Origin of the sequence: Peribacillus sp. TH14 (assembly GCF_016651145.1) — a bacterium.
Lineage (GTDB): Bacteria > Bacillota > Bacilli > Bacillales > DSM-1321 > Peribacillus > Peribacillus butanolivorans.
The window spans coordinates 519,045-576,715 of record NZ_JAEKEK010000001.1 but is presented as its reverse complement, the minus strand read 5'-3'; the positions used below and the strand labels follow the sequence as shown (position 1 = coordinate 576,715).

The 57,671-nt window shown below is 38.1% G+C and carries 55 protein-coding genes, 1 pseudogene and 4 riboswitches (1 of these 60 only partly in view); of the genes and pseudogenes, 41 read left to right on the top strand and 15 right to left on the bottom strand.

Annotation, left to right across the window (positions count from 1 at the left end; all coding sequences use genetic code 11):
- Nucleotides 1-227: 227 nt before the first annotated feature.
- On the top strand, nucleotides 228-1,181 hold the full coding sequence (locus JFU50_RS02920) for a TRM11 family SAM-dependent methyltransferase (protein WP_201221635.1): 954 nt from the start codon (nucleotides 228-230) through the stop codon (nucleotides 1,179-1,181).
- Between the two features lie 57 nt (nucleotides 1,182-1,238).
- Here the strand turns inward: JFU50_RS02920 and JFU50_RS02915 are convergent, their stop codons facing one another.
- A complete protein-coding gene (locus JFU50_RS02915) occupies nucleotides 1,239-2,204 on the bottom strand; it encodes an MBL fold metallo-hydrolase (protein ID WP_201221633.1) in 966 nt (321 codons plus the stop codon).
- Between the two features lie 355 nt (nucleotides 2,205-2,559).
- On the opposite strand from JFU50_RS02915, the gene JFU50_RS02910 reads away from it, so the two are divergent.
- Complete coding sequence (locus JFU50_RS02910) at nucleotides 2,560-3,525, top strand: 2-hydroxyacid dehydrogenase (RefSeq protein WP_201221631.1); 966 nt, start codon at nucleotides 2,560-2,562, stop codon at nucleotides 3,523-3,525.
- A gap of 80 nt (nucleotides 3,526-3,605) precedes the next feature.
- Here JFU50_RS02910 and JFU50_RS02905 read toward each other — a convergent pair whose 3' ends face one another.
- Nucleotides 3,606-3,791 (bottom strand): hypothetical protein, encoded by a 186-nt coding sequence (locus JFU50_RS02905; protein WP_201221629.1) that lies wholly within the window; start codon nucleotides 3,789-3,791, stop codon nucleotides 3,606-3,608.
- A gap of 167 nt (nucleotides 3,792-3,958) precedes the next feature.
- Here JFU50_RS02905 and JFU50_RS02900 point away from each other — a divergent pair, with 167 nt between their 5' ends.
- Nucleotides 3,959-5,191 carry a multidrug effflux MFS transporter gene (locus tag JFU50_RS02900; RefSeq protein WP_201181763.1) on the top strand — a complete coding sequence of 411 codons (1,233 nt, stop codon included), beginning with the start codon at nucleotides 3,959-3,961 and terminating at the stop codon, nucleotides 5,189-5,191.
- Nucleotides 5,192-5,290: 99 nt separating this feature from the next.
- On the opposite strand, the gene JFU50_RS02895 is transcribed toward JFU50_RS02900, so the two are convergent.
- The gene (locus tag JFU50_RS02895) at nucleotides 5,291-6,064 is read right to left on the bottom strand and encodes an SDR family oxidoreductase (protein ID WP_242489021.1); all 774 of its coding nucleotides are present in this window, start codon (nucleotides 6,062-6,064) and stop codon (nucleotides 5,291-5,293) included.
- 217 nt (nucleotides 6,065-6,281) lie between these two features.
- Here JFU50_RS02895 and JFU50_RS02890 point away from each other — a divergent pair, with 217 nt between their 5' ends.
- The 24 genes from JFU50_RS02890 (at nucleotide 6,282) to JFU50_RS02775 (ending at nucleotide 35,110) form a co-directional block, all read left to right on the top strand.
- A complete protein-coding gene (locus JFU50_RS02890) occupies nucleotides 6,282-7,265 on the top strand; it encodes a Gfo/Idh/MocA family protein (protein WP_201221627.1) in 984 nt (327 codons plus the stop codon).
- Between the two features lie 113 nt (nucleotides 7,266-7,378).
- Nucleotides 7,379-7,687 carry a heme biosynthesis protein HemY gene (locus JFU50_RS02885; RefSeq protein ID WP_053345048.1) on the top strand — a complete coding sequence of 103 codons (309 nt, stop codon included), beginning with the start codon at nucleotides 7,379-7,381 and terminating at the stop codon, nucleotides 7,685-7,687.
- 20 nt (nucleotides 7,688-7,707) lie between these two features.
- The gene (locus JFU50_RS02880) at nucleotides 7,708-8,829 is read left to right on the top strand and encodes an NADH-dependent flavin oxidoreductase (RefSeq protein ID WP_201221625.1); all 1,122 of its coding nucleotides are present in this window, start codon (nucleotides 7,708-7,710) and stop codon (nucleotides 8,827-8,829) included.
- Nucleotides 8,830-9,606: 777 nt separating this feature from the next.
- Complete coding sequence (locus JFU50_RS02875; protein ID WP_201224998.1) at nucleotides 9,607-11,250, top strand: SulP family inorganic anion transporter; 1,644 nt, start codon at nucleotides 9,607-9,609, stop codon at nucleotides 11,248-11,250.
- A gap of 84 nt (nucleotides 11,251-11,334) precedes the next feature.
- Nucleotides 11,335-11,748, top strand: coding sequence for a MerR family transcriptional regulator (locus JFU50_RS02870; RefSeq protein ID WP_309558773.1), 414 nt, complete (start codon nucleotides 11,335-11,337; stop codon nucleotides 11,746-11,748).
- 442 nt (nucleotides 11,749-12,190) lie between these two features.
- The gene (locus JFU50_RS02865; RefSeq protein ID WP_201221624.1) at nucleotides 12,191-13,705 is read left to right on the top strand and encodes a carboxylesterase/lipase family protein; all 1,515 of its coding nucleotides are present in this window, start codon (nucleotides 12,191-12,193) and stop codon (nucleotides 13,703-13,705) included.
- Between the two features lie 32 nt (nucleotides 13,706-13,737).
- Nucleotides 13,738-15,024 (top strand): kynureninase, encoded by a 1,287-nt coding sequence (kynU, locus tag JFU50_RS02860; RefSeq protein ID WP_242489020.1) that lies wholly within the window; start codon nucleotides 13,738-13,740, stop codon nucleotides 15,022-15,024.
- 14 nt (nucleotides 15,025-15,038) lie between these two features.
- Entirely contained in the window at nucleotides 15,039-16,388 is a 1,350-nt protein-coding gene (locus JFU50_RS02855) for an amino acid permease (RefSeq protein ID WP_056530831.1), read from the top strand.
- A gap of 14 nt (nucleotides 16,389-16,402) precedes the next feature.
- Nucleotides 16,403-17,248, top strand: a complete 846-nt coding sequence (kynA, locus tag JFU50_RS02850; protein WP_201181753.1) for a tryptophan 2,3-dioxygenase — start codon at nucleotides 16,403-16,405, stop codon at nucleotides 17,246-17,248.
- A gap of 22 nt (nucleotides 17,249-17,270) precedes the next feature.
- A complete protein-coding gene (kynB, locus tag JFU50_RS02845; protein WP_201221622.1) occupies nucleotides 17,271-17,897 on the top strand; it encodes an arylformamidase in 627 nt (208 codons plus the stop codon).
- A 17-nt stretch (nucleotides 17,898-17,914) separates the two neighbouring features.
- Nucleotides 17,915-18,568 carry a nicotinate (nicotinamide) nucleotide adenylyltransferase gene (gene nadD, locus JFU50_RS02840; protein ID WP_201221620.1) on the top strand — a complete coding sequence of 218 codons (654 nt, stop codon included), beginning with the start codon at nucleotides 17,915-17,917 and terminating at the stop codon, nucleotides 18,566-18,568.
- Nucleotides 18,569-18,869: 301 nt separating this feature from the next.
- The gene (locus tag JFU50_RS02835) at nucleotides 18,870-19,901 is read left to right on the top strand and encodes a sulfate ABC transporter substrate-binding protein (protein ID WP_201249871.1); all 1,032 of its coding nucleotides are present in this window, start codon (nucleotides 18,870-18,872) and stop codon (nucleotides 19,899-19,901) included.
- 71 nt (nucleotides 19,902-19,972) lie between these two features.
- Nucleotides 19,973-20,809 carry a sulfate ABC transporter permease subunit CysT gene (gene cysT / locus JFU50_RS02830; protein ID WP_053345054.1) on the top strand — a complete coding sequence of 279 codons (837 nt, stop codon included), beginning with the start codon at nucleotides 19,973-19,975 and terminating at the stop codon, nucleotides 20,807-20,809.
- A gap of 29 nt (nucleotides 20,810-20,838) precedes the next feature.
- A complete protein-coding gene (gene cysW / locus JFU50_RS02825; RefSeq protein ID WP_377372447.1) occupies nucleotides 20,839-21,705 on the top strand; it encodes a sulfate ABC transporter permease subunit CysW in 867 nt (288 codons plus the stop codon).
- An 11-nt stretch (nucleotides 21,706-21,716) separates the two neighbouring features.
- Nucleotides 21,717-22,781, top strand: a complete 1,065-nt coding sequence (locus tag JFU50_RS02820) for a sulfate/molybdate ABC transporter ATP-binding protein (RefSeq protein ID WP_201221614.1) — start codon at nucleotides 21,717-21,719, stop codon at nucleotides 22,779-22,781.
- A 137-nt stretch (nucleotides 22,782-22,918) separates the two neighbouring features.
- Nucleotides 22,919-23,084: riboswitch (M-box (ykoK) riboswitch) on the top strand.
- 285 nt (nucleotides 23,085-23,369) lie between these two features.
- The gene (gene mgtE, locus JFU50_RS02815; RefSeq protein ID WP_056530868.1) at nucleotides 23,370-24,728 is read left to right on the top strand and encodes a magnesium transporter; all 1,359 of its coding nucleotides are present in this window, start codon (nucleotides 23,370-23,372) and stop codon (nucleotides 24,726-24,728) included.
- Nucleotides 24,729-24,912: 184 nt separating this feature from the next.
- On the top strand, nucleotides 24,913-25,395 hold the full coding sequence (locus tag JFU50_RS02810; protein ID WP_201221612.1) for a DUF2306 domain-containing protein: 483 nt from the start codon (nucleotides 24,913-24,915) through the stop codon (nucleotides 25,393-25,395).
- Between the two features lie 704 nt (nucleotides 25,396-26,099).
- Nucleotides 26,100-26,753, top strand: coding sequence for an HAD family hydrolase (locus tag JFU50_RS02805; protein WP_201221610.1), 654 nt, complete (start codon nucleotides 26,100-26,102; stop codon nucleotides 26,751-26,753).
- Nucleotides 26,754-27,242: 489 nt separating this feature from the next.
- Nucleotides 27,243-27,818 (top strand): TetR/AcrR family transcriptional regulator, encoded by a 576-nt coding sequence (locus JFU50_RS02800; RefSeq protein ID WP_057216637.1) that lies wholly within the window; start codon nucleotides 27,243-27,245, stop codon nucleotides 27,816-27,818.
- Between the two features lie 78 nt (nucleotides 27,819-27,896).
- Nucleotides 27,897-31,064, top strand: a complete 3,168-nt coding sequence (locus tag JFU50_RS02795; RefSeq protein WP_201221608.1) for a bifunctional cytochrome P450/NADPH--P450 reductase — start codon at nucleotides 27,897-27,899, stop codon at nucleotides 31,062-31,064.
- Nucleotides 31,065-31,644: 580 nt separating this feature from the next.
- On the top strand, nucleotides 31,645-33,027 hold the full coding sequence (locus tag JFU50_RS02790; protein WP_201181735.1) for a C40 family peptidase: 1,383 nt from the start codon (nucleotides 31,645-31,647) through the stop codon (nucleotides 33,025-33,027).
- A gap of 212 nt (nucleotides 33,028-33,239) precedes the next feature.
- A complete protein-coding gene (locus JFU50_RS02785; RefSeq protein WP_342366265.1) occupies nucleotides 33,240-33,689 on the top strand; it encodes a hypothetical protein in 450 nt (149 codons plus the stop codon).
- A complete protein-coding gene (locus JFU50_RS02780) occupies nucleotides 33,677-33,976 on the top strand; it encodes a YxcD family protein (protein ID WP_201221606.1) in 300 nt (99 codons plus the stop codon). Before JFU50_RS02785 ends, JFU50_RS02780 begins: the two co-directional genes overlap by 13 nt.
- Nucleotides 33,977-34,138: 162 nt before the next feature.
- Nucleotides 34,139-35,110 (top strand): aldose 1-epimerase, encoded by a 972-nt coding sequence (locus JFU50_RS02775; RefSeq protein ID WP_201221604.1) that lies wholly within the window; start codon nucleotides 34,139-34,141, stop codon nucleotides 35,108-35,110.
- 41 nt (nucleotides 35,111-35,151) lie between these two features.
- On the opposite strand, the gene JFU50_RS02770 is transcribed toward JFU50_RS02775, so the two are convergent.
- Nucleotides 35,152-36,540, bottom strand: coding sequence for an amino acid permease (locus JFU50_RS02770; RefSeq protein WP_201181730.1), 1,389 nt, complete (start codon nucleotides 36,538-36,540; stop codon nucleotides 35,152-35,154).
- Nucleotides 36,541-37,117: 577 nt separating this feature from the next.
- Between JFU50_RS02770 and JFU50_RS02765 the strand changes: the two genes are divergently transcribed.
- From JFU50_RS02765 to JFU50_RS02755, 3 genes are all read left to right on the top strand, one after another.
- Nucleotides 37,118-37,261, top strand: coding sequence for a YezD family protein (locus JFU50_RS02765; RefSeq protein WP_201224995.1), 144 nt, complete (start codon nucleotides 37,118-37,120; stop codon nucleotides 37,259-37,261).
- Between the two features lie 200 nt (nucleotides 37,262-37,461).
- Nucleotides 37,462-38,247 carry a serine hydrolase gene (locus JFU50_RS02760; RefSeq protein ID WP_056530792.1) on the top strand — a complete coding sequence of 262 codons (786 nt, stop codon included), beginning with the start codon at nucleotides 37,462-37,464 and terminating at the stop codon, nucleotides 38,245-38,247.
- 211 nt (nucleotides 38,248-38,458) lie between these two features.
- Nucleotides 38,459-39,037, top strand: coding sequence for a YdcF family protein (locus JFU50_RS02755; protein WP_242489019.1), 579 nt, complete (start codon nucleotides 38,459-38,461; stop codon nucleotides 39,035-39,037).
- A 68-nt stretch (nucleotides 39,038-39,105) separates the two neighbouring features.
- On the opposite strand, the gene JFU50_RS02750 is transcribed toward JFU50_RS02755, so the two are convergent.
- Nucleotides 39,106-39,270 carry a hypothetical protein gene (locus JFU50_RS02750; RefSeq protein ID WP_201249868.1) on the bottom strand — a complete coding sequence of 55 codons (165 nt, stop codon included), beginning with the start codon at nucleotides 39,268-39,270 and terminating at the stop codon, nucleotides 39,106-39,108.
- 385 nt (nucleotides 39,271-39,655) lie between these two features.
- Between JFU50_RS02750 and cspC the strand changes: the two genes are divergently transcribed.
- Nucleotides 39,656-39,856: a cold shock protein CspC gene (gene cspC / locus JFU50_RS02745; protein WP_010331195.1), complete on the top strand. Its 201-nt coding sequence runs from the start codon at nucleotides 39,656-39,658 to the stop codon at nucleotides 39,854-39,856.
- 133 nt (nucleotides 39,857-39,989) lie between these two features.
- On the opposite strand, the gene JFU50_RS02740 is transcribed toward cspC, so the two are convergent.
- Nucleotides 39,990-40,157 (bottom strand): hypothetical protein, encoded by a 168-nt coding sequence (locus JFU50_RS02740; RefSeq protein WP_162878786.1) that lies wholly within the window; start codon nucleotides 40,155-40,157, stop codon nucleotides 39,990-39,992.
- A 591-nt stretch (nucleotides 40,158-40,748) separates the two neighbouring features.
- Here JFU50_RS02740 and JFU50_RS02735 point away from each other — a divergent pair.
- Nucleotides 40,749-40,997: a hypothetical protein gene (locus JFU50_RS02735; RefSeq protein ID WP_201221602.1), complete on the top strand. Its 249-nt coding sequence runs from the start codon at nucleotides 40,749-40,751 to the stop codon at nucleotides 40,995-40,997.
- Between the two features lie 309 nt (nucleotides 40,998-41,306).
- Here JFU50_RS02735 and JFU50_RS02730 read toward each other — a convergent pair whose 3' ends face one another.
- The gene (locus JFU50_RS02730; protein ID WP_201221600.1) at nucleotides 41,307-42,539 is read right to left on the bottom strand and encodes an aminopeptidase; all 1,233 of its coding nucleotides are present in this window, start codon (nucleotides 42,537-42,539) and stop codon (nucleotides 41,307-41,309) included.
- A 183-nt stretch (nucleotides 42,540-42,722) separates the two neighbouring features.
- On the opposite strand from JFU50_RS02730, the pseudogene JFU50_RS31895 reads away from it, so the two are divergent.
- Nucleotides 42,723-42,828, top strand: a pseudogene (locus JFU50_RS31895) (pyridine nucleotide-disulfide oxidoreductase); the annotation flags it as partial.
- A gap of 151 nt (nucleotides 42,829-42,979) precedes the next feature.
- Here JFU50_RS31895 and JFU50_RS02725 read toward each other — a convergent pair.
- The gene (locus JFU50_RS02725; RefSeq protein ID WP_201221598.1) at nucleotides 42,980-44,467 is read right to left on the bottom strand and encodes an aldehyde dehydrogenase family protein; all 1,488 of its coding nucleotides are present in this window, start codon (nucleotides 44,465-44,467) and stop codon (nucleotides 42,980-42,982) included.
- A gap of 298 nt (nucleotides 44,468-44,765) precedes the next feature.
- Between JFU50_RS02725 and JFU50_RS02720 the strand changes: the two genes are divergently transcribed.
- Nucleotides 44,766-45,971, top strand: a complete 1,206-nt coding sequence (locus JFU50_RS02720) for an MFS transporter (protein ID WP_201181724.1) — start codon at nucleotides 44,766-44,768, stop codon at nucleotides 45,969-45,971.
- Nucleotides 45,972-46,010: 39 nt separating this feature from the next.
- On the opposite strand, the gene thiE is transcribed toward JFU50_RS02720, so the two are convergent.
- From thiE to tenA, 4 genes are read right to left on the bottom strand one after another with little or no spacing between them, the layout of a single operon-like run.
- Nucleotides 46,011-46,643, bottom strand: coding sequence for a thiamine phosphate synthase (thiE, locus tag JFU50_RS02715; RefSeq protein WP_201181721.1), 633 nt, complete (start codon nucleotides 46,641-46,643; stop codon nucleotides 46,011-46,013).
- Nucleotides 46,624-47,439 (bottom strand): hydroxyethylthiazole kinase, encoded by an 816-nt coding sequence (thiM, locus tag JFU50_RS02710; RefSeq protein ID WP_201221596.1) that lies wholly within the window; start codon nucleotides 47,437-47,439, stop codon nucleotides 46,624-46,626. Before thiM ends, thiE begins: the two co-directional genes overlap by 20 nt.
- Nucleotides 47,436-48,734 carry a bifunctional hydroxymethylpyrimidine kinase/phosphomethylpyrimidine kinase gene (gene thiD, locus JFU50_RS31720; RefSeq protein WP_201221594.1) on the bottom strand — a complete coding sequence of 433 codons (1,299 nt, stop codon included), beginning with the start codon at nucleotides 48,732-48,734 and terminating at the stop codon, nucleotides 47,436-47,438. The genes thiM and thiD overlap by 4 nt, the downstream gene beginning before the upstream one ends.
- Before the next feature lie 12 nt (nucleotides 48,735-48,746).
- Nucleotides 48,747-49,436, bottom strand: a complete 690-nt coding sequence (tenA, locus tag JFU50_RS02700) for a thiaminase II (RefSeq protein ID WP_201221592.1) — start codon at nucleotides 49,434-49,436, stop codon at nucleotides 48,747-48,749.
- 118 nt (nucleotides 49,437-49,554) lie between these two features.
- Nucleotides 49,555-49,644, bottom strand: a riboswitch (TPP riboswitch).
- 78 nt (nucleotides 49,645-49,722) lie between these two features.
- Nucleotides 49,723-49,826: riboswitch (TPP riboswitch) on the bottom strand.
- A gap of 158 nt (nucleotides 49,827-49,984) precedes the next feature.
- A riboswitch (SAM riboswitch) is annotated at nucleotides 49,985-50,089 on the top strand.
- A gap of 146 nt (nucleotides 50,090-50,235) precedes the next feature.
- Here tenA and JFU50_RS02695 point away from each other — a divergent pair.
- Both JFU50_RS02695 and JFU50_RS02690 read left to right on the top strand, forming a co-directional pair.
- A complete protein-coding gene (locus tag JFU50_RS02695; RefSeq protein ID WP_082527750.1) occupies nucleotides 50,236-50,451 on the top strand; it encodes a Fur-regulated basic protein FbpA in 216 nt (71 codons plus the stop codon).
- Nucleotides 50,452-50,725: 274 nt separating this feature from the next.
- Nucleotides 50,726-50,917 (top strand): aspartyl-phosphate phosphatase Spo0E family protein, encoded by a 192-nt coding sequence (locus JFU50_RS02690; RefSeq protein WP_201221590.1) that lies wholly within the window; start codon nucleotides 50,726-50,728, stop codon nucleotides 50,915-50,917.
- Between the two features lie 89 nt (nucleotides 50,918-51,006).
- On the opposite strand, the gene JFU50_RS02685 is transcribed toward JFU50_RS02690, so the two are convergent.
- Nucleotides 51,007-51,513 carry a GNAT family N-acetyltransferase gene (locus JFU50_RS02685; protein ID WP_201221588.1) on the bottom strand — a complete coding sequence of 169 codons (507 nt, stop codon included), beginning with the start codon at nucleotides 51,511-51,513 and terminating at the stop codon, nucleotides 51,007-51,009.
- A 233-nt stretch (nucleotides 51,514-51,746) separates the two neighbouring features.
- Between JFU50_RS02685 and JFU50_RS02680 the strand changes: the two genes are divergently transcribed.
- Nucleotides 51,747-52,439: a DUF459 domain-containing protein gene (locus tag JFU50_RS02680; RefSeq protein ID WP_201221586.1), complete on the top strand. Its 693-nt coding sequence runs from the start codon at nucleotides 51,747-51,749 to the stop codon at nucleotides 52,437-52,439.
- A 92-nt stretch (nucleotides 52,440-52,531) separates the two neighbouring features.
- Here the strand turns inward: JFU50_RS02680 and JFU50_RS02675 are convergent, their stop codons facing one another.
- Entirely contained in the window at nucleotides 52,532-54,346 is a 1,815-nt protein-coding gene (locus JFU50_RS02675; protein ID WP_201221584.1) for an ABC transporter ATP-binding protein, read from the bottom strand.
- Between the two features lie 212 nt (nucleotides 54,347-54,558).
- Between JFU50_RS02675 and JFU50_RS02670 the strand changes: the two genes are divergently transcribed.
- The 3 genes from JFU50_RS02670 (at nucleotide 54,559) to JFU50_RS02660 (ending at nucleotide 56,334) form a co-directional block, all read left to right on the top strand.
- Entirely contained in the window at nucleotides 54,559-55,041 is a 483-nt protein-coding gene (locus JFU50_RS02670) for a DinB family protein (RefSeq protein ID WP_201181706.1), read from the top strand.
- A 74-nt stretch (nucleotides 55,042-55,115) separates the two neighbouring features.
- Nucleotides 55,116-55,664 carry a M15 family metallopeptidase gene (locus JFU50_RS02665; RefSeq protein ID WP_446728108.1) on the top strand — a complete coding sequence of 183 codons (549 nt, stop codon included), beginning with the start codon at nucleotides 55,116-55,118 and terminating at the stop codon, nucleotides 55,662-55,664.
- A 127-nt stretch (nucleotides 55,665-55,791) separates the two neighbouring features.
- Nucleotides 55,792-56,334 carry an acyl-CoA thioesterase gene (locus JFU50_RS02660; RefSeq protein ID WP_201221582.1) on the top strand — a complete coding sequence of 181 codons (543 nt, stop codon included), beginning with the start codon at nucleotides 55,792-55,794 and terminating at the stop codon, nucleotides 56,332-56,334.
- Between the two features lie 28 nt (nucleotides 56,335-56,362).
- Here the strand turns inward: JFU50_RS02660 and JFU50_RS02655 are convergent, their stop codons facing one another.
- Nucleotides 56,363-56,998 (bottom strand): Bax inhibitor-1/YccA family protein, encoded by a 636-nt coding sequence (locus JFU50_RS02655; protein WP_053345082.1) that lies wholly within the window; start codon nucleotides 56,996-56,998, stop codon nucleotides 56,363-56,365.
- Between the two features lie 506 nt (nucleotides 56,999-57,504).
- On the opposite strand from JFU50_RS02655, the gene JFU50_RS02650 reads away from it, so the two are divergent.
- Nucleotides 57,505-57,671: the 5' end (the start) of an ABC transporter ATP-binding protein gene (locus tag JFU50_RS02650; RefSeq protein ID WP_201221580.1), read on the top strand. It continues 859 nt past the right edge of the window; 167 of the gene's 1,026 nt are visible here — the first part of the coding sequence; its start codon is at nucleotides 57,505-57,507; the stop codon falls past the right edge of the window.

Here is a 57,671-nt window from a genome sequence, read left to right as displayed (position 1 = left end):
TGTTTAACATTCACTTGTTTTTCCAATCGAAGTTGTAAGATATTGCGTATATTTTTTAGCTTTAGATGGAGGAAGGTAAATGGTTAAATTTTATTAAAAACGGAAGGTACGCTGAAAGAAAAGCGTTCCTGCTGTTTTTCGTCATGATTCTATTTGCTTTTCTAATCTTTTAAAGCTATGTTTGATAGAAAGATATAATCTAAAGTATTATGAAGGATGGGAATACATTGAATAATCATAGCCGTTTGCCGGCATATATATATACCTTTACGTGCAGCCCAGATGAACGCTCTTTATGTAATATGGAGATGCGCTCGTTCTTCGGTTTAGAAACATCAGTTAATATTTTGAAAAGTAATATTGAAATTGAACCGAGCAGAAGTCCGTTTATTAAAGGACGGGTCGAGGTGATGTACGAAGGGGAAAGCATATCCGAAATTGTTGAGCAGGTAAAAAATATTCACTTACCACATTCAACATTTAAAGTGTTATTTGTTAAAATTAATGATTTGGATAAAGAAGCAAAAATAGATTATGATGGACAACGTGAAATTGAACGGGAAATTGGCTGGCACATTCAGGGAAATGCCGATGTACGTAATCCTGATCAGGTCTTTGGTATTGTGCCACTTGGTGGTCGTTGGTATTTCGGGAAATATGTTAAACCGGAAGCTGTTTGGTTACATCATATGAAAAAGCCTCGTGAGTATTCAACAGCACTTAGCACAAGAGTAGCCAGAGCCATTGCTAACATTGCGGTTCCACATCCAGATGGAGTGAAAGCCATTGATCCATGCTGCGGCATTGGGACAGTGTTAGTGGAAGCCCTATCAATGGGCATAGATATTGATGGTCGCGATATCAATCCTCTTGTGACAGATGGATCGAGAGAGAATATTGCTTATTTCGGACTCGAAGGTGATGTAACAACCGGTCCAATCTCAGATGTTACGAAAAATTATGATGTAGCGATTATTGATATGCCTTACAATCTATATACACATGCGACTCCGGAAGATCAGCTCTCAATCCTTAAACATGCCAAAAGCTTTGCTGACAAGGTGGTTGTCGTAACCATTGATACGATGGATCACATGATTGAAGAAGCCGGGTTTGAAATTGCAGATCGATGTGTGGCCAAGAAAGGCATTTTTTCCAGACAGATTGTTTTGTGTGTATAAGCTTAATTGGGAAGATAAAAAGGCTGAAATCTTTGTGGATTTCAGCCTTTTTGATATTTACTTAACGTAATAATGAACCACATTTTTGATAATTTCCTTGTTGATCTTTTCCTGATACTCTAAGTAATCTAAATGACCAATAATTTCTGACATGACAAGCGGGAACTCTTTTACATATTTTTCTTTGTAAAAGGTTTTCGCCAGTTCATTACCCGTCGAAATTCCGGATTCTATTAAAGCCAAGATTTTTTGTGATTTTGACTCAATACTGTTGAGTCTTTTTTCAATTAAAGAACCGGGGTGTTCGATGATATTACCATGTCCTGGTAAAATGAGATTAATCTGTAATGATAAACACCGCTTTAATGAATCGATATGATCCACAAGCGTCAGCATTCTATTGCCGTTTTCATCAGGTTCAATCAAGGCGTTACTTGAAATATGTTCAATCAATAAATCACCAGCAAGCAGCCGTTTCTCTTTTTGGTCAAGGAAGGCCATTTGATCCGGGGCATGTCCGGGAAATTCGATTACTTCAAAGTTCAGCCATTTTTTTTCCGTGATTTCAATGATGTCACAATTCAGTCTTTGATCTTTATTATTATCAACGGCATTGAATAAATAGGCGACTTGTTTATCACCTAGTTCACCACAGCCCATTTGAAGGTAAAGCTGTTTATAAAATTCAATTCTCATACTTAAGAAGTCAGGATCCCGTTTTAAACGAGGAACGGATTTAGAATGGGCATAAACAGGAATCGGGTGGAGTGCAGTAATCCGGTTAACCAAACCTACATGGTCTCCATGGTGATGGGTTAACAAAATTTCTGTAATATCCTTAATGGTAAAACCATTTTCCTTTAATGTATTCTGTAATGCATTCCAGCAAACATCGTCATTCATACCAGCATCTACTAATGTTAAAGATTCATCCTGTTTTACTAAGTAAAAGTTTATGCTTTTCAATGATAAAGCACTTGGAGCCATAATTGGATAAATTTCAAGTAATGTATTAGTTTTCATGAACGTCGCCTATCCTCCCAAATTGAGATTAACTAAATAGTGATATTACTAATAATGAGCAAGTATATATAAAGGGTTATTAATCTATGATGAGATGAATGAAATGAAACTGTCAAGCGGAAACTTCTAAATGAAAAAGATTTTAATAGAGAAAATAACTGGTAATGGATGGTTTATTTATCTTGTTTATTTTAAAATTGAATAAGCATCTCAATAATTGAGCCAATATTCTTATAATTAATTTTGGCTGTTGAGGTTTCATATTCATGTATATTTTATAACTAAAACTGAAGATGTAATGTATGTTGAGAGAAAGCGTTCTATAGAAAATAGAAAGTGTATAGGAGGGACTAGTTTGAAACCTAAGATTTATATTACAAGGAAATTGCCAGAACAAATAGTTAATAGGCTGAGAGGGAATTATCGTGTCACGATGTGGGAACAAGAGGATATACCGGTTCCTAGAGATGTGCTTGAAAAAGAAATAGAAGAAATTGATGGGCTGCTTTGTTTGTTGACGGAACAAATAGATGAGGCGCTGATTGAAAAGGCGGTTAATCTAAAAATCATTGCCAATATGGCGGTTGGTTATAACAATATTGATATACATAGTGCAATAAAAAGAGGCATCATGGTCACGAACACGCCGGGGGTTTTAACGGAAACAACAGCCGATTTAACCTTTGGCTTGCTGCTTGCAACGGCAAGAAGGCTGATAGAAGCAGAAGATTATTTAAAGAGTGGACAATGGGAAACGTGGTCACCTATGCAGCTGACCGGGCAGGATGTACACGGTGCAACGATGGGAATCATCGGGTTAGGGAGGATTGGTGAGGCACTGGCTAAAAGAGCTAAGGGCTTTGATATGGATCTAGTTTATTTTAATCGAAGCCGTAAATATGAACAGGAAAAAGAATTAGGAATTGAATATCAGCCCCTTGAAAAATTGCTCCAAGTTTCGGATTTTGTCTGTGTAATGTTACCGCTTACTCCGGAAACCACTTATATGATTGGCGCAGATCAGCTGGATTTAATGAAAGAGACGGCTGTACTCATAAATACGGCAAGAGGTGGGATTGTTGATGAAAAGGCGTTATATCAGGCGTTGAAAAACCGAGTAATTTGGGCGGCAGGATTAGATGTATTTGAAGAAGAACCAGTTTCATTGGATCATCCGCTGCTAACATTGCCAAATGTGGTTACGTTACCGCATATCGGGAGTGCCAGCATTGCGACAAGATTGAAAATGGCAAGCCTTGCTGCACAAAACTTGATGGATGGCTTAGCAGGTGATACTCCTCGTAATTTAGTAGTATTATGAAAATGACATGTGAAAAAAGGACTCCAAAAAAAATGGGGTCCTTTTTTGAGAGTGAAATATCAACCATAATGCCTTTTTTATTAAAGTCCTCCTGTCTCTAAACCGTCAATTTCTATCCCTCTACTAAAATCACGTGTGATTTTTAATTCATTATTTGTGGTGGATAAGGTTAGTTCTCCTTCTTTCTCATAAACTTTAGATGACTTCTCGTCATACACCTTAATATTGATAGACTGCTGTGTACAGGTTAATATGGTGCAAAGCAATTTGAATCCCCTCTTTATCATTTTAAAAGAGTGCTAAATAGAATTACTCGGATTATCTTTAACTTAAGGAAAGCATACTTATCGTAAATTGACTGGATTTTTTGTAAAATAAAGAAGATCACGTATTTTTTAGAAAAAACAACTTGTTAAAAGGGATAGGGGTAGTAATGATTGAATTGAAAGAAACAATTTCATCAGGTAACGAAATGACTAAATCCAAAAGGCTGTTGATGGCTCTTATGCTTGGTTCCTTTGCAGCGATTGGACCATTGTCACTTGATATGTATTTACCAGGTCTGCCTACGCTTGCTGAAGATCTAAACAGCAGTACGTCTTTAGCCCAGCTTAGTTTGACAGCCTGTTTATTAGGATTGGCGTTAGGGCAGATTTATCTAGGACCACTAAGTGATGCAAAAGGAAGACGGGTACCGTTAATCATTTCACTATCTATTTATTGCGTTTCATCTCTGTTATGTGCTTTTGCTCCATCCATTGAATTGCTTTTATTATTACGTTTTATTCAAGGTATCGCAGGAGCAGGAGGAATTGTCATTTCCAGGGCCATTGTTCGTGACCTTTTTTCAGGAACGGATTTGACAAAATTCTTCTCCATGTTAATGCTGGTAAATGGAGCTGCGCCGATTTTGGCTCCAGTTTTTGGAGGTCAGCTGTTACAGTTCACATCTTGGCGGGGAGTTTTCATAGTCATTTGTGTATTAAGTGTGCTTATGGTTGCCGCAGCATTTTTCGGTGTAAAGGAAACATTATCTCCTAATCATAGAAGTGCGGGAGGGGTAACCGATACACTCCGAACTTTTGGGAATTTATTAAAAGACCGTGTATTTATGGGCTATGCTTTTTCACAAGGATTCGTAAGTGCCGCAATGTTTGCGTACATTTCCGGTTCGCCTTTTGTTCTCCAAAATATCTTTGGTGTCTCTCCCCAAACGTTCAGTCTTATTTTTGCAACAAACGGAATGGGTATCATTATTGCCTCTCAAGTGACTGGAAGGCTGGCAGGTAAGGTAAAAGAGGAAAAACTCCTTCAAATAGGATTATGTCTTGCATTATTTGGAGGGATCCTACTTCTTTCATCTATCCTTCTCGAAATTGGGTTAGCAGGAATCTTGATAGCTTTATTCTTCTCCGTTTCTAGCGTTGGAATTGTCGGTACAACAAGTTTTTCTTTATCGATGCAGAATCAGAAAAAAACAGCAGGCAGTGCCTCGGCCTTAATTGGACTGCTCCCTTTTATATTAGGGTCACTAATGGCTCCCCTAGTGGGTCTAGGTTCAGGTGATTCACCCCTTCCGATGGGTATTGTGATGGTAAGTTGTCATGCCATCGCCATGTTGGCTTATCTAGTTCTTGCCCGCCGTGGGTTAAAGGGATTAGCATAAAAATAAAAATAAAAAGCTGAATCCCTTTTATAGGGTTTCAGCTTTTTACCTTGTTTAGAAAGTACTCCTGATAAAAATCAGGGCTGCTTTTTTCAATTCTTATAACAGTGATTCCGCTCCGTCAATATAAACTTCCGTGCCTGTTACATGGGAGGACATAGCTGAAGCTAGGAACAAGACAAGGTCCCCTGCTTGCTCGGTAGTGCCGGCTTTTTTTGCAAGGGGCTGTGAACCTTCCGGGTATTCAATTGGGATTCTGATTTTTTTTAAGTTTTCATCTTCTGGGAAAGTGTTGTCGTGAATGTTCGTATCGATGGAGCCGGGACAAATGATGTTGACTCGGATTTTATATTTTGCCAATTCGAGTGCCGCCATTTTACCGAAAGCAACTTGACCAGCTTTTGATGAGCTGTAGGCGGAAAAACCAAAATTCTTGAAAAATCGGTTTCCATTGATGGAGCTGTTGATGACGATGCTGCCACCTGTTTCCTTCATATATGGAATGGCGTATTTGACAGTGAGGAAGGTACCCTTTAGGTTGATGGTATGTGTTTGATCCCAGTCCTCTGGCTTTATGTCTTCGATGGGGGCTATCACACCGTTGATGCCTGCGTTGGCGAATACGAAATCAATTTTCCCGAAATGGTCAAAGGCTACCTGGTATGCCTTTTCAACTTGATCGGCTTTAGAAACATCGGTTTTGACGATTAAAGCCTCTCTACCAAGGGATTCTACTTCTTCCTTCACCTTTTCGGCATTTTCAACTGTCCGATCAAAAAAGACAATATTTGCACCGTTTTCAGCTAGCTTTAGTGCAGCTCCACGGCCAATTCCTGATCCGCCACCCGTAATTATTGCGACTTTATTTTTCATTAAATCTGTCATAAACTTCACACGCTCCTTTTTAGTTTTCTTTCCCGAATAGGCAGTATGTAGAAACATCATGGCAGTAGTAATATAGAAAGATTATAAAGGAAAATTACCTGAAAAATCCAATTTAAACCGTCGTTGGTCGTCATTTTCCTTTGTTTTTTAGTGAATTGTCTGTATATTGAGGACATAATAAGTTAGCTTGAAAGGGGATATGATGTTGATACGTTTAGGAGTAATAGGAACAAACTGGATCACTGAGCGATTTTTAGAGGCAGCAAAGCTTGTGGAGGAGTTTTCTTTAACCGCTGTTTATTCACGTACAGAAGAGAAGGCTAAGGAATTTGCCGGAAAATATGGAGTTTCTACGATATTTACAAATTTAGAGGAAATGGCCGCAAGCGATGAGATTGATGCTGTATATATTGCAAGTCCTAACTCTCATCACAGCAGGCAGGCAGTGTTATTTTTAGATAATAAAAAGCATGTGTTATGTGAAAAACCATTAGCTTCGAATGCAATGGAAGTTAAGAAGATGATTGACGCTGCCCAAAAAAATGAAGTGCTATTAATGGAAGCAATGAAATCAACAGTAATGCCTAACTTTGAAAGTATCGAGAAAAATATTAGTAAAATAGGTACCATACGGCGATTTTCAGGAAGCTATTGTCAATATTCATCACGCTATGACGCGTATAAAAAGGGCACAGTTTTGAATGCGTTCAATCCGGAATTTTCAAGCGGCGCATTAATGGATTTAGGGATTTACGTCATTTACCCACTTGTTGTACTGTTCGGTAAACCAAATAAGATTCAGGCAACAGGAACATTGCTTGAATCAGGGGCAGATGGACAGGGAACCATATTACTTTCCTATGACGAAATGGAAGCGGTCGTAATGTATTCGAAAATTACGGAATCCAACCAGCCATCCGAAATACAAGGCGAACATGGCAGCATTCTCATTAATAAGATTTCCGGACCCGAAGCAGTGGATATCCATTATCGGGATGGTTCTAGGGAAAGTATTTCGGTTAAGCAGGACATGCCTTCCATGTATTATGAAGTTAAAGAGTTTGTTGAATTGATTCATCAGGGTAAAATAGAATCGGATAAAAATTCATTCGCGAATTCACTATTGACTATAGAAATCATGGATGAAGCAAGAAAGCAAATTGGCATCGTTTTTCCTGCTGACCGTTGATAAGCATTTAAATAGACACGGTCTTGGAAGAAGAGTATAAATGGATGTTACAGATATCCTTTAATTGGGTAGAATTTTAGTACATAGATAATATTTATGTTGGAGGAATGGATATGAAATGCAAAATTAACCGTAATGCAGCAAAAGTTTTACAAAATATGTTGAGCAGTGAAGAAGCCGAAGGCAAAATGATTCGAGTATATATCACGCATATGCATGGTGATCATGCTCACTATGAGATGAAACTTGATACGCCGACAGAACATGATGAAATTGTCAAAACAGATAAAGATATAGATATTTTGCTTGATTCACGTGAGGAATTTCTTGATGGGGTATGGATTAAATATTTTTACGTTCCGGAAGAAGGTTTTGAAATTACTAATCCTTCGAAAGAACCTCACGGGCATCACCACCATTAAGAAAAAAAGGGGAGAATGGTATGAATCAAAAATACGAAAAGATCTTTCAACCATATAAATTTTCTTCAGGGGTAGAAGTGAAAAACCGTATCATGATGGCTCCGATGACAACTTATTCTTCGGATGATCATGGCTTTATAACCGAAGATGAACTGGCTTATTATGCGGAACGCTCGGCAGGTGTTGGTGCGGTGATTACGGCTTGTGCTTATGTAATAGCTGGAGGAAAAGGGTTTCCAGGTCAATTTAGTGTAGATGACGATTTATTTATCCCTTCTTTGAGAAAATTGGCTGAGACGATTCAAGCTAAAGGGTCAAAAGCAATTTTACAAATATATCATGGTGGTCGGCAAAGTCCACCCGAATTAGTACCTGATAACCAACCTGTTTCCGCGAGTGCGATTGCTTCCAAACAAGATGCACCGGTACCACGGGAAATGTCGGAAAACGAAATTCAGGACGTTATTATGGCATTTGGAGAAGCGACTAGAAGAGCCATCGAAGCAGGATTTGATGGCGTAGAAATTCATGGGGCCAATACGTATTTGCTTCAACAATTCTTTTCACCACACTCGAACCGTCGTACAGATAAATGGGGAGGAACTCTAGGAAAACGATTGATTTTTCCGCTTACCCTTGTAAACGAAGTGGAAAAAACAGTGGCTGAGCATGCGAAAAAGCCATTTATTATCGGCTACCGCATTTCTCCTGAAGAAGGCAGCAATCCTGGAATCACTTTGAATGACACGCTCCAGTTCGTCGATAGACTAGCTAATCAAAACTTAGATTATCTGCATATATCGGTAGGTCATTTCTGGAATGGTTCATTCCGTGAGAGTGATAGGACAAAATCCCGAATCGTTAAAATTCATGAAAAGGTTGGTAATCGTATCCCGATAGTCGGTGTAGGCTCTCTGCACACACCGGAGGAAGTAGCAGAAGCTATGGAAACCGGCGTGCCATTTATCGCCCTCGGTCGAGAACTGCTTATGGAACCGCATTGGATTGAAAAAATCAGGGCAGGAAAAGAAATTGAAATACGTACGACTCTTTCCAAGAAAGATCAGGATGAACTTGTCATTCCAGATCCACTTTGGGAGAAGTTGATTAATATAAAAGGTTGGCTTCCGGTAGTAGAGTAAGTGTAAAAAGCATTAGAAATATATAATACCTTAAACCCGTCCTCTCTTTATTGAGGACGGGTTTTTGTATGGGCAACTTATGCATAGATGGTCTCAATGGATTGGAATGTTCAGATTCCTTTTCCTGGAAAATGAGCATTCCAATAAGATATATGTTGAGGAAGGCAATTAAAATAGTATTTCGGCTACATTTGAACTTGCCTAAACAAATGATACGGGCATCCGTAGCTCATTTTGTGAATTAACCCAACAATCAGTATCCCTAGAGTTACAGATAATCAGACTTATTCCGTTCAAACGGAAAATATCTCTCTATTGGATAAATCAATTTAATATATGCCGAAGAATAGGCAATTAGTCGAACATTCCAATTCCCTGCATAGTAGTCATTACTTCCGGCTTCAAAATAACTAGTCTGGACGTATCGTCCCAGTTTGTAATATAAACGTAAAAATATGTAAACAAATGTTAACTTTGCTAGTAATGTACAGTTCTACGTTTTACTGTATAATGTTGAACCGTAGTTGATAACCATGTCAAATAACTTTACAAAGGAGAATACAGATGACGATTATTTCTTCGGTTTTATTTGCCCCTCGCATGTTTGTTGTAAACAGAAAATATGTCCGTTGGAAGAAGTTACGTTCCCTCTATATATTTACTTAGCGTATACAATTATACGTATTTGAACGAGTAACTCCTCTAAAAAGCAAGAATATATTCCGATAATTGTAGAGTTCAATCTTAAAAACAACTAAGGATGTGAAAATGAAGAGAATGATAAAAGATACGAGATTCCAAGGATATAACATGAGAGGTTTTCAAAAAGACGTTACGGCAGGATTGGTTGTAGGTATTGTTGCCATTCCTTTGGGATTAGCTTTTGCAATTGCGTCAGGAGTTGAGCCAATATACGGGTTATATACTACGATCATCGCTGGAATCCTCATTTCCATTTTGGGAGGATCCAAGTATCAAATTGGTGGACCGACTGGAGCTTTTGTGCCTTTGTTATTTGGTATTGTTATGCAATATGGATATGATAGTCTGCTAATTGCGGGATTTTTAGCTGGATTGATACTAGTTGTGATGGGACTTCTTAAATTAGGTAATTTGATGAAGTTCATTCCCCGCCCTGTCATCATTGGGTTTACAACAGGAATTGCGATAATTATCTTTTCTGGGCAGATCGCCAGCTTCTTCGGTATGAGGGTGGAAAAACATGAAACGTTTATGGACAACATGAGGGAACTGGTGGTTAAAGCAGATACGATTAATGTTTATAGTGTGAGTGTTGCGGCTATATGTTTTATCGTTATCTTGCTTTCACCGAGGATTCTGCCACGAGTGCCAGGACCGCTACTGGGTCTACTCATTTCCACAATAGCAGCCTACTATTTATTTCCCAATAAGGTTGCTACAATCGGTTCTACGTATGGAGCGATTCCAAGAGGATTTCCTGAATTTAAAGTGCCAGAGCTTTCAATGGAAATCATTATCACACTTCTTCCCGTTGCTTTTACGATTGCCTTATTAGGAGGCGTTGAGTCTTTGTTATCCGCTACCGTGGCAGATAATATGGGCGGTTCCAAACATGATAGTAATAAGGAATTGGTTGGACAAGGGATTGCAAACATTGCTACTCCATTCTTTGGGGGGATACCGGCTACAGGTGCTATTGCCAGGACGGCTACCAATATCAAAAGTGGTGCAGTCTCTCCAATGTCCGGAATCATTCACGGAATTGTCGTTTTGTTGGTTTTGCTTGTACTTTCTCCATATGCAGCGCATATACCTTTGGCAAGCATGGCACCCATTTTGATGTTTGTTGCATGGAATATGAGTGAAAGAAAGGAATTCGCTCATGTTTTAAAAACGAAAACAGCAGATTCGGTCGTTTTGCTAGTTACCTTTCTTGTTACTGTTTTCACTGATTTAATCATGGGAGTCGGAATTGGCTTATTGATTGCATTTGCCACCTTTATTAAAAAAATGAGCCACACATTAAAAATTAGAGAAAGAAATCATGAAGTTCATCATGAAATTGTTCCAAGCGATAATTTGGATTCAAAGATCAATGTGTATATTTTGGAGGGGCCATTATTCTTTGGTTCGATTGATGTCCTGGAGTCATCCATTTTAGCAAACTTGGATAATAAAACGAAAGTTTTGGTATTAAGTATGCGGAGGGTAACATATATGGATACGTCTGCAGAGGCTGCACTTCTGGCTATTGTTAATCGTTTAGGAAAATATAAGGGGAAATTAATCATTTCTGGAATTCAGCAGCAACCAAAGGAATTGCTGATCAGCACTGGATTATACCATAAAATAGAAAAACAACATTTTTTTAAATCGAAGGAAGATGCCCTTTATTTTGCCAAGAAGCAGTTGTATGTTAATTCGGATAAAGTAGTCTAATAGTTTCATCCTCGAAGTCACCTTTTTGGATTGTTATGTTATAGTAACGTTAACAGTAGATTTTAAAAGAAGGTGACTATCTGGGTGAATATATATCGGATTGGCCAGCTTGCTGAACTTGCGAATGTTTCGAAGAGAACCATCGACTATTACACACAATTAGGAATGCTGAACTATGAAAAAAATGGGTCAAGATATCGATATTATACAGAAGATGCTCTCAATCGTCTTCAAATGATTAATCGGTACAAAGAACAAAATATGCCATTGACTGAAATTAAGGAACGGTTACATGTCTGGTCAAAAACCACTGTGGTTTCTGGGCAGGTGCTCGTGAAAGTGGACAAGATATCATCAGATATCAAAGAACTGGAAAAAGAACTGCTTGAATTAAAACCGCTATTGGATCAGCTCGATGATCAGCAATTAAAATTTGCTGCAAAACAGCTGTCCGTTCGAGGAGGGTCTTTATTAAGCATCATTACTATGCTCACCTAAATATTTTGCCTCGATCAACAAAAAAGACCTGAATTGGTCTTTTTTTGTTTTGATTTAATAAATTTCACATCAGGGGAATCATCATTTTGAATAGATTTGTCCATTTTCATCTATCGTTATATGAGTGGATAACTGATTTAACTTGTTTATAATATTTGGTTAAAAGTCTTATCCATGAACAGTGGTTGTCCACTAATAATTTTGGCTGGAGTAATATTCGTGGTCGTATGCCCACTAATAGGAATGTCCACACAATTGCGTTTCTAATCCTTAAGGATGATTGGAACACCGGAATATGAAGTTGACTATGAGTAGAACATTTATTTGAATTATTTTTGGTTGAAATAGCCTTATAAATCTTTTTTCGATAAAGATGAAGGATATAAGGGAATGGAAAAAGAAGAACTTAAGTATCTATAAATATAAGAAGAGGTGAGAGTGTATGATTGGATCAATCGTAACGACGGCAAAAGGACATCTTCAAGGTACTATGGAAAACGATGTATGCGTTTGGCGTGGAGTCAGGTATGCGAAAGCGCCAATTGATGCTTTGCGTTTCCACTCGCCGGAGCCAGTTGAAAAATGGAGCGGTGTCTTGGATGCAGTGGATTTTGGTGCTGTTCCTCCACAGCCGATGGATCGGGCTGTAAGAACAGGAATGGCTGGCAATGAAAAAATGGATGAGGATTGCTTGTTCCTGAATATTTGGTCACCAAGAGCTGATGATAAGAAGCGCCCGGTCATGGTATGGATTCCTGGTGGGGCATATATAACGGGAGCTGGATCTATTGATATGTACAATGGACATTTGTTGGCTAAGAATGGAGACGTAGTCGTAGTAAGCATCAACTATAGGTTAGGTGCACTTGGATATTTGGATTTTACTGAGTTGACAGATGATGGAGAAACATTTGAAACCAACTTAGGCTTACGTGATCAAGTGGCTTCTTTGAAATGGGTGAAAGAGAATATTGAAGCCTTTGGCGGCGACCCTGAGAATGTTACGATATTTGGCGAATCAGCTGGAGGAAATGCCGTAACAACCTTACTTACTGTACCTTCAGCGAGAGGTCTTTTTAAACAGGCTATTGCAGAAAGTTCTGCTCCAACATCTGTTTACGGAAAAGCATTTGCACGACAATTCAGTGAAAAATTCCTGGATATCTTGGGAATTGGCAAGAATGAAATCCATCGATTAAAAACACTTCCAGTTCAAGAAATTGTCGCCGCCTCTTACCAACTCTTACAGGAAAACTCACAAGCTATGCCTGGTTCCCTATCTTTTGGACCTGTCGTTGATGGTGACTTCCTGCCTGATTATCCACTAGATTCGATTCGGTCCGGAAAAGCCAAGGGGATACCCTTGCTTATAGGAACAAATAGAGACGAAGCGACATTATTTGAACAAATGGATCCCCCTTTAATCCCAACTAATGAAGAGATGATTCATAAAATGTTCGAAAATACTGATCCAGAGGCGAAAGAGCGAATTACGAATGCTTATATGAACTTCCCTAAAAAGGAAGCGGCGCTTGGCATTGGCCGCGATGCGACTTTCCATATTCCTTCCGTTTGGTATGCGGAGGCGTACAGTCGTTTTGAAAAAACGTGGATGTATCGTTTTGATTATAAAACGCCGGCACTGCGTTTAAGCAAATTAGGGGCGACCCATGGAATGGAAATTCTATTTGCCTTCCAGACATTCGACTCGGCATTGGGCAAACGGATTACTTCTTATGGATCCAAGACAGCAGCGCTTAAGGTTTCCCAAAGGATTCAAGGTCATTGGGTTAACTTTGCGAAATATGGAAACCCAAATCCCGCAGAAGGGGAAATCTGGCCGAAATATGATGAAAACAACCACTACACTATGATTTTTGATAAAAAGGATTATATTGAAAAAGATCCTAACAGAATGATAAGGTTGGCCTGGGAGGGAGTAGGGATTTACAAGTGAAATATAGTGGATAGGAAGAAAGGACGGACAACATGGATATAAAAAATTTTATGTCTACGAAAGAGTATGCGAGAACTTTGGATCAGCAAGATGCCTTAGTTTCATACAGAGAGGAATTCTATTTGAATCCCGGAATGATTTATTTGGATGGGAACTCATTGGGACTTTTATCGAAGCGGGCGGAAAAAAGCTTAATGAGGTCATTGGAAGACTGGAAAAGGTTTGGGATAAATGGGTGGACGGAGGGCGCTGAGCCTTGGTTTTACTTTTCTGAGAGATTGGGAGAATTGAGTGCCCAATTGGTAGGGGCTGCAGGGGATGAAGTGATAATGAGCGGGTCAACGACAGCTAATTTACATCAGCTTGCGGCAACTTTTTTTGAACCGAAAGCTGGTAGGAACAAAATCATGGCGGATGAGCTAACGTTTCCCAGTGATATTTATGCGCTCCAAAGCCAGCTGCTATTACATGGACTTAATCCTGCGACACATTTAGTTCAGGTGAAAAGCCGAGATGGGAAATTCCTTAAGGAAGATGACATCATTGCAGCGATGAACGAGGAAATAGCCTTGATTGTACTGGCGACGGTCTTGTATCGGAGCGGTCAGATCCTTGATATTGAAAGGTTAACCAAGGAAGCCCATGCACGTGGGATCATTATTGGGTTCGATGGCTGTCATTCTATAGGTGCTGTTCCGCATTGGTTTGACAAGTGGGAAGTGGATTTTGCATTTTGGTGTAATTATAAGCATTTGAATGGTGGGCCAGGTTGTGTAGCTGGGTTGTATGTGAACCGTAAGCATTTTGACAGGAAGCCGGGATTGGCAGGCTGGTTTGGATCGAGGAAGGATAAGCAGTTCGATATGGAACATTCCTTTACCCAGGCAAATTCTGCAGGTGCTTTTCAAATTGGAACTCCCCATATATTAAGCATGGCCCCTCTTTTAGGTTCACTTGAAATGTTTGCAGAAGTGGGAATAGAGCAGGTTCGGTCAAAATCTTTGAGGCTGACGAAATATCTAATGGATTTAATCGACTCGGAACTTACTGATTACGGATTTAAAATTGGTAGCCCAAGGGATGAATCAAAAAGGGGCGGTCATATCATCCTTGAACATAAGGAAGCGGCAAGAATATGTAAAGCATTGAAAAAAGAGGCTATCATACCCGATTACCGTGAACCTAATATGATCCGACTAGCACCTGTTGCTCTTTATACCTCTTTTCAGGAAGTCTTTGAAACGGTACAGGTCCTTAAAAAAATCATGGACGGAAGGTTATATGAAAACTATGAAAATAAACGGGGAATCATTGCCTAGGATGGGAGAACCGTATGGAGAAAAATAAGTTGCATCGTAAGTTATCGTCAAATCAAATCACAATGATTGCCATGGGTTGTGCAATTGGTACCGGTTTATTTTTGGGCAGCGGCCTTGCGATTTCGACCGCAGGCCCAAGTGTATTAATCAGCTATGCAGCAGGTGCATTCATTGTCCTCCTATTGATGGGCTGTTTGGCAGAAATGACTGTAGCCTATCCAACATCAGGGTCATTTGGAACGATTGCTGAAAAATATATCAGTCCATTTGCAGGCTTTGTTGTGCGATATTCATATTGGATAGCGAATGTCCTTGCTATTGGAGTCGAAGTGAGTGCAATCGCCGTGTACATGAAATATTGGTTCCCTGATGTAGCTGGAAGTGTGTGGATTTTTCTTTTTGCTGCACTGCTTATCTATGTAAATGCAACGAGTGTCAATACATTCGGAAATTTTGAATATGTATTTTCAATGATTAAAATTAGCGCTATTGTTATTTTTATTTTACTTGGAGCATACGTGGTGATTGGCGCCGAACCCTCAAGTGGTATTGGGGTAGAGAATTATGTCAATGACGGAGGGTTTATGCCATTCGGGTTTTGGGGGCTTTGGGTTGCAATATTTATTTCTCTCTTCAGCTTTTTAGGGACGGAATTAATTGCAGTGACAGCGGGAGAAGCAAAAGACCCCGATATTGCCGTGCCCAAAGCTTTAAAGGCAACTGTTTTCAGACTTGCTACTTTTTATGTACTGACAATCGGTCTTATGTTGATGATTGTACCATGGCAATCTGCTGGAATCGATAAAAGCCCATTTGTAAAGGTAATGGAAATTTTGAATATTCCAGGAGCATCAGGAATAATGAATTTTATTGTGCTAACAGCCGCTCTATCTGCGATGAATAGCCAGTTATATGCTTCTACAAGAATGATATTTTCATTATCCGAGCAAAAGCAGGCTCCTGCATTATTTCAAAAGGTGAGCCGAAAAGGTGTTCCATTACGTGCCCTACTCATCTCTACACTGGGCATTTTTCTAGCTGCTGGTGTAAAAGTTCTGCTTCCGGATACTTCATATGCGTTCATGATGGGGATTTCGATGTTCGGAGCTATTTTCACCTGGTTTATGGTGTTTATCTCACATTTGTATTTTAGAAGGAATTGGGAAAAATCTGGAGGGCGGAAGTTGCCGGTGAAAATGTATGGCTTTCCATATTTAACGATACTAGGTGCATTTCTGCTGTTTGCTTTGACGGTATCGACTTGGTTCACTGGTCCATTTAAAATCGTTCTCCAGTTCGGTGTTCCTTGGCTGATCTTTCTTTGCATCGCTTATTTGTTAATGATGAAAATAAAAAGAACGTAAAAGGGAGAGAGAGTATGGATAAGGGACCGACTGATAAGAATCGTTTAGAAGAAGGAATGGTTACTGATTTTGAAAAGGATATGTCCTATGGGGACTATCTACATTTAAATCAAATTCTATCGAGTCAGCACCTGCTTTCCGGTCATCATGATGAGATGTTGTTTATTATCATTCATCAAACAAGTGAATTATGGATGAAACTGATTCTTCATGAATTAACAGCAGCAACAGACAATATCAAGGCAGGACGTTTGGAGCCTTCCTTTAAGATGCTATCTAGGGTATCAAGGATTCAACAACAACTTGTTCAATCGTGGAATGTTCTCTCGACCTTGACGCCATCGGATTATATGGAATTCCGTGAGAAACTCGGAAACTCTTCTGGCTTTCAATCATTTCAAAACCGGTTGATTGAATTTGCAATGGGCCAAAAGAATACGCAAATATTGACCGTTTTTCGACATCAGCCTGAACTTTATGAAACGATGATGGTTAATTTAAATAAACCTAGTATTTATGATGCTGCGATTGGGGCCTTGGCTGCAAGAGGTCTTCCGGTTGATGCATCCGTTTTGAAAAGGGATTGGTCTGAAACATATCGAATAAATGCCAGTGTGGAGAGTGCCTGGCTGACGGTCTACCGTGATGTTCATAAATATTGGGACTTATATGAGCTGGCCGAAAAGCTTGTTGATATTGGTAGTCAGCAACAATTTTGGAGATTCCATCATATGAGTACGGTAGAAAGAATCATCGGCCAAAGAATGGGCACAGGTGGTTCGTCGGGAGTGAGCTACCTAAAGAAAGTGGTCGACCAGCCATTTTTCCCTGAACTCTGGACACTGCGAACAAAGCTGTAAGCAAGACTGGAGGGGAAAATAGATGAGTCTATGGAGAGATATTTCTCAGCGACTGAACGAAAATACGCCATATTGGCCAGGAGATACACCGTATTCATATCGTCTGAATTCTTCAATAGCAAAGGGATCATCAGTCAATGTTGGGGAAATTAGGATGAGTACACATTTAGGAACACATATTGATGCTCCTTTCCATTTTGATGAAAACGGAAAAAAAATCATTGAGCTCGATTTGGATTTATATATTGGCCCAGCACTTTTAGTAAAGATAGATGCTACTAAAAGTATTGGAGTTGAGGCTTTTACAGGTATCGACTTTACAGGCATCGAACGGTTATTACTGGCAACAGGACAGTGGAAGGATCTCAGCCGTTTTCCTGAATGGATTCCTACAATTGATCCTGAATTAGCACCTTATCTTGCTGATAAAGGAGTGAAGTTGCTTGGACTTGATTTGCCTTCCGTTGACTATCTCGACAGCAAAGAATTGCCTGCCCACCATGCTCTGTCAGGTTGTGGTATTCATATCTTGGAAGGTCTAGTCCTAGAAAGCGTGGAGCCGGGACTGTATGATTTGGCAGCACTGCCGCTTGCGTTAGAAGAGGGAGACGGCAGTCCGGTCAGGGCTGTGCTGAAAAGGAAGGGTTAAACGAGGGGGAATAAGAGATGGGCAAAATTGGAGTTTACGGATCTTCCTTCGATCCAGTTACGAATGTCCATTTATGGACAGCATCTACCATTGCACATCGTGCTAAGTTGGACAAAGTTATTTTTTTACCTTGCGCCGATAATCGGATTGATAAACAGATGAAAACGAGTAATGAACATCGCTGGGATATGCTTGGGCTAGCTATCGAGGACAACCCGCTGTTCGAAGTTAGTGATTATGAAATTAATGAACGGGCTGGGACGAGTAAACAGTATACTTGGTATACGATGGAATACTTTAAACAACAGTACCCGAAGGATGATGTTTATTTCATTATGGGTGCCGATCTTCTTGAAGATATTGATAATCAGGAATTACCGGTACACTTACGCTGGAAATTCAGGGAAAAGTTGATTGCCAATCATAAATTTATCGTCATGGCCCGGGATGGAATAGATATGCTGAAAATCATTTCCAAAAGTCCGTTGCTGAGAAATTATGATGATGGCAATACATTTCACCTTATTGATAAAGGTCTCTCCATGGAAATCAGTTCGACATATATAAGAGATGAGTTCGCGATGGGTGGAGAACCGAGATATTTACTGCCTGGTCAATGTTATCAGTATATTGTGGACAATAAGTTGTATCAGAAAGAATCAAAATCTTGAGTTTTTAGTATAAGCGAGAACAAAGAATGCAAAAGAGCTCAATCTAATGAGATTGAGCTCTTTTGCATTGGTTATATAATTCCATTAATACAGACTATATTATTTTAATCTAAATAAGCGTCGCGGAAAAGATAAAAAGAAAAAACATAGTTGACAACTTGGTATACTTTGTTTTATGGTAGTGATACATAAAAACAGAATATTTGCTGATCAGAAAACTGAAGGCATACTATCTCCTTATATATTAATTGAAGGAAATAGTATGTCTTTTTTGTTGGAAAAAGTGAAACGGGGGAAGTTTATGAAAAAGTTGATGGTATTTTCAAGTTTGATTTTAGCCTTTGGAGTACTAGCAGGATGTAATTCAGAAAAAACAGAAGGAGAAGGGAACTCTAAGTCTGTGGAGCTTTTGAATGTGTCATATGATCCGACGCGTGAACTGTATCAAGAATTTAATGATGCGTTTGTGAAACATTGGAAAGAAGAGTCAGGTCAGGATGTAACGATTCAGCAATCTCATGGCGGTTCTGGTAAACAAGGTAGAGCGGTTATTGATGGGTTGGAAGCGGATGTCGTGACACTGGCATTGGCTTATGATATTGATGCCATTTATGAAGCTAGTAACTTATTAGCGGAAGATTGGCAAAAACGTTTACCTGAAAACTCGACACCGTACACATCAACTATTGTGTTTTTAGTAAAAAAAGATAATCCGAAAGGTATAAAAGATTGGAATGATTTAATCAAAAAGGATGTTTCCGTAATTACGCCAAATCCAAAGACAAGTGGTGGAGCAAGGTGGAATTACCTGGCTGCATGGGCTTATGCAGAAAAGAGTTTTAATAATGATGAAACCAAAGTGAAGGGTTTTATGAAAAAGCTTTATCAAAATGTTGAAGTTTTGGATTCAGGAGCACGAGGTGCAACGACCACATTTGTGGAAAGGGAAATTGGTGACGTACTAATTGCTTGGGAGAATGAAGCTTATTTAACACTAGAAGAATTCGGTGATGATAAATATGAAATTGTGAATCCGTCGATTAGTATTCTAGCTGAACCTCCAGTAGCTATTGTTGATAAAGTGGTTGAGAAAAAAGGAACGAAGGAAGTAGCTGAGGCCTATCTGGAATACCTTTATACAGATGCCGGTCAAGAAATTGCAGCAAAGAACTTCTATCGTCCGAGGGATGAGAAGGTTCTTGCTAAATACAAGGATCAGTTTGCAAATATTGATATGGTGACTGTTGATGAAAAGTTCGGCGGGTGGAAAAAAGCCCAGGAAACACATTTCAATGATGGTGGTACATTTGACGAAATTTATCAACCACAATAAGCGTTGGAGGAGAAGATGTAAATTCACATTTTCTCCTTCACTAATCAATCAGAAAGAGCTGGGGCGAATCGATGAATATAGCGGAAGTTAAACAAAAGAAAAAAAGAACCATACCTGGTTTTGGACTAACGATGGGGTTTACATTGCTGTATCTATCCATCATCGTTTTGATTCCATTATCCATGGTTTTTTTAAACACATTTACAATGGGGTTTCAGGATTTTTGGGCGACTATTACCGAACCGAGGGTCGTTGCTTCCTATAAACTAAGCTTTCTGACAGCTTTAACTGCGGCCTTTGTGAACGCAGTTTTTGGCGTTTTAATTGCCTGGGTGCTGACTCGTTATGAATTTCCTGGCAAACGAATCATCGATGGTCTAGTTGATTTGCCTTTTGCCCTGCCGACTGCTGTAGCGGGGATTACATTGACCACTTTGTACTCACCGAATGGGTGGATTGGCCAATTTTTCAGCTTTAAAATTGCCTTCACTCCCATCGGGATTATCATTGCCCTGATATTTATCGGTCTGCCTTTCGTTGTCCGCATGGTCCAACCGGTGCTTGAAAATATAGAAAAAGGAATGGAAGAAGCATCTGCTTCGCTAGGGGCGAATCGAATGCAGACGTTTATTAAAATTATCTTTCCTGAATTGATACCAGCGATTTTGACGGGTTTTGCACTTTCTTTTGCAAGGGCGCTTGGAGAGTATGGATCCGTTGTGTTCATTGCAGGAAATATGCCTTTTAAAACAGAGATTTCACCGCTTATCATCATGACAAAACTCGAACAGTATGATTATCAGGGTGCAACTGCTGTGGCCACCGTCATGCTTATTATTACATTTCTAATTTTGTTCACCATCAATATCTTACAATGGTGGACTAGCAAAAGATATACCGGGAAATAGGAGGGGACATGTTGGCAAATCACAATTCAGTGGCTGCAGAGACGAACAAACCAGTCATTTTAACGAGAAACGCAACGAAAGAGCCTAAATCTATACAGTGGATTCTTATTTCCATTGTGTTGCTATTTCTTACTTTATTTTTAGTTGTTCCATTAATCGCAATCTTTGTAAAAGCCTTTGAAAAGGGGGCTGATGCTTATTTTGCGGCCATAGCCCATCCTGATTCTATGTCTGCCATTAAATTAACATTAATCGTTGTCCTAATCACGTTACCGCTTAATGCTATATTTGGGGTAGTGGCGGCATGGACGATTACAAAATATGAATTTAAAGGAAAAAACTTTTTAATAACTTTGATTGATCTACCCTTTTCGGTTTCACCAGTCATTGCTGGATTGATTTTTGTACTTTTATTTGGCTTACATGGGGCCCTTGGTCCATTGTTGCAAAACTATGATATTAAAGTGATCTTTTCGATACCAGGGATTGTCATCGCCTCTATTTTCATTACCTTCCCATTCATTGCACGTGAATTAATTCCGCTCATGCAAAGCCAGGGAACGTCTGAAGAAGAGGCATCGCTCACACTAGGAGCAGGAGGATTCAAGACGTTTTGGTATGTAACGCTTCCTAATATTAAATGGGGCCTTTTATATGGAGTCATTTTATGTAATGCGAGGACAATCGGAGAATTTGGGGCCGTATCGGTCGTATCAGGCCATATACGCGGGATGACGAACACGATGCCACTTCATATTGAAATCTTATACAATGAATATCAATTTTCAGCGGCCTTTGCCGTGGCATCACTGATGTCCATTTTTGCAATCATAACGTTGGTTATTAAAAGTTTCATAGAATGGAAAACAGACTTTAAATCATCAAAAGTAAGTTAGGAGGGAAAGTAATGAGTATCGTCATCGAAAATGTTACAAAATATTATGGGTCTTATCAAGCCCTCCAAAATATCAATCTGGAAATAAAAAGCGGGGAGCTTGTAGCGCTACTTGGCCCCTCTGGTTCGGGAAAAACATCATTGCTACGTATCATTGCTGGACTTGAACAGGCAGAGAACGGAAATATCTTATTTAATGAAGAGAATTACACCAATAAGCATGTGAAAGATCGGAATGTGGGCTTTGTTTTTCAGCATTATGCTCTTTTTCGCAACATGACCATTTTTGATAATGTTGCCTACGGTTTAAAGGTTCGTCCAAGAAAAATAAGACCTAGTAAAACAGCGATTGAACAAAAGGTTACAGAATTGCTTCAGCTAGTTAAGTTGGAAGGATATAAGTACCGTTATCCTTCTCAATTATCAGGCGGCCAGCGTCAGCGTGTGGCATTGGCAAGGGCTCTTGCTGTAGAGCCGAATATTCTTTTGCTTGATGAACCATTCGGGGCACTGGATGCTAAAGTGCGTAAGGAACTTAGGCGTTGGCTAAGAAGACTTCATGATGAATTCAATGTTACGAGTGTCTTTGTAACACATGATCAGGAAGAAGCGATGGATGTTGCTGATCGAGTTGTAATCATGAATGAAGGGAAAATTGAACAGATTGGAACTCCGGAAGAAGTATATGATCAACCCAAGAATCCATTTGTTTACGATTTTCTCGGTAGTGTCAATCTTTTCAAGGGCAAGGTTCATCAAGGGAAATTGGCAACAGGAAATGTGGAAATACATGTTCCAGACAGTGAGGATGGAGAGAGTACTGGTTATGTAAGAGCTCATAACTTTATCATAGAAAGAGAATCATTAGAAACGGATTCGATTGCATCTGTTATTGACCATATTCATACAATTGGACCTATTGTCCGTATTGAAGTGATTCGTCAGGATATAAATGAACCGCTTGAAATCGAACTTACTAAAGAACAATATAATAATCTTGAATTAAAAAAAGGAGAAATAGTGTTTGTCCGGCCCAAAGAATTGAAGGTCTTTGTTGACTATATGGCTGGAATCTAACAGGAAGTCGATAAGTTAACCAAAAAACCGCTAATTAGCGGTTTTTTTATTATCATTAACTAGCGTCAATATCTAATTTTATTAATAAAAAAACATTGACTTCTAAAAGAAACTCTTTTAGAGTGGATTGGTAAACTAAATATCCTCGTTAGGTGAGGCTCCTGTGTAGGAGATATGCTACTGCCCAAAAATGTCGAAAGACGCCAATGGGTCAACAGAAACCATCGACATAAGGTGGTTTTTAATGTAGCTGGCGTTGTCCTATGCCACACAGTGCTAAAGCTCTACGAATGGAGGAACAGGATTTCTGCTATGTATTTGTCATTCAGACAATGTACGTATGTGTATTTGTCATTCAGAAATGTACGTAAATGTACCGTGTGAACACCTCCATTTGTAATGGAGGTGTTTTTATATTTTTCTGGGAGGTGAGGATAGTGGATAACTATTCACGACCTTATACTCGAAGCATAATAAATATCAAATAAATACAAAGATTAAGGAAGGGGAATTATAAAATATTTTTCTTACTTTTAATATATCGTTAAGGGGAAATATTTTTTGCTCCTCAAAAAAGGAGTGGCGAAGATGATAAAAGACATGACTGAAGACCAAATAACTCTTCAAATCATAAAAGCATTAAAAGAAGGAAAAAAGAAAGAATTTCAAGCAATATTAGAAGAACTCCAACCTTATGATATTGCTCGAATTTTTGAGGGGCTTCCAGAAAAACATCATACACGTTTCTTATTGTTTCTTACTCCAGAACAAATCGCGGAACTAATACAGGAACTTGAAAAAGTACATCAATTAAAAATTCTTACTAAATTAGGAATTGAAAAATCAGGTCAAGTAATGGATCTAATGGATAATGATGATTTAGCTTCATTGTTAGAGAACCTATCTCCGGATAAAATTGAAGAACTTCTTTCAGGTATGAAACAAGAAGAATCTAAAATCGTACAAAATATCATGAATTATCCCCCTGAAACGGCAGGACGAATAATGACAAACCGTTTTGTGTGGATCCCTCAACACTATACGGTTCGTGAATCAGTTGAAAAACTTAAAATATTTGCGGAGTTCTCGGGAACGATTAACTATCTGTATGTAATTGATAACGATAAAAAATTAGTAGGTGTAGTCTCATATCGAGATTTAATAATAAATGATGAGAATGAAAAAATACAAGATATTATGTACAGTAGAGTTATCTCCGTATTCGCTTATGAAGACCAAGAAGAGGTAGCACATGTTATTGAGCGTTATGATTTTTTATCAATTCCTGTTGTAGATAATAATAATGAGTTATTAGGAATTGTAACCGTTGATGATATTATTGACGTTGTCATTAAGGAAGCAAACGAAGATATTGAAAAACTTTCGGCATCTGGTAAAGCTATTGATTTTGACACGAAGGCACATGTGGCTGCGTATCGCCGACTTCCCTGGCTTATTTTACTTTTATTTATCGGATTAGTGTCTGGAACTATTATTAGTGGTTTTGAAGAAACATTGTCTAAAGTTGTTGCACTTGCCTTCTTTATGCCGATGATAGCAGGGATGACTGGAAATACAGGTACTCAATCATTAGCTGTTGTTGTAAGAGGTCTAATTACTACTGATACGGATAAAGGAGTTGTTTTTAGACTTATTATCCGAGAACTTAAAGTTGGACTGATAATAGGCATTACCTGTGGAATATTAATTTCCATTATAGCTTTTGTTTGGCAAGGAAATCCTGTTCTAGGGTTAGTGGTTGGAAGTTCATTAGTTATGACCCTAATTATTGGGACTTTAGCTGGGACCATTATTCCTCTAATATTATATAAATTCAACATCGATCCAGCAGTGGCCTCTGGTCCATTAATTACAACACTGAATGATATACTATCGTTACTTATCTACTTTGGCATTGCAACAATGTTTATTTCAAAATTGATGTAGTAAAACCACGATTAAATTCTGTTCTTCGTGGTATTCTTTAAAAATAAATAATTATAATAATTTGAAATAATGGATATTACGCTAAATAGCAGAATAGTAATAATGAATGTTAACATATTCAACCAATTATTTGCAGAAAAATGGTAATAGAAATAATCAAATTATCTCAAGGGGCGATAACTGAATGGGCGTTGTTACTGTTCTGCTTGTCATTCACATTATTGCAGGCAGTGTTTGTTTATTGACAGGGTCGATAGCATCAATAGCAAAGAAAAAGAAAGGCAATCATACTACCATTGGAGAAGTGTATCATGGTGGGTATCTTGTAATTTTCATAACCTCCCTTGTAATGGCAATCGTGAACTGGTCAGAAAGTGCTTATCTTTTCTATATTGCAATTTTTTCTTATAGCTTAGTTCTTTTGGGATACTTAGCAAGAAAACTACGTTGGAGAAATTGGTTGAAGATGCATATAGGAGGAATGTTAGGGTCTTATATTGGAATTATTACGGCTACTTTAGTCGTTAATGGTTCAAAGATTCCATTAGTGAATGAAATCCCTTCTCTCTTATTATGGTTTATACCTACAATCATTGGAACACCACTCATTACTATAGTAAGTAGGCGTTATAGCAGTCGGACTAAACCAAAAGAGTTTATACAATAATAGTTGCATAAAAATCTTTATTCATCTTTAGAGAATCGAGAATTGAAAAGAAGATTCTGTTACAAAAAAAACGAAGTATAACTGGAAATAAACTCTCTAGATTATGACCCATTTTATACGTATCTCGGCTGAACCCTTACTTTACCATCCGAACTATTCAGACAAAAGAACAACAACATCGTCTAATTGTTCTTCAACAAACGGGCGCATTTCTGGATAAAGAAATGCGCCCTTCCTAATGAATTGGACCAGATTATGAAATAAGGAAATGGTACATATTAGTCATGTATAATATATACCACCTTTTATTTTTATTACTTTTTACAATATAGGTTCTGTTAAGTTTAAAATTATCAACCTCATAATCTATTTTTTAGCACCGATAACTTTAACATCATCAAATAACACCCTGGATGTTCCACCTGACATTAGAATTCCAACATGAGTTTTACCAAGATTTGTTGGAGAGTGCTGTTTGATCTTTATTCAACAAATGGGCCATATTCTTGAATAAGAGAAGAAATTATTAGACGGTGAATCGAAGTTCTAAGTTATTCAAAAATGGAACAATTTAGTTGAACATGGGTATTCACTAATGTACGTTTATTTAAGGATAGTAATCACTATGAAACTTGTGCTTTTCAATCAATGTGTATTTCAGGAAAAAGTGTTACCTTCTAATAAGTAAAAAGGAGGAAATTATTATGATTAAAGCTGTTATTTTCGACTTTGATGGTTTAATTTTAGACACGGAGACGGCTTGGTATGAGGCTTATAAAGAAACTATGGGTTTTTATAAATCTGATTTGCCTCTCGAACATTTTGTTAAATGTATCGGAACAGATAATACTGAACTTTATAAGTTTTTCCAAGAAAAACTGGGGGAAAGTTGTAATATTGAAGAAATTGAAGTTAGAGCAAAAAGCTTACATAAAGTAAAGATGAAAACATCCCAGGCACGTGAAGGTGTAAAGGATTATTTAGAAGAAGCAAAAAAATTTGGATATAAAATTGCCCTTGCTTCAAGTTCAACAAAAGAGTGGGTCACTCATTATTTGGGTGAACTCGGACTGCTAAACTATTTTGAAGTTATTATCACAGGGGATGATGTTGAAAAAGTAAAACCAGCGCCTGATTTGTATTTAAAGGCAATCGAAATTTTGAACATTCATTCCACAGAAGCCGTAGCATTTGAAGATTCGTTAAATGGACTTCAATCGGCTCTAAATGCTGGATTAAAGTGTGTAATCGTACCAAATCCCGTTACAGAAGCTTTAGCTTTTGAAAATCATTCTTTACGTCTTCAATCTATGGTAGAAAAGAGCTTGACTGATGTTATAAAACTTATTGAGCAATAAGGTGTTCGGAAAATTACTTCGCCCTAATGTTAATATGAATATGGTGAGGTTTTCATAATAAATCAGTACAATTAGAATGGAACACTATTAAACAAGTGGCTTTAGTAAAAATAACTGAGAAGCCATTTTTACAGATCTTTCGCATTTTTCAATATTCCGCAATCGGGCGCTATTACTGAAAAAGGATAGCGCTCTTTTCCATGTCTCCTAACGATACTTAAAAAACTTATTTACACTATCTTAAACCTCAAAATTATTAAAATACCCACTCTAACCCCTTGCAGACAAAGAAAAATGCCATCTTTAACGATATTATCTATTTAACTCCTTCTCTCAAATGACGACTACTCAGCCTTTTGTCCCCCATCCGTTAACAAAACCTTCACAAATTATAGGTCCAATGAGTGGTTGAGATGGAATTTTATGGGGTATATAATTAACAGGAATGAACATTCATTCCGCATTTAATTAATGAAAGGCTGAATTATTATGCAAACTGCTGTAAATAAACGAGACAGCATAGTATCCAGCGCTTTGGTACTATTTGCTGAGCGGGGATATGATGCGACGACGATTCCAATGATTGCTACATCGGCAGGAGTTGGAGCTGGTACCATCTATCGTTACTTTGAGAATAAGGAAGTGCTCGGGAACAAGATTTTTCAAGAGTACCTGAATATTTTTACTGAAACACTTGAGAATGGATTTCCTTATGATGAATCGATTCGAAATCAGTTCCACCATATTTTTATATCAATGATTCACTTTACAACCGAGCACAGTCAAGCGCTTTATTTTATAAAAACACATAGTAGTGCCCATTTTTTAAATGAAGAAAGTCATTCTAGCTTTCAAGGGCTACTGAATATATTAAAAAGTTTCTTTGATTCAGGAAAAGCAAAAAAAGAAATTAAGGAGCTTCCTTCTGCAGCTTTGATTGCCATTATTTACGGAGCATTTCTTGAGCTTCAACGACTTGTCCGTATTGGGGAGTTAGAACCTGAAGCAAAACTTTTAGCAGATGTAGAAGAAAGCATTTGGGATGCTGTACGATTACACGTTTGAGAAAAATTTGATTTTTCATTCACTTAGCGGAATGAATGTTCATTCCGTTAGCTAATTTATTTAAAGAGGTGCTAAAAAATGACAAATATAACTCAATTTCCACAGCCAAAAACTTATGGACCCCTCGGAAGCCTGCCTGTTATTGATAAGGATAAGCCACTTCAGTCATTCATGAAGCTGGCTAGGGAACTTGGACCGGTTTTTCAGTTTCAATTTCCGGGTCGTATTAGTACCTTTGTATCCAGCGCTGCCCTTGCTAAAGAAATTTGTGATGAAACAAGATTTGATAAGAAAGTCGGTCCTGCCCTGCAAAAAGTGAGAGCATTTGGTGGTGATGGCCTTTTCACAAGTGAAACATCGGAGACAAATTGGAAAAAGGCTCATAACATTCTGCTGCCTAGCTTTAGCCAGCAGGCAATGAAGGGCTATCATGCAAAAATGGTAGATCTTGCTACCCAACTCATCCAAAAATGGGCTCGCTTAAATCCCGCTGATGAGATTGATATTCCTGAAGATATGACACGCTTGACCTTAGATACGATTGGACTCTGCGGATTTAATTACCGCTTTAACAGTTTTTATCGAGAGACCTCCCATCCCTTTGTCGACAGTATGGTGCGTGCATTAGATGAAGCGATGAGTCAAACGCAGCGACTCGGTGTTCAAGATAAACTGATGATTAAGTCTAAAAAACAATTCAGAGAAGACATTCAATACATGTTCTCACTTGTAGATGAATTGATTACAGAACGAAAACTAAATGGTGATCAGGGAGAAGATGACCTTCTTTCCCATATGTTAAAAGGGGTTGATCCTGAAACTGGTGCAGCACTGGATGATGAAAATATTCGTTATCAAATCATTACCTTTTTAATCGCTGGACATGAAACGACGAGCGGTCTCCTTTCTTTCGCCATCTATTTTCTTATGAATAACCCGGAAAAGTTAAAAAAAGCACAGCAGGAAGTCGATGAAGTACTGGGTGACGAGGTTCCTGATTATAAACAGGTGAAGAAATTGAAATATGTTCGGATGGTGTTAAATGAAGCGCTTCGTCTGTGGCCAACTGCTCCGGCGTTTTCTGTTTATGCGAAAGAAGACACCACATTAAACGGAAAATACAATGTGAAGAAAGATGAGGTGTTCACTCTTCTTATTCCAGAGCTTCACCGTGATCCATCCGTTTGGGGAGAAGACGTAGAATCCTTTATTCCAGAACGTTTTGAGGATCCGGTTTCAATTCCATACCATGCTTATAAACCGTTTGGAAACGGACAGCGTGCCTGTATCGGGCAGCAGTTTGCTCTTCATGAAGCAACTCTGGTGCTCGGAATGGTTTTACAACACTTTGACCTGATAGATCATAAAGATTATCAATTGGATGTTAAAGAAACTTTGACTCTTAAACCGGATGGATTAACCATGCGTGTTTCACCTAGGAAGCCGGCGATGTCATTTACCGTTGCTTCTCCAGAACCAGTGTATGCGGATTTAGAAGCAACGGAAGCTTCTATTGAATCTGCACATGGCACGCCATTACTCGTTCTGTTTGGATCAAACATGGGAACCGCAGAAGGAATAGCTCGTGATCTCGCTGAAACGGGGAGTCAACAAGGTTTCTATACCGAGGTTGCTCCTTTAAATGATTACACAAATCATCTTCCTCAAGAAGGAGCTGTTCTCATTGTCTCAGCATCTTATAATGGAAATCCACCAGACAATGCAAATGACTTTGTTTCATGGCTGAAGGAAAGTCAGGATGGAACATTGGACGGTGTTCACTATGCTATCTTTGGATGCGGAGACCGCAATTGGGCCAATACGTACCAACGTATTCCAACCTTCATTGATGAACAACTGGAACAAAAAGGAGCTAATCGTCTGTCAGAAACAGGTTATGGAGATGCAAGCGATGATTTTGAAGGGGATTACGAGAAATGGACAGAAGCCCTTTGGCCGAAGCTTGCCCAAACCTTGAACATTGAACTAAATATAAATGATAGAAAAAACAGCTCGATTATGATGAATTTTGTAAGTGATGTGAGCGACACACCGCTCGCCCGCACTCATCATGCTTTTACAGCTGTTGTGAACAGGAGTGTCGAATTACAACATGAGGATAGCGGAAGAAGTACACGGCATATAGAGTTAACTCTTCCAGAGGGTATTCATTATCTAGAAGGCGACCATGTCGGGGTTCTTCCTCAAAATCCATCGGAACTCGTTGAGCGAGTGCTCAGTCGATTCAATTTTAACGGCCAAGACTATGTCAAACTGACTGGAGATTCGGGAAAAGCTGCCCATCTTCCTACAGAGAAACCTGTAAAATTACAGGAGTTACTATCTAACTATGTGGAGTTACAAGAACCTGCTACCCGTTCTCAAATTCGGACGCTTGCTACTCACACGGTATGTCCTCCCCATGTAAAAGAGCTTGAAAAGCTTCTTGAGGACAGTACCTATAAACAAGAAATTCTGAACAAACGCATTACTATGCTTGACCTGACAGAAAAGTACCTTGCATGTGAAATACCATTTGAAGGATTTCTAGCTTTACTGCCTCCTTTAAAGGCTAGATACTACTCTATTTCAAGTTCTCCACTTCACAAGGAAGGAAAAGCAAGCATCACTGTTAGTGTCGTCCGTGGAGATGCCTGGAGTGGCAACGGAGAATACAAAGGAATTGCATCAAATTATTTAGCAGAACGTTCCGAAGGAGACAAGGTAGCCTGCTTTATCAATACACCGCAATCCAACTTCCAGCTTCCGGAGCAAACAGGGAAACCTATCATTATGATTGGCCCTGGAACAGGAATTGCACCGTTCAGAGGATTTATTCAGGCTCGCCGCGCCCTAACAGAAAAAGGTGAAAAACTAGGGGCGGCCCATCTTTACTTTGGATGCCGCAATCCCGAACACGATTTCCTATATCAAGAAGAACTCGTGCAAGCTGAACAAGATGGTCTTATAACACTGCACACCGCTTTCTCAAGATGTCCTGGTCAAGAAAAAATGTATGTCCAGCATCGGTTAGCAGAAAACGCTCAAGACATTCTTTCTTTATTAAAAGAAGGCGGACACTTATACATCTGCGGGGACGGAAGCAAAATGGCACCGGATGTTGAACAAACGTTAATCGAAAGCTATATGCATTTGTATCAATCATCTAAAGAAGAAGCCACAGAATGGTTGCAATCATTAGAGGCGAATGGTCGATATGCAAAGGATGTTTGGGCAGGAGCATAAATGGAGGAGAGCAGCGATCCCGGGGGGATTCGCTGCCTTTTTTAATATTCGCTCTGCTGTAGGCTTTCTAGTAAATTGTGAAAATCAATAGCTTGATATAACAAAGCTATAATTTAATATAAGCCAAATGTTGAAGGTTTCTTGCTTTATTGCTTTCTATTAAAGTTAAGCGGATATTTTCCATAACAAGACTGAACTTATTTTGGAAATAGCAGCTTTTTATCTTACTTTCAGAATATAGTTCTTTGGTGCTAAACGCTAGATAGAAAGGAAAATGAAGGAACTTGTAAATATATGGTCGTTTTATATCGTGAAAAAGTCGAAATTTTACGTTTGATGTTAAAAATGAAATGTAATTGTAATATTATTATTACTTATTTGACAAAATCTGATGTTATACTACGAATTAGGTGAAATACTTAGTAGAGTTTCAGAATTTATTATTATATTGTTACAACCTTAGAAGATTACATAATGAGTAAAAAAATAGAGAAGAGTTCCTAGTAATTTATTTTGGCTACTATTTTCATAGAAGAAAGAAGTAGGTCAATTGAAATGCACAGGGAGGAAAGCAGGGGAAATGAGTTTGAAGAAAAAACTAATTATATTAAACACGACTATTATGCTCGGCTTAGGAAGCGCTTTTGCGATACCATCAGTAAAAGCTGAATCTATCTCGGAAATTCAATCAGAACGCACAGGAATCCAATCAGATATTTCAGCGGCAGAACAAGTTATTCAGGAATTGAAAAAAGAACAATCGAAAATGAATTCCCAAATTGCACAAATTGAAACAGCAATGAAAGAAAATGACGAAAAAATTAAAGATACTAAACAAGAAATTAAAGACACGGAAAAAGATATAGATTCTTTAAAGAAAGAAATTAAAGCTTTGGAAGAAAGAATCGCAAAACGCGAGGAAGTCTTGAAAGAGCGTGCCCTTGCATTCCAAGAGAGCGGTGGAGATGTTAACTACCTTGAAGTTCTTTTAGGTTCTAGTAGTTTCCGTGAACTTGTTGATCGTGTTGGAGCAGTAGCTGCAATTGTAGAAGCAGATCGGGAGATTCTTAGTCAGCAGGAAGCAGATAAAGCTGAATTAGAAAAAAAACAAGCGACTGTAGAGAAAAAATTGCAAAGCCTAAAGGATATGGACGTAGAGCTTAAAGGTATGCAATCTCAAATTAAAGAACAACAAGCAGAAACCGTTAATATGAAGGCAAAGCTTGAAAAGAAAGAATCAGAAACAAAAGCTCTTAAACAGGCTTTAGAGAATAAAGATGCAGGTTTAGAGGCTAAAATTGCATCCATCCGTGAAAACATCAAAAAAGAAGAAGAACTTAAAGCATCAGAGAAAGCTGATCTTAACCGTGCCGCGGAAGAAGTGAATTCTTCAAATGCTTCAAGTAAAGAATCATCAAATTCGTCTAAAGGCGAAGCATCGGCATCAAGTTCTTCTAAAGGCGAGGCGTCGGCATCAAGTTCTTCTAAAGGTGAATCATCTTCAAATTCATCTAAAAACAGTTCTACTGATAAACCTACAGCTAGTAAAACTGAAACATCAAGCAAGCCAAGTAGTGCAAATACAGGCTCTGCAATTACAGCAGGCTATAAATATATCGGTAACTCAACGTATGTATTCGGTGGCGGAAGAACAGCATCGGACATTGCTAATGGCCGATTCGATTGTTCAGCATTTGTTGCATGGGCTTACAAACAAGCCGGTGTGAATTTACCAGCAAGTACAGGTGCCTTGACAAGTGCAGGACGCCAAGTATCTAAAAGCCAGATGCAACCTGGAGATTTAGTATTTTTCAATACCTATAAAACGGATGGACATGTTGGTATTTATGTTGGTGGCGGCAAATTTATCGGTTCTCAAAGTTCAACAGGTGTTGCTATTGCTAATATGGGAAGCGGATATTGGGCAGAAAAATTCAATGGACGTGTAGTTCGTGTAAATTAATAGCTCATCAATAAGCAGGGGGAGAGCATACCCTGCTTATTTTTTTTTGGGATTTTTTTTTGAAGAAATATAGAAAAAAGTGAAACTTATTTTGATTATCAACGTAAATACTATAAGATAAAATAAAGATAGGTGATGTGGACTTTCAGCAAATCTGAAAAGATATTTAATGAAACAACATTCCATACTATTAAAAACGGAGGAAAAAAATCATGATGAAAAAATTTATGGCAGCTCTACTCACGATTACATTAGCATTCTCGCCAGTTGGCACCTACGTATTCAAAGATCACTCGGAATCAGTAGATGCAAGGGGCTATAAGTCTGGAAAAAGAAGTTTTAACAGCAACACTAATAGTAATAAATCGAATTTCCAAAATAAAGAAACGAAAAAATCTGATGCGACTACGAACAAAGCAAAAACAGATACAAAAAGCGGAAGCTCGTTTTCTAAAGGCGGCTTAATGAAAGGGATAATGCTAGGAGGACTAGCAGGTCTACTATTTGGTAGTCTATTCGCCAATATGGGAGCGCTAGGTTCTGTACTTGGTCTGTTAATTAACGTGTTAGCGGTTGTTGCATTAGTGGTTGTAATCCGTAAAATTTTCACATATTTCAAAGATAAGAAGAAAAAAGAGGATCCAAACCCATGGAGAGGCTAAGAATTTCCGAACAAGATATCATTAATGCAGTTTGTGTTTACATTGCTCGTAAAAAGCAGGTACAACCTAATGAGGTAGAAGTAGAGTTGATGTTTGATGATGATTACGGTTTTTCCGCTGAAACGTATGTTGACGGCCGGAAACAAGTGTTAATTACCATCAATTTGATTGAGGCTCTTCGCCAATGGTTGGATGAATATTTGAACATAGATCCATATTCAGGTATTGAACTTGTTTTGGATGATGAAGAGGGTATAGTTGCCTTAGTAAGTGAAAGTAATAGATAAACAAAAAGGATGTTCCTAAAGGGAGCATCCTTTTTGTTGTTTAAATACTATATTGATAGTTTTTTTGTTATGATATTTTCACTGTGTTTAATTTCCATTTGTTGCAAAATGTGGTTGAGGCAAGTAGGATGAATATATACTCATGGTAAAGGAGGAGAGTAAGTGACAGGTTATATAGAAGATATCATTTTTTTAAATGAAAAGGCAATAAAGTTTGGCAATGAAACAATAGAAGCAATACTTGTACCAGTCTTAGGAAGTAATCTTCTCTCATTTAAGTTCAAACAGAATGATATTGAGTTGCTGCGAACACCGAAAACGTTAGAAGACTATAGAGAAGTTCCAATATTATATGGCATGCCAATCTTGTTTCCTCCTAATCGGATTGAGGGTGGCCAATTTACATATAAGCAGATCACGTATAAATTTCCGATTAATGAAATAGAAAAATCAAATCATATTCATGGTTTATTATATGATAAGCCATGGCAAGTTATTAAAAGAGAAGTAAATGGAGAAAAAATCGTAATAACAACCGAGTTTTTAAGTAGTGATTTTCCTTTTCTAAAAAGATATTTTCCACATGATTTTACAATATATATGACTTTTTCTTTAAACGATAATGCATTGGATGTACAACTAGAAATCATCAACAATGGCCAGGAGCCCTTTCCATGGGGAGTGGGTTATCATACGATATTCAATTTTCCATTTGTACCAAGCAGTAAGTTGATGGATTGCAGGATTTCACTGCCTGTAAATAAACAATGGGAGTTGAATGACAGGTCATTACCAACTGGGAAAATTCAAGCAACGCCAAATACGATGGAAATTCAAAATGGGTTCAGCATTGAGGGGCGACAGTTTGATGATATATTTGGCTATGATGAGGATTTGGAAAACGAGTGCGTACTCACCGATCAAGAAGCAGGTCTACAAGTCTGCTATCATGGTGATGACCATTTTAAGTTTTGGGTATTATTCAATCAGAAGGGGTTTGTATGTCCTGAACCATATACATGGGTAACGAATGCTCCTAATCTAGATTTGTCAGCAGAATTAACAGGATTGAGGGAATTAGGACCAGGAGAAAGGGTTCGGCTGAGGACGAAACTAAGTTTGAAGCAGATATAAAGAAACGCCTTGGCATAGTTGAATGCCAAGGCGTTTTAGGTTTATGCTTTCTTTCTCATCCAGAGTGGGTATAGCACGATTCCAAGTACATATAAGGCAATGCCTAGTTTGAACGTATCCATGTCAGCTGTACCTGTCTTAATGACCCAGACGGAGTAAACTAATGCCAGGATAGTGATAATACCATCGCGACTTCTTGAACCTTTCATGAAATCGTATGTTTCCCCAGTTACGACTAATTTCAATTGATATAAGGTTGATACGAGATAAGGAATCAGGTATGCAAGTGTAGCGACAATCATAGAGAATTTATAAGCTTCTAAAATCGTTCCAGAGATAGTGGAGAATAAGAATATTTGTGTCATGATATTTGTAATTGTCATAGAACGAACAGGTGTTCCGTTTTTATTCGCTTTCGCAAAATAAGTCGGGAATAAATCTAATTTCGCTGCCTGGTAAGGAACTTCAGATGCAACGACAATCCAGCCGATTGTTGAGCCTAACAAGGAAATGACAGCAAGAGCGGCCATAAGATACGTACCGTTTGAACCAACCACAGCTTGTAAAGCATCAACAAGTGGCTTTTGTGAAACTTTTAAATCGTCTTGTGAAATAGCACCCATTGTCAATAAGGTAATTCCAATATAAATGACAACAGCGATAAGCAAACCAAGAATCGTTGCTTTTTTTACATCATTTTGTGACTTAGCGCGATTTGAGAGCATCACAGCTGCTTCAATGCCGATGAAGGCCCATAATGTTGATATCGCTGCAGCATTAACTTGAGCACCTAAGGAGATGGATGTCCCAGCTGTATCGTAAAATTCTGCACCGTTTCCAAGATTAGAAGAATCAAAGATGAAAATCGTAACAATAATGAAAAACAAGAATCCAAGCACTTTTGTAACTGTTGCAACAAGGTTTAGTTTTCCTGCACTGTTAAAACTTCTTACTAAAATTGCCTGAATCCCCCAAAGAGCAATGGTACATACTGCAAATGTTAGTGCTTTACCGAGTTCGAGATTGAAAGAACCTGTTGTATAAATCACTTTCGTACTATGCATGACAGGGAAAAACGTCGATAAGTAACCAGCAAATGAAATGATGACAGAGGCTGTTGCAGCCCAGTTTGCAGCCCAATAACCCCAGGCCATACTGTATCCTGATAGCCTTCCTTTTGTAGGAGACTTAAATAATGACTGAGCATAACTTTGGGGACCGGCTTTCAGCTCCGGTTTCCGTACAGCTAAGTTACCAAATACGAGTGCTATTAAAAATACTCCTAGTCCAGTAACCATCCATGCCAAAGTAGCACCTAATGGACTTGAAACCTGTGCCAATTGAGCAGGGAGCATGAAGATTCCACCGCCGACCATATTTCCAATTACGAATGTGGTCAAAATCAATAAACCCCATTTTTTATTTTCCATTTATAATCGAACCTTTCTTAAATACAGTTTGAATTTATATACCGACAACTTATACTAAAATAGTATATCTCGAATCGTTTAGTTTGGTAAAGTGCTAATTAGGTAAAATGTAATACGCAGATTAATCAGAAAATTTAAATGATAATTGACAAAGAGTGGTTATTGGATTATAGTGGTAATACCAAGTTAGTTGGTAAGAATAGTGTAATTTACCGGTGTAAATTGAATTGTTAAAATTTGCATGATTGATTTTTTATGTAACTATTGGACTCATAAAAATTGCCGATTAGTCAACTAAAGGCACCCTTCCATCTATCCTGTTAGATGTAGGGTGCCTTTTATTTTCTTAATATTTGAAGGGAGGAGAATATGGAGTTTAATATGAACTGATTATTTCTTATCCAGAGAGATAAAAGGAAGAAAAAACAGAAGATGAACCAATTTCCTAAAGCAAGTTTTAGAGGTGTGAAGAGTACGTGTGAATTTTTCGTACAATCTCTTTTTATTATTAGGTATGAATGGTGCTTAATTACCATTATTAAGAGGAGGATAATATGGAAAAAAAGAGGAGTTAAAAATCAGACATATCATTTCCAGCTTGGAAGATCTACAATATGGATCGGTTATTATAACTGTTCATGATGGGGAAATCACACAGGTGGATACCACTGAAAAGAAACGATTCCCCTTAGCAAAGGGACGACCTGCAAAAGCTAGATGAATTAATTCCAGACCACAACGGAGCTTTCGATACGAAGGCTCCTTTTGTTTTTGGGAAGTGAAAACCTTTTATTTGTTCTATAATGAAAATTTAATCAATATAGAATTTGTAGAAGATTGTACTGCTTTTTGCATGATAGAATAAGTAAGAGGAGTTTTTAATAGTTAATTTGTTGAAATCTTAAGGGGGAAAAAGAATCGATGACTTTACAAACTATAGAGCACGAAATCTTAGCATTAGTTGAAACATTTGATGGAAGAATTGCTTATAAAATTGAAAATGCCGATGGAGATACTATCAGCTATCACGATGATGAATCCTTCCAATCAGCGAGTTTGATCAAAATACCAATGATAATCGAAGGCTATCGTCAAAGTGAAGAAAAGAAAATCTACTTAAATCAGCCGGTGACCATTCCGCCTAATGAAGTGACTGGAGGATCGGGCGTCCTGCACGTCTTATCGAATAAAGTATTTTTAACCGTTGAGGATTTATTGACTTTGATGATAACTGTATCTGATAATACATCCACGAATATGATGATGACTTTGCTAGGTCATGATGAAATTAATCAATGCATCAAAGAACTTGGTCTGAAAAATACTATTCTCGGGCGCAGAATGCAGGATTTCAAAGCATTAAAGGAAGGGCGGGATAATACAATCTCGGCTGAAGATACGATTACCTGCCTAAAAGCCATACATACAGGCGACTTTTTAACGAAAGAAAGCCAGGAAAAAATCTTACGAGCTTTTGACAATCAGCAATTAAGAGATAAACTCCCATCACTAATGGGGAAAGGGGTAAAGGTCGCAAGCAAAACGGGCGCAATTCGGGGCGTTGCACATGATTGTGCGATCATTCGTTCAGAATTTCAAACCGTTTATGCTGTCGTCCTTACCGAAGATATGAAATCAGAGGATGAAAGCCGTCAAGTCATCAGTAAAATTGGTAAATTGATTTATGATGACATAATGGCTGAATAGAATAACCTTTATTAGTATTAGAATGTTTGTGGTCTTTGCGATAGAATCGGGTTGAGTAAGCTTAGTCCTTAAGGCCATTCTAAGTGCAATAACGCGGGAAGTCACGTTGATTTCCCGCTATTGTGCGTCTACAGCATTTGGTTATAGTTATGTGGTGAGTTATGGTAAAACATGTTATATAATGGATAGAAAATGAAACGGGGAAGTAGTTTTGAAAAAGGCGGTAAAATTTGTTGTAATTGGTGTTGTTGCTTTACTAGTGTATTTTGGGGTTTTACATATGAAAATTCAAGAGAGCAGTCATCAGCCAATTCCTGAAGATGCCAGTTACCTTATTGTCCTTGGGGCCAGGGTTAAAGGAACAGTTCCATCATTATCTTTACAATACCGGATTGATAAGGCTGCTGATTATTTAAAAGCAAATAAAAATACGATAGCCATTGTATCGGGCGGCAAAGGTCCTGGAGAAGATATTTCAGAAGCTCAGGCAATGCAGCAAGAGTTAATCAATCAGGGAATTGAAGAGGCAAGGATCATTATGGAAGACAAATCAACAACAACCATTGAAAATATTGCTTACTCAAAAGATCTTATTCCGAATCCAACAGCTACAGGATTGATTGTTACTAATGATTTCCATATCTATCGTGGGGTGGAAATGGCCAAAAGCGTAGGCTTGGACATGACCGGGATACCAGCAAAGACACCAAAAGTGGTCCTGGTCAAATCTTATATTCGTGAATATCTGGCCATTACCAAATACTATTTGACAAAGCTGTTTGGAATTTAACTATACCTGAACATAAATTCTAAATCGAAATCCCTCCCCTGCACGGTGGGGGGCTTCTTAATTGTAGGTTATTCAACATCAGGCACTTCCCAAAATTCTTTCACTTGATAGATTTGCTCAAGTGTCTTGTACAGGGAATGCCTAGTATATGAAACCTCGACTCTTTCATCAGCATCAACTTCTTCTATATCTATATTATCAACAAAACCAATTTGGTCATCGATTTCCTTCAAAAAAAAATCCAAGTGCTTCATAACTGCTATATGCTACGATTACCTTACTGTCAAAACCGCATATTTCATTGATAGACCTCCTAGTTATTTGCTCTTATTGAATGTAAATAGTACTGTTTCCTATACACTGATATGGCCCGTTCATCCTTATCTGAACCATATAATTGGAAGGAAATGAAAAAATGCGATGTCACAAGCAGAAATAGAATGAATGAAATAACTCTTGCGAATTTAAAATATCACCAGATAATTTGCTATCTTTATCATTTCATGTTACTCTAATAAAGAATTGTTTTTGATTGTGGGAGAGCATACTAGTTATTGTCTTAACCAAACGATCAAAAATAGTAATACATTGTGTGTTAAGCACTAGGAGGCAACAAAAATGGAACAAGGTACAGTTAAATGGTTTAATGCAGAAAAAGGTTTTGGATTTATCGAGCGTGAAAATGGAGACGACGTATTCGTACATTTCTCAGCTATCCAAAGCGAAGGCTTCAAATCTTTAGACGAAGGTCAAAAAGTAACTTTCGACGTTGAGCAAGGTGCTCGTGGAGCTCAAGCAGCTAACGTTCAAAAAGCTTAATTTTAAAATTAAATTGTAACCTATATGAACAGACTCCTCGATGGGAGTCTGTTCTTTATTGTGGGAAAAAGACAAAGAAAAACCCTACTAATATGGTAGGGTTTTTTTGTGTGCGTATTGTAAAATCAAAATCTTACGCCTTTTTTAATTCTTCTTCAAAGAAAAAAGTAGTTGGATGTTCTTTGACAGTATAAGAATATCTTTTCATGTTTTTTACATATGCCCATTTATTAATTGTTACTAATTCATCAGTATCTTGAATAGTTACTGTTTCACCGCTATTATACTTATTGCTTTTCAATATATGCACCCTCTTTACTAATAGTATAACATATTTCACAATAAAAAATGTGTCCAAGATATTCCATGGGATATTATGTGATTCATGTGTATTGACAAAAAAATGAAGTTCTGGTTTAAGCTGATAAACATGCTTAAAAGCGTGAGATTACTGTTAGAACGGAGCTTATTGATTTGAATAAAGATAATTGTAACCAAATGTGACCAGAAAAGGAGAGATAATCTTTATGGTCAACCATTCTATCGTTCACTTACAAAAAACCTCAATACTTAAACTTCCCGTTCTTCTTAAATGAATGCTATCCCCGAAATCGGCAAATTGTGACAAAGGTCGTACTCCCAAACTTCATTAGTAGTTCAGTTTCAGCGGTATGCGTGATAATTTGAGCTTTCGTTTCAACAACTTGGCAGTTTCAAGGCGTTCTTGGATTTTCAGTTTCTCGCTCGTTTCCTTTTGAATAAGTAGCTGAGGTTTTTCTTGAATAATCATCAGATAATAAATCTGCCTCTTTTTTGTGTAGCATGACAAAAGAATGAACCAAGCTGTCTGAAGTTGCATTAAATATATTAACAACGAAAAGAGGTGAATTATATGTCTGTTATTCCTACTACTGTGGATGTAGTTACGATTCTTTGGGAAAGAACTTCGTTAATACCTTTAACTCAGCAAACAATAGTACAAGCTACAGTGATTGGAAGTGCTGCTCCTTGCGATAACACTTTAAATCCTGGTGATTGTTTCATTGCTGCTGTACTTTGTTTACTTGGAAATGGATTTGTACAAGTATTGAACCTTGACTCTGGTCTAACCGGAGTTGCCGTGTTCATCCGTTTACGCTAGGATATTAATTTGAGGACAAAGTATTTTTGATTTAAAATACTTTGTCTTTTTATATATACATAAAACCCACCAGTCATTAAGATTGGTGGGGTTTATCCATTTTACTAATACAGGAATGCTAAGAAGGACGCGGAACATTATCTTAGTGACTATTCAAATTACGTTAGACAAGTATAGCCACGTGCTTCCTAGTATGCAGAAACACGTGGCTGATGAACTTGATAATTTGTTTCGTAAAGAAATGTGACCATTTCTGTGAGCACTCAAGGTTTTTTTTAACGTTCAAACCCTTCTATATCAATGCTCTTCTTAAAACGCCCAATCCCCATTACGGAAGACAGGTTCGCTTGTGCCGTCCTGTTTGATTCCTTCAATGTTCATTTTATCAGAACCAATCATGAAATCTACATGGGCAAGGCTTTCGTTAAGTCCATTTTCTGCAAGCTCTTCTGGACTCATGGTTTTTCCGCCTTCAATACAGAAAGCATAAGAGCTTCCAATCGCTAAATGGTTAGACGCATTTTCATCAAATAAAGTATTGAAAAATAACACATTCGATTGAGAAATTGGAGAGTTGAAAGGAACAAGTGCTACCTCTCCTAGATAGTGGGAGCCTTCATCGGTTTCAACTAATTGCTTTAGAATTTCTTCGCCTTCTTCAGCTTTTACTTCAATGATGCGGCCATCCTTAAAGGTCACAGAGAAGTTATCAATGATGTTTCCTCCGTAACTAAGCGGTTTGGTACTCGAAACCGTACCGTTTACACCCGTTTTTAATGGAACCGTGAACACTTCTTCAGTTGGCATGTTAGCCATGAATTCATGCCCCTTTTCGTTAATGCTGCCTGCTCCGACCCAAAGATGTTTGTCAGGTAACTCAATTGTTAAATCTGTTCCAGGAGCCGTGTAATGCAATTTTTGGTAATGTTTTTCATTTAAATAATTAACTTTTTCATGAAGCGTGTCGTCGTGCTTTTTCCATGCCTCTACAGGGTCCGTCACATCAACACGAACAGCTTTGAAAATGGCTTCCCACAGTTTATCAATGCGTTTTTCTTCTGCTTCATCAGAGAACACCTTGTCAGCCCAAGCCTTTGAAGGCACCGCGACTATCGACCAGCTCACTTTATCGGATTGCATATATTGACGCCACTTTTTCAGTGCAGTACCAGATGCCTTTTGGAAGTTTGCAATCCTTTCAGGTTTTACACTTTTTAATAAGTCTGGGCTCGAGGAGATGACAGATAGATAAGCAGCACCGTTTTCTGCAAGTTCAATCGTCTCTTTTGCACGCCACTCTGGATACTCGTTGAACACCTCATCCGGTGCCAACTCGTATTTGGTGCGTCCGACGATATCGTCATTCCAATTAACAATGACATTACGAGCGCCGCTTTCATAAGCTTTTTTTACAATAATGCGGACAAGATCAGCGCCCTCTAATGTAGTGTTCACCACAAGAGTTTGTCCTTCTTGAATATTGACGCCAACTTTAACAGCAAGTTCTGCATATTTTTCTAAATTTGTTTGAAATTCACTCATCATTTATAAACTCCTTTTCCATTTTCTACATTTATAATTGTACTGATTGTTTATTAAAAAAGAAACTTTTTACTCCATTGTATAGAAAAAACAGTGCGGAATATATTGTAACTCAATAAAGGAGGAGTATATCTTAATTAGGAAGAAGCTGAATTCAAACCCCAGTGGGTTGGACTCAGCTTCATAAGAATATTAATTACAGCTGGTGATGGAGCTAAAGTTGGCCATTAATCTCCTCAGTGAAATCATAGGAGAACGTTATGTGGACCATGATATACTGAAAAATTAATAGCAATTTCAAACTTAGGAAAAAATGCCTCCTTTTTATAACTATTATTGTAAATAGGTAAAGACTCTAAAGTGATTATCCAAATAAAAATGTGTGAACTATAAGAAAGAGGGTCCCCTTTGAGACCCTCTCTTTAAAATAACATAAAAAATTACTTATTTAGATTGACCCAGACGCTTTTTACTTCAGTATAGTTATCAAGTGCATAGGATCCCATTTCACGTCCGATTCCAGATTGTTTGTAACCACCGAATGGGGAAGCTGCATCAAATGCGTTATAACAGTTCACCCAAACGGTACCTGCACGAAGTTTTCCTGCCACATAATGGGCATTGGCTAAATCACTTGTCCATAAACCGGCAGCTAATCCATATTCACTGGCATTGGCACGGTTAATAACATCGTCTAAATCCTCATAAGGCATTGCCGCAATAACCGGACCGAAAATCTCTTCTTTGGCAATTGTCATTTCCTCTTCTACACCAGCGAATATAGTAGGAGAAACAAAATAGCCTTCTTCACCCGGTTTACTTCCACCGACAAGGACTTCTGCACCTTCATTTTTCCCTTTTTCAATATAGCCAAGAACGCGGTTTTGCTGTTCCTGAGAAACAAGCGGTCCAATTTGTGTATTCGGATCTAAGCCTACCCCTTGTTTAATATTTTTAGCATGGCTAGCCATATCGGCAACAACATTATCATAGTGTTTCTTTTGAATATAAACCCGAGATCCGGCACAACATACCTGGCCTTGGTTAAACATAACACCATTCAAAGCACCAGGAATAGCTTTCGAGAAATCTGCATCTGGAAGGATAATGTTTGGTGATTTTCCGCCAAGTTCCAACGTGACACGTTTCAATGAATAGGAGGCAGAGCGCATGATTAGTTTTCCAACTTCAGTAGAACCGGTAAATGCAATTTTATTGACCTGTGGATGATCGACAAGAGCTTGTCCAGCTGTTTCACCAAAACCAGGAACGATATTGACGACTCCATCCGGGAAACCAGCCTCAGCGATTAGTTCAGCCAAATAAAGCGCAGATAATGGAGTTTGCTCAGCAGGTTTTAGAATAACTGTACAACCTGTAGCAAGTGCTGCACCGAGTTTCCACATCGCCATTAGGAGTGGGAAGTTCCAAGGGATGATTTGACCTACCACACCTACAGCTTCGTGTTTTGTGTAGTTAAAGTAATTTCCGCTTACCGGAATAGTCTGTCCAACAATCTTAGTCGACCAGCCGGCAAAATATCTCATATGTTCAATGGCTAATGGAATATCAGCATTGGTTGTTTCACTGATGGGTTTCCCATTATCCAATGTTTCTAACTGCGCAAGCTCTGTTTTATTTTCTTCCATTAAATCTGCTAGTTTATACATTAGCCTACTGCGGGCAGCTGCGCTCATCTTTGACCAAGGACCTTCATCGAATGCTTTGCGTGCTGCTTTAACGGCTAAGTCAATATCTTCTTTATCTGCTTCAAATACATCGGCAAGTTTTTGTCCTGTGGCAGGATTTGGAGTGGAGAAGGTTTTCTTTGAAACACTTTCTACAAATTGACCATTAATAAAAAGCTTTTTAGGTCCTGTTAAAAATTTTTGCAACTTTCCACTTACCTCTAACGTTAGATTTGTCATAATTACCCTCCTGAATATAATGGTTTAATTGGGCAAAACATGCTGACTTATTGATAACGCTTTGATTTATGCCAATTTTTATCATAAATGAAAAAAAAAGAATATTCAATCATTATTATTCGACATAATAATTATCTCAATAAACAACTAGTTATAAGTGTTTCTTCTTAATTTCACAAAGAAATATGTGTTTTTTGTCATGACATCTGTAAATACTATAGCGAAAATGATATTTAATAGTTAAAATTAAGAAGGGATAAAATAAATAGAAGTTCTAAAGTTTTTCAGGAGGATTCATATGGGAAATAATGCGAAAATTATATCGCAACGTAAATTACTTGGTGTAGCGGGTCTCGGATGGATGTTTGATGCACTTGATGTGGGTATGCTTTCTTTCATTATTGTTGCGTTGAAACAGGAATGGAACTTAACCAGTGAACAGGTTGGGTGGATTGGCAGTATTAACTCCATTGGTATGGCTGTGGGGGCTGTTTTTTTTGGAGCAATGGCAGATAGGGTTGGACGAAAGAACGTCTTTATTATTACATTATTATTATTTTCTATTGCTAGCGGTTTGTCTGCAGCAGTCAGTACACTTAGTTTGTTCTTGATTTTGCGATTTTTGATTGGAATGGGGCTCGGAGGAGAACTTCCGGTTGCCTCGACACTTGTCTCTGAAAGTGTTGAAGCGAGTAAAAGGGGACAAGTTGTCGTGCTTCTTGAAAGTTTTTGGGCTGTTGGATGGATATTGGCAGCACTTATTTCTTTTTTCATCATTCCGGTCTATGGCTGGCGCGTTGCATTATTATTAAGTGCTGTTCCAGCTTTATATGCGCTTTATCTGCGTTTGAAACTACCAGATTCACCTAAGTATACGGAACTGGAAAAGAAGCAGAGGCCATCCGTACTCAATAATATGAAAAGCGTTTGGAAAAAGGAATATTCACGTCAGACCCTCGTGTTGTGGATTCTATGGTTTTGCGTGGTCTTCTCTTATTATGGAATGTTTTTATGGCTGCCAAGTGTCATGGTCTTAAAAGGCTTCAGTATGATTCAAAGCTTTGAATATGTCTTGATTATGACGCTAGCTCAGCTTCCAGGATACTTTTCAGCTGCATGGTTGATTGAGAAGATAGGACGTAAATTCGTTTTGATCACATACTTAATTGGAACGGCTGTCAGTGCATTTTTCTTTGGTTCAGCAGAAGAGTTAGCACTCTTAATCGTATCCGGGATGTTCCTATCATTCTTCAATTTAGGTGCATGGGGTGCGCTCTATGCGTATACTCCAGAACAGTATCCAACGGCAGTTCGAGGTACAGGTACTGGTTTAGCTGCTGGAATTGGTCGAATTGGCGGTGTCTTGGGACCATTGCTTGTCGGTTATTTAGTTGCTGCAGGTACACCAATTTCAACAATTTTCACTATATTTACAATTGCTATTTTAGTGGGGGCAGTTGTCGTAGCTTTTGGAAAAGAGACAAAGAATACTATTTTGACATAACATAAAAGAGAGGGACTAAATTTAGTCCCTCTCTTTTTATTACTTAAAGTCTTTTATTATGCTTAAAAGGAATTCAGCGGCACTCTGTGGACTATTTGCATTCATGATTGCGGAAACTACCGCTGTACCAGATACTCCACTTTCTGAAAGAGATGAGATATTTTCGGCGGTAATACCTCCGATAGCTACTGCAGGAATCGATATACTGCGGCAAATTTTCTCAAGTTCTCCGTTTGCCATTAAGGTTGCATCTTGCTTTGTTTTCGTAGGGAAAATAGAACCAACACCGATATAGTCCGCTCCATTTTGTTCGGCTTCGATAGCTTCTTCTAGAGTTGAGACTGATACACCGATAATCATATTGTCAGGCACTAATTGTTTGATGACTGAAAGTGGAAGGTCATCCTGTCCGATATGAACTCCGTCTGCACCAACAGCAAGTGCTATATCTACCCGGTCATTAATGATCAGCGGAATAGAAAGTTCGTGTAGTAACTGTTTTAATGCAGAAGCTTTTTTATAAAAGGAGAGGGAGGAATTGTTTTTCTCTCTAAGTTGTACGATCGAGACTCCTCCAGAAACCGCCTCTGCTATGATTTTGGTCAAATCTTCTATTGCTATGGACTCTTCTGTCACTAAATATAGGCTTAAATCAATTTGAGACTTCTTCATATAATTTCACCTCATTTATCCAAATTTCCTTATCTATTCTTGATATCGCATCGATTAATCGCACACGAAACGTTCCAGTTCCTTCATCTTTTTGAAGTTTTGCAGCAGCAAGTTCCCCGGAAATGCTCATTGTTGAGATCCCGGCAACTGCCGCAGCATAGAAATTGTCTGTGACTCCGGAAAAAGTTCCGATAAGAGCAGTAGCCATACAGCCAGTACCTGTAACACTCGTTAATAGAGGATTACCATTATCGATAATGGACGTATTTTTACCATCGCTAACAGCATCTTTGGCGCCACTCACTACGACGACACAATGCAATTTATTAGCCGCACGTGCTGCCAGTTCTGCATTGCTAATCGCAAGTTCACCTGAATCCACTCCACGTGTAACGATATCCCCACCCATTAACCGATGGATTTCACTCGCATTTCCGCGGATGATTTGGAAGGTAACTTTCTTCAGGAGCTCTGCCACTTGTTCTGTACGATAGGAAGTTGCACCAACTCCCACTGGGTCCAAAATAACTGGGATATTAAGGGAATTCGCTGTCTTACCGGCAATCTCCATTGCTTCCAAGGCTTTATCATCAATCGTACCGAAGTTCAGGACCAGAGCATCAGCCAATTTGACCATCTCCTCGACTTCTCTTGGGCTAGATGTCATAACAGGTGAACCACCGATGGCAAGAGTGGCATTGGCACAGTCATTGACCGTAACAAAGTTAGTGATTTGGTGAACGAGCGGTTTACTTTCTCTGACCTGAAAGAATAAGTCTGAAACGGAAACAATCATATTAAATCACTCCTTTCTTCTTTTGAAAATGAATAAAAATGATGGACGGGTCCGTGCCCCTTACCGAGTGAAAAGCTATTTCGTATGGCTTCAGAAATATATGTCTTGGCTTGTTCAATGGATTGTCTTAAAGGTAGTCCGTTTGCCAGATTGGATGTAATGGCGGATGACAGAGTACAGCCTGTCCCATGGGTGTTTTTTGTATGAATGCGTTCTCCTTTAATCCAGAAAAAGTCAGTTCCGTCATAAAAAAGATCATTTGGATTCCCTGCTGAATGGCCTCCTTTAAGTAAAACCGCTTTTGCCCCAAGTTCTTTAATTGATATACAAGCCTCGTAAAAATCTTGCTTCGTTCGAATCGACAAGCCAGTAAGGACTTCGGCTTCGGGTACATTCGGTGTTACAAGTGTTGCAAGCGGCAGTAATTCTGTTTTTAAAGCAGAGACAGCTTTTTCATCGAGCAAATGATGGCCGCTTTTGGAAATCATGACAGGATCAAGGATAACGATTGCGGGTAAGAAGGTATTTAGAGACGCGGCGACTGTTTCAACTATTTCTTTTGATCCAAGCATACCTATTTTTACTGCATCGACGTGTATATCTTCAAAAATAGCTGCAATTTGATCCGTTATGATACCTGTATCTATAGCTTGTACTGAACGTACCTCCATTGTATTTTGTGCCGTTACAGCTGTAATGACAGACATTCCAAAAACCCCATGTGCAGAAAATGTTTTTAAATCAGCTTGTATTCCAGCACCGCCCCCTGAGTCAGAGCCTGCGATGGTTAACGCTGTTTTCATAAAAAACCCCTTCATATAATTATTTTTTAAAAGTATTTTCAGTAAAATGAAAGCTAAAATGGCACCTGCGAATGAACTAAGCATAAAAGCTGGTAAAAAACCAAAAATAGCTGCTTTTTCTCCCAATAGGAGGACAGCAAGGGGATAACAAGCTAGGGATCCAAGAATGCCGGTCCCTATCACTTCCCCTAAACAAGCGAATTTCAAGCTTTGTGTTTTTCGATAAAGGACGGCAGCCAATAGTGCACCGATCATGCTGCCCGGAAAGGCGAAAATTGAACCTGTACCAGACATGTTTCTAATGATGGAAACTAAAAAAGTTTGTGTTACCGCATAAGCCGGTCCCAATAAAACGGCTGTCATGACATTTGCCAGATGCTGAATCGGAAAGATTTTTGCAAATCCGGCCGGGATGAAAATGAATGAACTAGTTATGGTAGTAATGGCCGTGATCATGGCAGTCAACGTCATTTTCTTGATTGGATTCATCATCATGACAACATCCTACAGTGGCCAATCCTGCTCATTTTGAACCATATCCCAGAATAAATATTCATAACGGGAAGTCACCAAAAAATGCTTCTCTAATCTAAGAAGTTCCTTTTCAGGCATGCCTTCTGTTAACTCTTCCAACAAAGCAATCAGCCATTTGTGTGCTTTACCGAATTCAGGAGACGAATATGATTTAATCCAATCAGCATAGCGATTGTTTTCTAATGCTTCACCATTTTGTTCTTTTAATAGCAAGCCGATCTCATAATAATCCCAAGCGCATGGAAGGAGGCAGGCAATCAGGTCGGCCAAAGTCCCATTTTGGGCTGCATTTAGCATGTAACCCGTATAAGCTAGAGTGGTTGGAGTAGGTTCTGTATTTTCCAATTCGATTGAGCTGATTCCGAATTCCAAAGCATAATGTCGATGGATATCCATTTCTACTTGAAGGGTTTCATTCAAAATACTTGCAAACTTAGCCATGGTTTCGAGATTATGAGCTTTGATGACTCCTAACGCAAAGAGTTTGGAATAATCCATAAGATAGATATAGTCCTGCTTTAGGTAATAGGCAAATTTCTTTTCTGAAAGCGTCCCATCTCCAATCGCCTGAACAAAGGGATGTGTATGGTTCCTTTTCCAGATTCCTTTTGCCCGTTCATGAAGTCTATCACTGAAGGTTTCTAATTTTGTATTCTCCATGGTACATCCTCCTTGAAATTTAAAATTTACTAAAATTGTAAAGTATGCATACACTATCTGATAAACAAAAAAACCGCTCTCTGAAAGAAAGCGGCTGTTACCGAGGAAGAAGCAAATTCCTTCTTACAGCCTGCTTCCCTCCGCTGGTATGACCAGATCAGGTGCAAAGGGTTTGATTCTCAGCAAAAGTGCTCCCCTAGCAGTCTAATTATTCACCTTTTCCATCTGAAAAAAAAACCGCTCCTGAAATACGGAGCGGGGCAGATGGATAAAGTCATGTGTTTAAAGACGATATCATCCACTTCCCTCCGCCGGTATGATCCGGTTCAGGTTCAAAGGGTCCGGAACAAATTCCATCTCAGTCTTAAAAAGACTCCCCTAGTGGTGTGAATGTATGTAATTACTGACATCATATCAGAAAGCCAGGAAATTGCAACCCAATTTGAATGGGGTCTATAGAGAATACCTATCAAAAAAAGGGAGAACCATGTGATTGACTTTTGAAGAATATTGGGATAAAATCATGTCTACATCATTTATATATTGAATTCTTATCCAGAGAGGTGGAGGGACTTGGCCCAAAGAAACCTCGGCAGCAGACCCATTTTGGGAACTGTGCTACATCCAACAAGCATACGCTTGGAAGATAAGAAGAGCCGAACGGACTACTGTAAGCCTCTTCTTGAATTAGAAGAGGCTTTTATTTTTGTGAAATAACGTTTAGTGACATAATAGAAAAGATATAATTTGGTGAAAATGATACCTGTTACTACAATTTAGCTCATATGAAGGCGGGCTGATGAAGACAAGGAAAGGAGCCATTTACATGGCAGAATTATTTAAGAGAATTGAACAGAGGAAGGCATTGCTGATTGAAGAGTTATTAGCGAATGGAGTTTATAAAACCTCTGATGAAAGACATCTTTATGATGTTCCTTTAAAAGTGCTTGAAGATGAATATAAGATTGTTATAAATAGACCTAATATCGAGTCTCCTTCAGAGTGGATGACATAGTAAGAGTTCTTAAAATACTTTACTATCTTAAAATATTATTTAATCTGATGAATATTATTAAAGCATTCGCAGTGTACATGAGTGAATGCTTTTTTATATTTGTCAAGAATATAAAATGTCACAAAAAAGACACAAACAGGGAATAGAATAGGCTTTTTGTCACATTTATTTTGTGGAATAACACATTTTGATTTCCATATATGGTTGATTTTAACTATTTATTTCTTTATCATAAAAAGTGTAAGAAAATTGAATAAATAGGAAGTGACTATAGATGCCCCCACAGATAACCGTAGAAAGAATAGAAGAAAAGAGACGGGAAATGATTAAATTGGCAGCTGATTATGGTTTTACAAGCCTTCTAACTGTTCAAGCAAGTCAAGAATTGGATTCGCTGTTAAATGCTATACCAAATAAAAGAAAATCAGAATATTTTTTGCTTAAGAAAGTTTATAGTGATTTTTAAATTTCGTCAGTGACTTTAAAATAGATTCCTTCATTTAAACTAAAAAAGGCTACTGCTGAATGAAGGCAATAGCTTTTAAATAATGAAATTCAAATATTAACACGCTTACCAAGGATTACTAAATCCCGTTCAATACCATCTAGCTCGGCAACTTGAGGTAAATGCGCCCATTCTTCAAAACCAAATTTAGAAAACAGTCTTATGCTCGGTGTATTGTGAGCAAATATAAAACCAAGTAGTGTCTTAACTCCTAATTTTGGACTCACTTCAATTGCCTTTTGAATCGAAATTTGTCCAATTCCTTTTCCCCGGAAATAATCATCAATATATATGCTGATCTCGGCAGTGGAATCATAGGCTGGCCTACCATAGAAAGATTGAAAACTCATCCATCCAGCAGTTTTCCCTTCGAATGTAATAATATAAAGCGGTCGTTTTTCTGAATGATGTTCCTCAAACCATTTAAGCCTCGATTGCACTGAAACAGGTTCTGTATCTGCAGTGACCATCCTTGAAGCAATAGTCGAATTATATATTTCGACTACTCTTGGTAAATCTGTTAGTTCTGCATCCCTAAAATCTATATACTGATCCATCATTTTAACTCCTATCCTTATTATGTATACAATCTCCAGAAACATGGGATTCCCACCCTATTTATGAATAAAAGGAGGTTGACGAAAATCCGTTCCATTGAATGCTTTTATTGTATCATACACTTTTTACAGTTTATCTGACAATTCATTTTTTTCATGTTAAGTATGTTCATTTTTGGGGTAATTACAAGATAAAATACTTCATAGTAAATACATAACATAAGGAGAAACAAATGAAAAAAATAGTAGGTTTATTTGTAATTGTACTAGTTATTTGTTTTGTTGCATATAAGTTTCAGGCTTCAGAGTCGGAAGATGTGATGGCTTTTGGAGATTCGTTAACCTATGGAAAAGGAGATAAGGATGGGGAAGGTTATGTAGAAGGTCTGGAGGATGAATTGAATAACCCTGATTCTGAAAAAAAAGTCCGTTTTTGGAATTACGGTATTAAAGGCCAGGAAACAGATGGTGTCATTGATCAGCTTGAAGATAATCAAATTAACACGAAATTGGACAAAGCCGACACGTTTATTGTTTATATTGGAACAAACGACTTGATTAACAGTAATGGAGGTAACTTGAAAAAAATAAGTGATCAAAAAATAAATGATGGTAAACGAGAGTATATCGACCATCTAAATAAGATTCTTTCTACACTATTAAAGAAAAACAAAAAAGCGGATATACTTGTAGTTGGGCTGTATAATCCAAAAAAAGATGATCAACGACTTGAAAAGCACGTTCATGATTATAACCAATCAGTAAACGAGGTAGTAGAAGAGGATAAAAGAATGATATTTATCCCTACTAATGATTTATTTGAAAATAAAAAGAAAAAAGAGTATTTCAGTGATAAAATTCATCCAAATGAAAAAGGGTATCAGCTCATAACCAATCGGATTTTAGAGAGCTATGATTTCAAATAAATTCAATAAAAGTGCACAGAAGCAATACTTCTGTACACATGGCTTATTATATATAAATCGGACCTGTTTCATTGAAGGCGGTTGTGCAGTTGTTATGTAATAGCCGCCTTCAATTGAGGGAATTGCAAGTCATGAAGCTGCCTATATCTGCCGTTACTTGTCAATAACTGTTTATGCGTTCCTTTTTCATGGACACTGCCTTTTTCAAGAACGATTATTTGGTCAGCATTTTGAACGGTTGATAATCTATGCGCAATGACAATTGAAGTCCGATTTACTAATAAACGTGACAATGCTTCCTGGATTAAATGCTCGGATTCCGTATCTAATGCTGCTGTCGCTTCATCGAGAATGATGATTTGTGGATTCTTCAAAAGTGCCCTAGCAATGGCGATTCGTTGCTTTTGTCCTCCTGAAAGTTTGACGCCTCGCTCTCCAATTTGAGAATGATAACCATTCGGAAAGGCCCTGATAAAGTCATGAGCATTGGCTGCTTTAGCCGATTCAGTGATTTCATCATCTGTTGCATCAAGTTTTCCATAAACGATGTTATCGCGGATTGAACCATTGAATAAAATGATATCCTGAGAAACAATCCCCATTTGGCTACGTATAGATTTCAGCGACAAATCGCGGATATCAAGACCGTCCATTTTGATTGTTCCTTGTTGTGGATCATAAAATCGGATTAAAAGGTTTGTAATTGTCGATTTTCCTGCACCAGAAGAGCCGACGAGAGCTGTTATTTGACCAGCTTTCATCGTTAAGTTTAGATTGCTAAGAACCGGAACACTTTCATCATAAGCAAAATCAACTGATTGAAAATCAATTTGTTTTTTTATTGAAGGAAGCTCAATTGCATTTCCTTTGTCTTTGATTTCAGGTTGTGTTTCCATAATTTCTGTAATACGCTCAAAAGCTGCAGCTGACTGCTGGACAATGCTGATTACTCGGCTGAAATTGCGAACAGGACTCTGCAGTAATCTCAAATAGGCGAGGAAAGCTACTATTAATCCCACTGTAAATGCACCTTCCATCACTTGCCAAGCCCCAAACACAATAACAGCAACAAGACCAATATTGTTCAATAAATCGATAACCGGACCAAACATGGATCGCAAGCGAACCGATTTAATGTTAGCTACCATGTTTTCATGATTACGTTCTGCGAAACGTTTCGATTCAAATTCTTCATTGGTAAAAGATTGAATGAGTCGCATTCCTGAGATAGAATCCTGTAACTGGTTGCTGACATCTCCTGCAGAACTTTGAACAGACCTAAACGACATCCGAATACGTTTTCCAAATACCCTTGTGATATAGAACATGAACGGGAATGTAAAAAGAAGGACAATGGTCAGTTTCCAATTAATGAAAAGCATATAGACTGCGACTGCAACAAAAGTTACCGTGTCTGTTACGACTTGCAGCATGCTTGAAGAGATGAGTTGTTGTAGTAAATTGACATCATTAGTCAGCCGTGACATTAAGTCACCCGTTCGGTTTTTATCAAAGAATTTCATATCCAGCCTTTGAATATGTTCATACATGCTATTCCGTAAATCCATAATCGCTTTTTGACCGACTTTGGAAACGATATAGCTGTTAAAGTAGTTTAGTAAAGCTAATAAAATAGCAGCTCCAAGAATTCCTGTGCCTACCCAAATCAAGGAGTCATATTTTTTTTCGGGAATGATTTCATCAATCGTATACTGAGTCAACTGTGGGATGGAGAACTCAAGTAAAGAAATGAACAACATTATACATAATATCAAGGAAGAAAATTTCCATTTAGATGGGACACGATTAAACATTTGCCTGAGCATCGTCCAAATGCTTCCTTTGGAAGGCTTTGCATTAATGACGCTACGTCCTTTGTGGCTGAATGGGATATGTCCTCCGCTCATAACGATCACTCCTATTTTGACTATCTTTGATGAATTTTAAAAGTCATTTGTATTAGGTGAATAGTACCTTTATGACTATCATAGAGCTTTTCTAAAAATAGACAACTTTAAATCGGTTTCTTCCTATCTAAAAGTGTTTTTATTTTACACCTTTATACAGAACATGGAATAATTGATGGAGTTTAACTAAGCTTTCGGGAGGAGATGCTAAAATGGAAGATAACAAAAAAATTAGGGAAGAACTATTAGAAGCGGTTAACAATTTATCGGATGAACAGCTGAATGCCCATCCAGAAGAAGGCCGCTGGAGCATTATCCAGGTATTGAATCATTTATATTTAATGGAGCGAGTGATAACAAAGAGTATTGCCGACAAGTTAAAAAGCGATGAGAGTATCCCTGCAGAAGATAAACCGATAGAGTATACTCTAAATCGTGAAGTGAAGGTCTCGGCGCCGCCATTTGTCATTCCATCAGAAGCATTTCAAACTTTGGACGAGGTTAAGAATAAATTGTCCGAATCCCGCCAGGCATTTATACAAGTTGTTGACAGCGCAAATGAAAAAGATCTTGAACAAAAGTCATTCCCTCATCCATTGTTTAAAGAATTAAGCTTGAAGCAATGGATTCCGTTTGTGGGTTTGCATGAAAAACGACATTTACTGCAAATAGAAGAATTGAAGTCAAAGTTATAATAGAAGAAAAACTCATCCGCTTTTGGTTGAGTTTTTCTCATTCAGACAGTTATTCGTAAAGGAAGGATTGTTCAGTGAAGGTTAACTGGGTAAAGGCATGTCTGATAATAGGCTTTTTCGGGTTACTGTTAGGGTTCATGCTTAAGCATTTGCTCCCCCACGATCTAGATAAAATTAAACTGACTGACGAGTTGCATCCGATAGTCGCTGAAAAAAAAGAAAAGCTCATTCAACAGGCTAATGAAAAAGGTATCGTGGTAATCATAACGGCTGGATTCCGTACTTTAGAAGAGCAAAATGACCTCTATGAAAAAGGACGTTTAAAGTCTGGAAGCATTGTAACTAATGCAAAAGGAGGGGAGTCGCTTCATAATTTTGGATTGGCGATAGATTTTGCACTCCTTAACAAACAAGGGGAGGCTATTTGGAATATGGAATATGACGGCAACGATAATGGGGAATCGGATTGGATGGAAGTCGTCTCTATCGCGAAAGATTTAGGATTTGAATGGGGAGGAGATTGGTCAGGTTTTAAAGATTATCCTCATCTACAAATGACCTTTGGCTGGAGCTTACGAGAGCTACAACAGGTAAAGAGCCTACAGAACAGTAAAAGTGAATAAACGTAGAAATATTTTTTGACGAATAATTCCAACTAAAAGCAGGAAAATAAGCATGTGTGTTGCTTTACAGTGAAGAATTCGATAAAGTTAACTAGTGAGAAATTAGACATAAAGGAGTGCAGTCACCATGGAAGAAATAAAACATTGCCGGGACTCTTTGGTCATAAAAACGAGCCTTGTTCTCCCGCCGGATACAAATAATATTGGTACGATGTTTGGAGGCAAATTGATGGCTTACATTGATGATGTTGCAGCTATATCTGCGATGCGTCATGCGAGAAGTAATGTCGTTACGGCATCAACTGATTCTGTCGATTTTCTGCACCCTATTCACGAAGGAAATGCAGTATGTTTAGAAAGCTTCGTAACTTATACGGGCAGAACATCTATGGAAATCATTGTAAAAGTTATTGCGGAAGATTTAGTTACGGGAGACCGGAACTTATGTGTTATTTCCTTTTTGACCTTTGTTGCCATCAATGAAGATGGAAAACCAATACCGGTTCCGCGTTTGGTTCCAGAGACTGAAATGGAGATGAATTTAAACGAATCAGCGAAACAGCGGGCCCAAGTAAGGAAAAAAAGAAGAGAAGATACTCAGTTCATTGCCAGTACCTTTGGTGTAAAACAGCCGTGGACTGAAAAATCAGAGCCTGGACTATATAAATAAAAAAACCGGGCAGATAATGCCCGTTTTTTTAATCTTCGCTAGATAAAATACCAAAGAAACGTAGGATGTTAATAAAAAGGTTAATGAAATCAAGATACAGATTTAAGGCCATAAGTGGTACTTCCTCTGCTGTAACCCCGTAATGCTTCATTCGATTAAAATCATATAAAATATATCCACTGAATACAAGAATCCCAATAAATGAAAAGATTAGCATTGCTGTAGAACTTAAAGGTGAGAAAAGGTTAAAAATACTAATGGCTACTAAAGCTAACAAGGCGGCAAACAACATTCCTCTTAAGAAAGAAAGGTCCCTCTTGGTTGTTGTAGCATAAATAGCTAGTCCCCCAAATACAACTGTTGTCGTCACCCCGGCTAACATCACAACATTCGCCCCTGCAGTGGCAAGATAGTGTGCAATAATCGGATAGGTGGTAATCCCAGAAATTAACGTAAAACTATACAGGAATGTGTAGCCAATAGATTTTTTCTTCCGCATGATAAAAGCGCCAATTAGCATAGCAATTTCCAGAATCGCTAAGGGAAGAAATAAGGATGGTGGAACTAGAGTTCCAACAGCCATCCCTAATACAGAGATTGCGAGAGAAAGAGCAAAGGTACGCATAACAGATGGCATATATGTGTTTACAGTTTGTGAATACATTCAATCACCTCATTATTTATTGTCTACCGGTTTCTACGAAAGAGTTTTAAAAAGGTTTCAGTGCATTTAAAAATAATATTTAAGGTGTTTTTTAAAGAGATATGAAATATACATGATAGTATTACCAATTTTATGATATTCTTACAATTAAGCTAATTTTTCTGAAATATTAAAATTTTCAAACTGTAACAAAATAAGTACTTTTTCCCTAGGTGAAATTAAGTGATTTAATATTTTTAGTGGAATATTTAATCATTATTTCAAAATAAGAAAATTAAAATGTTTTATTCTATGCTATAAATAGGACTTCATAACTTTACTGTGTAAAAGTTATGAAGGAAACTATTTTTATATTGCAGAAAAATATTCCTAAAGTTATAAAATATGAAAAAAATGTGATTATTTTCTACAAAACTATTGAATAAATGTTAAAAATTGATTAAAATTTTAAATAATTATCAGAAGATTTATTATTTTCCCGAAAAAATAGTTTAGGGGGAGCAGGGATGAAGAAAGCTATATTGCAAATTGAAAACCTTACTACCTCATTTCGAATTCAGAGCAAATATCATGCAGCGGTGGATGATGTTTCGTTTACTGTAAATGAAAATGAAATTGTAGCGGTGGTTGGAGAATCAGGATGTGGAAAGAGCGCACTGGCCCTTTCTATCAT

What these genes read in the sequence shown, in the direction of transcription:
- thiE (WP_201181721.1), bottom strand. Translation starts at nt 46,643, where the DNA reads ATGAAGAAGTCTCAAATTGATTTAAGCCTATATTTAGTGACAGAAGAG.
- JFU50_RS02915 (WP_201221633.1), bottom strand. Translation starts at nt 2,204, where the DNA reads ATGAAAACTAATACATTACTTGAAATTTATCCAATTATGGCTCCAAGT.
- nadD (WP_201221620.1), top strand. Translation starts at nt 17,915, where the DNA reads ATGGGCAAAATTGGAGTTTACGGATCTTCCTTCGATCCAGTTACGAAT.
- JFU50_RS02780 (WP_201221606.1), top strand. Translation starts at nt 33,677, where the DNA reads ATGGAGAGGCTAAGAATTTCCGAACAAGATATCATTAATGCAGTTTGT.
- thiM (WP_201221596.1), bottom strand. Translation starts at nt 47,439, where the DNA reads ATGATTGTTTCCGTTTCAGACTTATTCTTTCAGGTCAGAGAAAGTAAA.
- JFU50_RS02660 (WP_201221582.1), top strand. Translation starts at nt 55,792, where the DNA reads ATGGAAGAAATAAAACATTGCCGGGACTCTTTGGTCATAAAAACGAGC.
- JFU50_RS02805 (WP_201221610.1), top strand. Translation starts at nt 26,100, where the DNA reads ATGATTAAAGCTGTTATTTTCGACTTTGATGGTTTAATTTTAGACACG.
- JFU50_RS02785 (WP_342366265.1), top strand. Translation starts at nt 33,240, where the DNA reads ATGATGAAAAAATTTATGGCAGCTCTACTCACGATTACATTAGCATTC.
- cysT (WP_053345054.1), top strand. Translation starts at nt 19,973, where the DNA reads ATGAATATAGCGGAAGTTAAACAAAAGAAAAAAAGAACCATACCTGGT.
- JFU50_RS02735 (WP_201221602.1), top strand. Translation starts at nt 40,749, where the DNA reads ATGTCTGTTATTCCTACTACTGTGGATGTAGTTACGATTCTTTGGGAA.
- JFU50_RS02670 (WP_201181706.1), top strand. Translation starts at nt 54,559, where the DNA reads ATGGAAGATAACAAAAAAATTAGGGAAGAACTATTAGAAGCGGTTAAC.
- JFU50_RS02720 (WP_201181724.1), top strand. Translation starts at nt 44,766, where the DNA reads ATGGGAAATAATGCGAAAATTATATCGCAACGTAAATTACTTGGTGTA.
- JFU50_RS02760 (WP_056530792.1), top strand. Translation starts at nt 37,462, where the DNA reads ATGACTTTACAAACTATAGAGCACGAAATCTTAGCATTAGTTGAAACA.
- JFU50_RS02725 (WP_201221598.1), bottom strand. Translation starts at nt 44,467, where the DNA reads ATGACAAATCTAACGTTAGAGGTAAGTGGAAAGTTGCAAAAATTTTTA.
- JFU50_RS02900 (WP_201181763.1), top strand. Translation starts at nt 3,959, where the DNA reads ATGATTGAATTGAAAGAAACAATTTCATCAGGTAACGAAATGACTAAA.
- JFU50_RS02655 (WP_053345082.1), bottom strand. Translation starts at nt 56,998, where the DNA reads ATGTATTCACAAACTGTAAACACATATATGCCATCTGTTATGCGTACC.
- mgtE (WP_056530868.1), top strand. Translation starts at nt 23,370, where the DNA reads ATGATAAAAGACATGACTGAAGACCAAATAACTCTTCAAATCATAAAA.
- JFU50_RS02875 (WP_201224998.1), top strand. Translation starts at nt 9,607, where the DNA reads ATGATAAAAGATACGAGATTCCAAGGATATAACATGAGAGGTTTTCAA.
- JFU50_RS02695 (WP_082527750.1), top strand. Translation starts at nt 50,236, where the DNA reads ATGAAGACAAGGAAAGGAGCCATTTACATGGCAGAATTATTTAAGAGA.
- JFU50_RS02790 (WP_201181735.1), top strand. Translation starts at nt 31,645, where the DNA reads ATGAGTTTGAAGAAAAAACTAATTATATTAAACACGACTATTATGCTC.
- JFU50_RS02690 (WP_201221590.1), top strand. Translation starts at nt 50,726, where the DNA reads ATGCCCCCACAGATAACCGTAGAAAGAATAGAAGAAAAGAGACGGGAA.
- JFU50_RS02685 (WP_201221588.1), bottom strand. Translation starts at nt 51,513, where the DNA reads ATGGATCAGTATATAGATTTTAGGGATGCAGAACTAACAGATTTACCA.
- cspC (WP_010331195.1), top strand. Translation starts at nt 39,656, where the DNA reads ATGGAACAAGGTACAGTTAAATGGTTTAATGCAGAAAAAGGTTTTGGA.
- JFU50_RS02885 (WP_053345048.1), top strand. Translation starts at nt 7,379, where the DNA reads ATGAAATGCAAAATTAACCGTAATGCAGCAAAAGTTTTACAAAATATG.
- JFU50_RS02835 (WP_201249871.1), top strand. Translation starts at nt 18,870, where the DNA reads ATGAAAAAGTTGATGGTATTTTCAAGTTTGATTTTAGCCTTTGGAGTA.
- JFU50_RS02800 (WP_057216637.1), top strand. Translation starts at nt 27,243, where the DNA reads ATGCAAACTGCTGTAAATAAACGAGACAGCATAGTATCCAGCGCTTTG.
- tenA (WP_201221592.1), bottom strand. Translation starts at nt 49,436, where the DNA reads ATGGAGAATACAAAATTAGAAACCTTCAGTGATAGACTTCATGAACGG.
- JFU50_RS02855 (WP_056530831.1), top strand. Translation starts at nt 15,039, where the DNA reads ATGGAGAAAAATAAGTTGCATCGTAAGTTATCGTCAAATCAAATCACA.
- JFU50_RS02810 (WP_201221612.1), top strand. Translation starts at nt 24,913, where the DNA reads ATGGGCGTTGTTACTGTTCTGCTTGTCATTCACATTATTGCAGGCAGT.
- kynU (WP_242489020.1), top strand. Translation starts at nt 13,738, where the DNA reads ATGGATATAAAAAATTTTATGTCTACGAAAGAGTATGCGAGAACTTTG.
- JFU50_RS02730 (WP_201221600.1), bottom strand. Translation starts at nt 42,539, where the DNA reads ATGAGTGAATTTCAAACAAATTTAGAAAAATATGCAGAACTTGCTGTT.
- JFU50_RS02865 (WP_201221624.1), top strand. Translation starts at nt 12,191, where the DNA reads ATGATTGGATCAATCGTAACGACGGCAAAAGGACATCTTCAAGGTACT.
- JFU50_RS02820 (WP_201221614.1), top strand. Translation starts at nt 21,717, where the DNA reads ATGAGTATCGTCATCGAAAATGTTACAAAATATTATGGGTCTTATCAA.
- JFU50_RS02795 (WP_201221608.1), top strand. Translation starts at nt 27,897, where the DNA reads ATGACAAATATAACTCAATTTCCACAGCCAAAAACTTATGGACCCCTC.
- JFU50_RS02770 (WP_201181730.1), bottom strand. Translation starts at nt 36,540, where the DNA reads ATGGAAAATAAAAAATGGGGTTTATTGATTTTGACCACATTCGTAATT.
- kynB (WP_201221622.1), top strand. Translation starts at nt 17,271, where the DNA reads ATGAGTCTATGGAGAGATATTTCTCAGCGACTGAACGAAAATACGCCA.
- JFU50_RS02680 (WP_201221586.1), top strand. Translation starts at nt 51,747, where the DNA reads ATGAAAAAAATAGTAGGTTTATTTGTAATTGTACTAGTTATTTGTTTT.
- thiD (WP_201221594.1), bottom strand. Translation starts at nt 48,734, where the DNA reads ATGATGAATCCAATCAAGAAAATGACGTTGACTGCCATGATCACGGCC.
- kynA (WP_201181753.1), top strand. Translation starts at nt 16,403, where the DNA reads ATGGATAAGGGACCGACTGATAAGAATCGTTTAGAAGAAGGAATGGTT.
- JFU50_RS02675 (WP_201221584.1), bottom strand. Translation starts at nt 54,346, where the DNA reads ATGAGCGGAGGACATATCCCATTCAGCCACAAAGGACGTAGCGTCATT.
- JFU50_RS02880 (WP_201221625.1), top strand. Translation starts at nt 7,708, where the DNA reads ATGAATCAAAAATACGAAAAGATCTTTCAACCATATAAATTTTCTTCA.
- JFU50_RS02895 (WP_242489021.1), bottom strand. Translation starts at nt 6,064, where the DNA reads ATGAAAAATAAAGTCGCAATAATTACGGGTGGCGGATCAGGAATTGGC.